Here is a 57,083-nt window from a genome sequence, read left to right on the forward strand (position 1 = left end):
GGTCAAGGCCAGCGCGGGCAGGGGAGGACGTTCCAACTGGAAACGATTGACGAATTCCGCCGCCAAATGTTGGGCGTCGGCGGCGCTGCCGCCGTTGCCGCAAAAAAGCACCTTTCCCCCCTTGGCCAGACACACGGCCAGGGTACGCCCCACGGCCACCAGGAGGGGGGCGTTGTCGGCAAAGAAACGCTCCCTGAGCTGCGCCCCTTCGCGGGCGTGAGCAAGCACCATTTCCAGGGCTTCGGCGGACATGTTCGGTTGACTCCTCGGGCGGGCCCAGCGCGGGTTTTCAAGACGTCCTTGACGAGCGCCCCATGCAACATGGCACGCAATCGTCAAGCGCGCGAAGGTATCGCAATCCTCCCCGTTTGACAATCGCGGCGGGGGACGCGCTTCCCTTGTTGCCGGACGGACGCATCCAGGGTATCACTTTTGAACGAGCAACTTTTTGCTGCCGGATATTGGCCTTTTTTTGCAATTTTGTTCTTTTTTTCTCATTTCGGAAACGCTATGTTTTGAGCCAGCCGGAGTATGGACAGGCCATGCGGCCTCGATCGGCAGTTGTGAACGTGCGCAACCCCCAACCCTCAGGAGCGTTCGATGAAAAAACTCCTCGCGGCCCTCATCGCCCTGGCCTTCGTCTTTCCGGCGGCGGCCTTCGGCGCGGACACCATCAAGATCGGGTTCAACATCCCGCTCACGGGCGACACCCCCAAAGTGGGCGAGATGTCGAAACTTTCCGCCGAAATGCTCAAGGACAAAATCAACAAGGCCGGCGGTCTGGATGTGGGGGGCAAGAAGTACCTGCTCGACTTCATCTACGTGGACAACGAAGCCAAGGCCGAGTCGGCCGTGAACGCGGCCCTCAAGCTCATCGAGGGCGAAAAGGTTCTGGCCATGATCGGACCCCAGGCTTCCGGCCGGGCCATTCCCGCCGCCGAAGTGGCCAACAACAACAAGACCGTCATGGTCTCGGCCTGGTCCACCAACCCCAAGACCACCCTGGACCGGCCCTATATCTTCAGGGCCTGCTTCCTGGACGACTTCCAGGGCCCCGTGGCCGCCAAGTTCGCCACCGAGCAGCTCAAGGCCAAGAAGGCCGCCGTGCTCTACGACGTGGCCTCCGACTATCCCAAGGGCCTTGCCGAATTCTTCAAGAAGGACTTCGAAAAGCTGCACGGCGCGGGGTCGGTGGTGGCCTTCGAGACCTTCACCACCAAGGACGTGGACTTCTCCGCCCAGTTGACCAAGATCATCAAGGCCAAGCCTGACGTGCTCTTCGTGCCCCAGTATTACAACGAGGTTCCGCTCATCATCAAGCAGGCCCGCGAACTGGGATACAAGGGCCCCGTGCTCGGCTCCGACTCCTGGGGATCGGCCGAGCTCATGAACCTGTGCGGCGACGACTGCAAGGGCCAGTACTTCGTGACCCACTACGCCGCCGCCGGCGCCCAGGGCGCCACCAAGGAGTTCATCGACGCCTTCAACGCCAAGTACAAGCAGATCCCCGACGACGTGGGCGCCCTGACCTGGGACGCCACCGGCATCGTGCTCAAGGCCATCCAGGACATGGGCAAGCTCACCGGCGACCTGGACAAGGACCGCGAGGCCCTGCGCGCCGCCATGAGCAAGATCCGCGGCTATGACGGCATCACCGGCAAGATGAGCTTCGCCGGCAAGACTGGCGACCCCATCAAGTGCGCGGTCATCGTCAAGATCTCCGACAAGGGCGAATTCACCTTCTTCAAGTCCGTCTGCCCGTAACCGTTTCCTCGAACCAAGACGGGGCGGAGGCTTCTCCGCCCCGTCCGCGTTCGAGTCGCGGTCGCTTCGGCCTTCAATCCGCCACCGCCAGGAAGGGACATGTTCGACACCTTTCTCCAACAGGCCCTCAACGCCTTGCAACTCGGGAGCTATTATTCGCTCATCGCCCTGGGCTACTGCCTGGTGTACGGCGTGCTTCTGCTCATCAACTTCGCCCACGGCGACATCTTCATGGTCGGGGCCTATATCGCCTTTTTCGCGGCCACGACGTTCATGGGCCAGTACGGCCTCTTTCCCCACGGGGCCTCCAAGTGGCTCGTTCTCGCGGCCACGGTGCCCCTGACCATGCTGCTCACCGCCGGGGTGGGCGTGTTCATCGAACGGGTGGCCTACCGACCGCTTCGCCTCAAGGGGGCCAACCGCCTGTACGTGGTGATCACCGCCCTCATGATGGGCATCGTGCTCGAATACGGAAACCTTTCCCTGTTGGGCGCGAGCCGGCTGTCCTTTCCGACCCTCATGCCCCGCGCCATCTACGACGTGGCCGGAGCCACCATCACCAACACCAAGCTCACGGCCATCGCGACGAGTTTCATCGTGTTCGCCCTGCTGGAATGGATCGTCAGCCGCACCAAGATCGGCATGGCCATGCGGGCCGTGTCCTACGACAAATTCGCGGTGCCGCTCATGGGCATTCCCCTGGACGTGGTGATCATCTTCACCTTCGCCCTGGGATCGGGCATGGCCGGACTGGCCGGACTGCTCTACGCCATGAATTTTCCCGTGCTCGATCCCTTCATGGGCGCGCTCGTGGGATGGAAGGCCTTCGTGGCCGCCGTGGTGGGCGGCATCGGCGAGATACGGGGAGCCTTCGTGGGCGGATTTCTGCTGGCCTTTCTCGAAGTGTCCGTGGTGGCCGCCAGCGACTACGTGCCCTTCCTCAAGCCCGAAATGCGCGACCTGGTGTCGTTTTCCATCCTGCTCATCATTTTGACCGTCAAGCCGACCGGACTCTTCGGTACGGCCAAGACCACCAAGATATAGACCATGCTCACGCGACTGACCGTTCCCGTGTCCCTTGCGGCCCTGCTCGTCCTGCTGGTGACCCTGGCCCAGACCGGCCTGCTCGGCCAGTATGGGCTCACGTTTCTGTGCACCATGGGCATCTACATCATCCTTTCCGCGAGCCTGAACCTGGTCAACGGCTACATGGGGGAATTCTCCTGCGGCCACGCCGGCTTCATGGCCGTGGGGGCCTACGTCACCTCGGTGCTCGGCGTGTGGGTGTTCGTGCCCGACAAGGTCTTCGGACAGCCCTTCCTGCCCGTGCAGTACGCCCTGCTGGGCTACCCGGTCCTGCTGCTGGCCGGATTCGTGGCCGCGGCCCTGGCCGGAGTGGTGGTGGCTGTGCCCTCGTTCAAGACCCGGGGCGACTACCTGGCGGTCATCACCCTGGCGGCCGGCTACATCATCAAGAGCGCCATCCAGAACATCGAAGCCGTGGGCGGTCCCAGGGGCTTCATGGGCATGGGCAAAATGGTGGAAGGCATGAACGCCGTCGCGAACCTGCCCTGGATGCTCATTTGGATTTTCGCCTGCGTGGTCTTCACCTTGTGGTTTCTGCGCCGTTTCGTGTACTCCACCTACGGCAAGGGCGTCATGGCCATCAGCCAGGACGAGGTCGCCGCGGAAATCATGAGCGTGAACACCAACAAGATGAAACTCATCGCCTTCATGGTTTCCTCGGGCCTGGCCGGCGTGGCCGGCGGACTCTACGCCTTTCTCATCAGCTACATCGACCCCAAGACCTTCAGCATCGAGCTGTCCACGGCCTGCCTGCTCATGGTCTACCTGGGCGGCATGGGGTCCCTGACCGGTTCGGTGCTCTCGGCCGCGCTCTACTGCGTGCTGCTCGAATTCCTCAAGCCGGTCCTGGACTTCCTGCACGTGCCCCAGACGCTCAAGTGGGTGGTCATCCCCATGGGGCTCATCCTGCTCATGCAGTTTCGTCCCGAAGGCATCATGGGCAACCGCGAATTGTCCGACGTTTTTCCCAAACTCAAGCGCGCCTACAGGTTCAAGTAGCCATGCCCCTGCTCGAAATAAACGATCTCACCCAGCGCTTCGGCGGGCTCATCGCGGTCAACGAATTTTCCATGCGCCTGGAAGGCGGCGAAATGATGGCCCTCATCGGCCCCAACGGCGCGGGCAAGACCACGGTGTTCAACCTGGTGAGCGGCTTCTACCAGCCCACGGCCGGATCGATAACCATCGACGGCAAGAACACCGCCGGCCTGAAACCTCACCAGGTCACGGCCCTGGGCGTGGCGCGCACGTTTCAGAACATCCGCCTCTGGCCGGAGCTCACCGTGCTCGACAACATCCGGGTCAGCCAGCACTACCGCCTGGGGTATTCCTTTCTCGACTCGGTGCTGCGCACCCGCCGCTACCGTGACCGCGAGGCCGACATCGAGCGCGACTGCATGCGACTGCTCGAACACATGGGCATGAAACACCTGGCCCAGGAGTATCCGCCCAACCTGCCCTACGGCCTGCAACGCAAGGTGGAGATCGCCCGCGCGCTCTCCATAAAGCCCAAGCTCCTGCTGCTGGACGAGCCGGCCGCCGGTCTGCCCTCCACCGACGTGGTGGACCTCATCGCCCTCATCGAATGGATTCACAAGGAATTCGACCTCACCGTCTGGATGATCGAACACCAGATGACCGTGGTCATGAGCCTGTGCCAATGGATCAAGGTCATCGACTTCGGCGCCACCATCGCCGAAGGAACGCCGGAGGAGATCCGCCAGAATCCCGTGGTCATCAAGGCCTACCTCGGAGACGACACAATCTGATGCTTACCATCACCGACCTTCACGTCCAGTACGGCAACATCGAAGCCTTGCACGGCGTCTCCTTCACGGTGGAAAAGGGGGAGATCGTCACCCTGATCGGCGCCAACGGCGCGGGCAAGACCACCACGCTCAACTCCATCGCCCGGCTGGGCCCGCCCGAAGGCCCCCGCGTCACCAGGGGCGATATCGCCTACAACGGGAAAAGCCTGCTGACCACGCCGCCCCACAAGGTGGTGGCCGACCTGCACATCGCCCTGGTGCCCGAAGGGCGCCATATCTTCGGCAACCTCTCGGTGATGGACAACCTCACCCTGGCCACTTACGCCCGCAAGGACCAGGACCGCTCGCGCAAAGACCTCCAGTTCGTGTTCGAACTTTTTCCCCGGCTGTCCGAACGCAAGAAGCAGCGCTCCGAGTCGCTGTCCGGCGGCGAGCAACAAATGCTGGCCGTGGGCCGGGCCCTTATGAGCGGAGCGGATTTCATCCTGCTCGACGAACCCAGCATGGGGTTGGCCCCGCTTCTCATGTATGACCTGTTTCGCACCCTCAAGCGCCTGAACCAGCAGGGAATGACCATCCTCGTGGTGGAACAGAACGCCAAGCTCGCCCTGGATTTCGCCCACCGGGGTTATGTGCTCGACACCGGCCGCATTGTGGCCGAAGGTCCCTGCGAAGCCCTGCGCGACAACCCCGACGTCAAAAAAGCCTACCTGGGCGGATGAGCATCAAGTCATGAACGTCGCATCCTTCGCACCGCAAAACCGCGTCTCGGACGAACGCTGCGTGAGCCTGATCGGCATCGCCGGCGCGGGCAAGTCCACCGTGGGCCGGCTTCTGGCCGACCGCCTGGGCTGGGCCCATCTGGATACCGACCGCCTCATCGAGGCCACCTGGGGCAACGGCCTGCAAGCCCTCATGGACGAAAAGGGGCTCAAGGGCTTCCTCGCCCTGGAAGAGGCCGTGGTCACCACCATGAGCGTCAGACGCACGGTGATCTCCACCGGCGGCAGCGTGGTCTACAGCCGCAAGGCCGTAAACCGGCTGCGCGGTCTCGGGGCGGTCATCCACCTCGACATCGAGCTGGACACCTTTCTCAAGCGGGTTTCCCCCACCAAGGAACGAGCCTTCGTGCGCTCGCCCGGTCTTTCCCTGGCCGAGGTCTATACCGAACGCCAGCCCCTGTATCGCACCTCGTGCGACTTTACGGTGTGCACCTCCCGGGACGCCCCCGAGCGCTCGGCCAGCCTGTGCGCCGAGAAGCTGGCGGAGTTTCTGGAACACGGCGGACGCAAGGACTAATCCCGACACGTCGCGCGTTTTTTCCTCCCGAAGGAAAATTTCGTCCTTTTTCCCGGCCGGTGGGAAAAAATCGTACTCGGCGTTTCCAGGGCCGCGACGGGGCGGACGCATCTAAAGCGCAACGGATTTCGTCCGATAAGAGGAGTGACCTTGAACAAGGCCCTTTTCAAATTTCAGGCACAATATATGCATCGTGTGCCGCAGGCCGGAAGAATCCGGCGGGGAGGGGCATCATGAGAAGCCTGCGCAACTATCTGCAACATCGGTTCAACCCTGTTCACCTCTACTGTCGTCTGCGCGACCTGGGCATGGGCAAGGTCCGCGCGCGCAAGATGTGCAGCGCGTACGAACGCTTCGTCTACACCTGGATGAATTCGCGCATGGGAGCGTCCTAAGATGTCGACCGCGCGAGTCGGCTCCCGCACCACGAAACCCCGAATCGCCCAGGCGTGCGCTCCGCGCCGTCGTCTTGAAGTTCGGACCCTGTCCGGAACGACGGACGGTCGCCCTGCCTGGACGACCCGGTCAGCGCGACGCGTCCTGCGCGCGGCAGGGAAGTTCGCTCTCCCCGAGCGGACCGTCGTGTCCTTTTTTTCTTGAATCTTTCCCGAACAGTATTTCCCAGCGGCATTTTTCCGGCGCCAAACCGTCACGAATTGGTCGTATTGAACCGCCGCCTCCCCGAACAGCCCTGCCTTTCCGCGCCGCCCGGCCTCCCGCGCCAACGCGATGCCCGTCTCCATTGAATATTCCATGACGGAAAGCCCAGACCATGCTATACCCGCCTCAGTCGCCCGCTCTCTTCGGTCGGCTCTTGGCTTGCTCCTTGGGTTGCGGTAAAGAATGCCCGCACCACGACTCTACAGCCCGGACCCGTGCCGGACTGACAACCGCGCGCGGCCCGGCCGCGCCCAACCGGCCCTTTGGCCTCGGGAGCGAAACATGACCCGGCGCATTGCCCTTCCGATGTGTCTGGCGCTGGCGTTTTTCTGGACTGTCCAGGCCCAGGCCGCCATGAAGGACGAACCCAAACAGTTCCGGGGGGTGGTCTTTGGCCAGGAATACACGCCCTCCAAGGACTTCACCTGCGAAGTCGACTCGGAAGAGGGCGCTTCCTGCACCCGGGCCGGCGACGAACTGGCCCAGTTCGGGGTTCCGCTGACCAAGCTGACCTATCTGTTCATGTACAAGCGCCTCTATACGGTTGAAATGGAAGTGCAAGGCCGGGAGAACTATGACCGGCTGCTGGCCGAATTCACCAAGCGACACGGCAAGCCCGTGGTCAAATCCGGCCAGACCATCTACTTTCTCGGCAAGAACGTGGACATCATGCTCTACTACGACGACCCCCGCCATACCGGGGCCGCCGCCTACGTGTTCAAGAACCTGCCCTGCCCGGTGGGAGAGTAGGCGTGTCCCCTCCGTTAGGATTCGACCGGCCGACGCCCGGAGCGCTCGGTCTGATTCTGCGGGACAGACGTCTGTGGCTGCTGGCCTTGGGCATGGCCACCGCCCTGGTCTTCTTTGCCGCCTGGCCCAACGAAAAGCCCGTCCCCGATCCGCTGTCCCTGGCCTCCTCGGCCAGGGGAAAGGCCCTCAAGGACCAGGACCCGGCCCTCTACGCCGTGTTCGCGGGCACCTTTCCCGGCATAAACGACAAAATCACCGTGGGCGAAGCCTTCGCACGCTACCAGTGGTTTTCCGACGCTCCCAAATGGACGTCCTTGCCGCCCGGCTCGGGCGCGAGCGTCCTGGTGGTCGCCCCGCTGACCCCGGACAAGTCCGCCGCGCGGCTGGGCCTGGGTTCCGCCCAGGCCAGGCTTCTGCTCAGCGTGGAGTTCGCCCTTTCGGCCGACGCCAAACGCTTCGCCCCCAGGCGGTGCGGCGTGGAGGTGCGCGACGCCTCCAACAGCGTGATCATGCGCACCGAAGACCGGGACTTTCGGCTTTTGCGCCAAGTACTGCGCAACCAGGAACCCTCCGTGGCCCTGTCGCTAATCCTGGAGCCGCGCTAGCCCATGGCCGGAACGCTCTGCCTGGATGTGGGCAGCGGCACCCAAGACGCCCTGCTCTGGCTGCCGGACGCTCCCCTGGAAAACTGTCCCAAGTTCGTGCTGCCGTCCCCGTCCAAGCTGGTGGCGGCGCGCATCCGCGCCCTGACCGCCAGGGGCGCGGCCATCCATCTGTGCGGAACCAACATGGGCGGCGGCTTTTTCGGTGCCGTGCGCGCCCATCTGGCCGCCGGATTGCCTGTGAGCGCCCACCCCGAAGCGGCCCTGGCCGCAAGCGACGATCCGGCGCGGCTCGCCGCCCAGGGCGTCACGCTCAAGGAGCGCCCCGATCCGGGCAGCGTGTGCGTCCACCTGGCGGATTTCGATCCCGGTTTCTGGCGCGGGCTTTTGGCCCAATGCGGCCTGGATTGGCCCGACGTGGTGCTGGCCGCCGTCCAGGACCACGGACACGATCCCAACGGCTCCAACCGGGTGCTGCGCTTTCGCCTGTGGGAGCGCTTCCTGCGCCAAAACGACGCCGACCCCGCGCGCCTGCTGTACGACGTTCCCCCGCCCGAACTCACCCGCCTGGCCGCTCTGCAACGGGCCACCGGCGGCCATCCGGTCATGGACACCGGTCCCGCCGCCGCCCTGGGCGCGCTGGCCGATCCCGAGGTGACCAAACGCATGGAGGGGCAAGGGGCGTTGTTGCTGAACATGGGCAACAGCCATATTCTGGGGCTTCTGCTGTTCGCCGGACACATCTTCGGCGTCTACGAACACCACACCGGCCTCATCGCTCCGCCGGAGTTGGCCGCCCATCTGGAGCGCTTCCGACGCGGCGCGCTTGCAGACGACACGGTGCGCGCCGGGGGCGGGCACGGCTGCCTGACCCTGGAATTGCCCAGGGAGGCGGCGGGGTTTCCCCATCTGTTCGTGATCGGTCCCCGCCGGGCGGACTTTCAAGCCGAAAACGCGGTCTTTCCCGCTCCAGGCGGGGACATGATGCTCACCGGATGCTTCGGCCTGCTGTCCGCCTGGCTGCGACGCAACCCCGTCCGGTAACGCCGGGCCAGACCGGGGCCCGACAGCGACGCCCCCCGGTCCTGCATCCCGCCCCCGTTCAGGGACTTCCTCAGCGTAAAAAGAGGCCGTCGGCGGCCACGATCCGACCTTCGGCGTCGTACAAGGGGCCGTAGAGCCCCTCCAGAACGAATCCCTTGGCTCCGAGCCAGTCGCGCACCTCCCAGGCCAGGGCCTGACCGGCGTAGCGCGGCCGAAACGCCACCTCGGCCGCAATGGCCTGCACGCCCGCCAACACCCGCCCCGCGCCGCGCAGCACGGGGAGCTCGAAGCCTTGCACGTCCATTTTGAGGATGTGGGGGGGGCGCTCCATTTCATCCTCCAGCCGAACCACCGGCGTTTCCTGCAGCACAAGCCCCTCGGTGTCGCAGGTCCCCTCCAGAGGGGACAGCAGCGAGGCGCATGTCGCCCGGGTGGGAACGCGCAGCGCGGCAAGGCCGGGCGCCTCCCCCAGGGCCGCCTGGCGCACCGATACCCGGGGATCGCGGGCGAAACGTTTGGCCAGCTTGCGGGCCAGCCGGACGTTGGGCTCGTAGGCGGCCAGGAACGTCGCGTCGGGATAGAGGGCGAGCAGGGTTTCGACCGTGCGGCCCTTGTTGGCTCCGGCGTCCACGATTCGCGCCTCGGAAACGGGTGCTAGTCGGGCCATGGCCGCCAGGACCGATCCCTCTCGCATGGGGGCCAACTCCCGAAACAGGGGCGACTCCCCGGAGCAAGGGCCGAAAACGGAAGAGCAGTATGCCATGACGGGGCTCCAGGTTTGGTCGACGCGATGAATCGAGCCGTTCGCCCCATGTACGGCAAGGCGGCCGTACTGAGAAGGGCCAGCGCAACGCCCAGACGGAAATCCCCGCCGAAACCGCGCCTTTCGACGCCCAACCCATGCGCGCCGGAACCGCGACCGGATGTGTCGGGCCTTCGCACCGCTTCGGCTGCGGTTGGAACAGGCCCCGGAAGGGACGCCTTCCACGGACCGACGGGGACGCCCGGCGAAGGCGGACCGGCGCCACGGCCAATTCTTTACAAAAACGCCAACAAAGCCCGTTTTCTGACCGATTTGTCCGACTTCCTCCAGAGAGCGCGACATGCCTCTTGATTCTCTTTTTGTAAATAATATATTATATCAATATTTTAATGAAAATATACGCAGGAACACCCCACACCCAAATACCAAAACCGTTCGTCGGGGAGATTTCCATTCGGCAGCCTACAAAATCGGAGAAAATATTTTCCCACCCGAAATCCAAGGGGCATTGTCAACTTTTTCACAAAAAATGCGAGTGGTTAACAGGAATCCTTGCATGGGTTACGTTTTTGAACGCCAAAATTCCGGCCTCGCCCGGAAAGAAAAAAACTTGCAAAAGTGTAAAAACTGCCTCATTGGATTTTCAACGAGGCGCGTGACCACCCCGGCCGGAAGTCGGGAAGGCGACGGCCGGGAAAACGAATTATGGGAGGTTTTTTCATGAACGCGGCGGACACTGCTTTTATCCTCATCTCTGCGGCCCTGGTCATGTTCATGACCCCAGGTCTGGCCCTGTTTTACGGCGGCATGGCCAGGTCGAAAAACGTTCTTGGCACGATAATGCACAGTTTTGTCATTGTCGCCCTCATTTCCATCGAATGGGCCATCATCGGCTACACCATGTCCTTCGGCACGGACATCGGCGGCCTGGTGGGCGGCTTCGATTTCTTCGGCCTGGCCGGCGTCGGACAGGACCCCAGCGCCGACTACGCCAAGACCGTGCCGCACCTGTGCTTCATGATCTACCAGTGCATGTTCGCGGTCATCACCCCGGCGCTCATCTCCGGCGCGTTCGCCGAACGCACCCGGTTCAGCGCGTTTCTCATCTTCACCACCATCTGGGCCATCGTCATCTACAACCCCCTGGCCCACTGGGTGTGGGGCGGCGGCTGGCTGGGCGCCATGAAGGCCCTGGACTTCGCCGGCGGCTCCGTCGTGCACATGAGCTCCGGCGCCTCGGCCCTGGCCTTCGTGCTCTTCCTGGGCAAGCGCACCGGCTACGGACGTGAACCCTTCATCCCCCACAATCTTCCCATGACCGTGCTTGGCGCCGCCATCCTGTGGTTCGGCTGGTTCGGCTTCAACGCCGGCTCGGCCCTGACCGCCGGCGGTCTGGCCTCCTCGGCCTTCGTGACCACCCACCTGGCCGCTTCCGCCGCCGCCCTGTCCTGGATGTTTGCCGAGTGGCAGCATCGCGGCAAGCCCACCACCCTGGGCCTGGCTTCCGGCGCCGTGGCCGGCCTGGTGGCCATCACCCCGGCCGCCGGCTTCGTCACCCCCATGGCGTCCATCATCATCGGCCTGGTCGGCGGCGTGGTCTGCTACGGCGGCGTGCTGCTCAAGGGCGTGTTCAAGTACGACGACGCCCTCGACGTGGTGGGCGTGCACGGCCTGGGCGGCACCTGGGGCGCTCTGGCCACCGGTCTGTTCGCCACCGTGGCCGTCAATGCCGACGGCGCCGACGGCCTGTTCTACGGCAACCCCGGCCAGCTCTGGATCCAGTTCATCTCCGTGGTGGCCACTTGGGTCTTCTGCTTCTGCGGAACTTATATTATCCTCTACCTGGTCAACGCCATCGTAAAGGTCCGGGTCAGCGCCGAGGACGAAAACAAGGGCCTGGACGTCAGCCAGCACAGCGAAACCGGCTACCAGTATTAAGGAGCGTCAGCCATGCGTAAGATCGAGATCATCACCCGGCCCTACAAGCTGGAAGACATCAAGAAGGCCCTCACCGACCTGGGCGTCAAGGGCATGACCGTCTCGGAAGTCAAAGGCTTCGGCCGCCAGCGCGGTCACAAGGAAATCTACCGCGGCGCCGAATATCAGGTGGACTTCGTGCCCAAGGTCAAGATCGAGGTAGTGGTGGACGTGGCCCTGGTGCCCAAGCTCCTGGCTTCCGTGCAGGACGCCGCCCGCACCGGCGAAGTGGGCGACGGCAAGATCTTCATCCTGCCTGTGGAAGACGTGGTGCGCATCCGCACCGGCGAAACCGGAAAGGACGCCATCTAATCCCCGAATCACACTCCGAACCGAAGGGGGCCGGGAAAACCGGCCCCCTTTTCCCCATGACACACACCCCCTCCAAAGCCGCCACCGATCTGGCCAAAGCCCGAAAAATCCTGACCAGGGATTTCGAGCTCGACACCCTGCCCGCCGACTTCAGTCAGCGCCACGCCCAACTGTTCGACCGCTACTTCGCCGACCGCTTGGACGAATGCCCCGAATTGGCGGGGCAGGCCGCCGTGGTGGCCGTGGGCGGCTACGGACGAAGCGAACTCTGCCTGCGCTCCGACATCGACGTGCTGCTGGTCTATTCCGAAGGCATTCCCGACCAGGGCAAGGAGCTGGCCAAGGCCTTGTTCTTTCCCCTCTGGGACTTGAACGTCGACCTGGGGCACGGCGCGCGTTCGGTGAGCGAATGCCTGGAGTTGGCCGGCACCGACTTCCAGGTGTTGGCCTCGCTTCTGGACGCCAGGCTCCTGTGCGGCGACCGCAAGGCCTTTGACGACTTTCAGCGCCGGCTGTCGGAATTTCTCACCCACACGGTCGTCCAGGATTTCAAGACCTGGCTCGAAGCCCAGAACCAGCGCCGGGCCACGGTATACGGCGACGCCTCGGGACTGCTCGAACCCAACCTCAAGGAAGGTCTGGGCGGTCTGCGCGACGCCCACCAGATACGCTGGCTGACCGGCCTGACCCAGGACCCCGAGCAGGCCCTGCCCGCCGCCGAAGCCGAAGTGCTGGCCGACCACATGGTGTTTCTGCTCACCGTGCGCAACCACCTGCACCACATGCTCGGCCGCAAGGACGACCGGCTCGACATCGACGTGCAACCCGCCCTGGCCGAGAGGCTCCACTTCGAGGGCGCGGGGGACGTGTTGCCGGTGGAGGCCTTTCTGGCCGAGTTGCAACGGCGCATGGCCGAAATTCGGCTCATGCGCGAATCGTCCTGGCCCATGCTGGCCAGCGCCCAGAACTGGCGCGCCGCCCCGAGCCTGCCCCTGGACGGCTGCGTGCGCCTGACCTCGCTTGGTCTGGATTTCGCGCCCGGCTGGGAACCCGAAGACAACCCCTTGTCGGTGCTCGACATCTTCGGCCACGCCTTGCGGGTCTCGGTCCACCTGAGCCTGGCCGCCCGGCGCAAGGTGGAAGCCGGAGCCCAGGCCCTGGCCCGCTCCTGCCAGACCCCCGAAGGCGGACGCCGGGCCTTTGATTTTCTCATCACGGCCCTCTCCGGCGCGGGCGGAGAGAGCGCCCTGACCGACATGCTGGAAACCGGCGTGTTCGACGCCGTGGTGCCGGGTTTTTCCCGCGTGCGCCACATGATGCAGTACGACGTCTACCACGTGCATCCCGTGGGCCGCCACACCCTGGAAACCATCCTCGAAATCAAGAAGGCCGCCAAGTCCGGCCATCCCTACCACGACATTTACACCCGCGTGCCCCACCCCGAACGCCTCTACCTGGGCGCCCTGTTCCACGACATCGGCAAGGGCCTGGGCGGCTCCCACGCGCAAAAGGGCGCGGCCCTGGCCACGTCGGTGCTCACCGGCCTGGGGCTGGACCGGGATTTGGTCTCGGACGTGAACTTCCTGGTGTTGTGGCACCTCACCCTCATGGAAACCGCGCTGCGCCGCGACCTCTCCGACAAGGACGTGCTGGCCCGCTGCGCCGCCCGGGTGGGCACCACCGCCCGTCTGGACATGCTGCTTCTGCTCACGGTGGGCGACTCCCTGGCCACCGGCCCCTCCGCCTGGAACTCCTGGCGGGCCGGACTGGTGGGAGAACTCTACATCAAGGTGCGCCGCGTGCTCGAGGGCGGCGGACTCTTCGACGCCTCGGACGCCCAGACCATGCTGGCCGCCCGGGACAAGGTGCGGGCCAGAGTGCGGGCCGAAGGCGAAACCGATCCCAAGCGCCTGGAAACCCTGCTGGACGCCATGCCGCCGCGTTATCTCATCACCCGGCCGGTGCGCGACATCCTGGGCGACCTCAAAATGCTCAAGGAACTCGAAGCGGTGCTCGAAGACGATCGCCGCCAGCGTCCTTCGGACCGGGCCGGACTGGGCGTGGCCGTCATCGAAACCAAGCCCGCCCCCGGCGGCGGCTGGCTGGTCACCCTGGTGGCCAAGCACAACCCGGAGTTGTTCTCGACCATGGCCGGCGTGCTGGCCCTGCACGGCATCAACATCTATTCCGCCGACTTCAGCCTCTGGAACGACGGCACCGAAATCCACTTCTACCAGACCGCCGAGCCGCCCGACACCCTGTACATCGACGAAGTCTGGGCCAGGGTGCGCCGGGCCGTGCGCTACGCCCTGACCGGCAAGCTCTCCCTGGATTACCGCATCAAGGAAAAACGCGCCTCCCCCCTCACCGCCAAAACCCCGGACATGGGCGCGGAGCCCTTGGTGAACATCAACGACGCCTCGTCGGAATACTACACCCTGGTGGAGGTCACCGGGCCGGACCGCATGGGCCTGCTCTACGACGTGGCCAAGGCCCTGGAGGAGCTCGAACTCCAAGTGCACATGGCCAAGATCAACACGCCCGGGGCCACCGTGCACGACGTGTTCTTCGTGCGCGACGCCTCGGGCGCGAAACTCACCGACTCCGACTTCAAGCGTCATGTGGCCGACTTGCTGCTGGCCCGCCTGGCCGAAGGATAGGATAAGCGTTTTTCTGGCTTTTCATCCCTGGCAAAAAAGACGATAGTGCGCCCCGCACCCCGGTTCTTCGGGCCGTGCGGGGCTTTTTTTTCGCCGCCGCCAGACCATGCGCGCCGCTTGCGGCCCTGGCGGGCCACCGGCGCCGGCCCCTTTACGAACCGCCTGGGCGACTTATGGTTGCTTGATGGGTATTTTCCAAAGCCGTCGTCCGGCAATCCGACACATCGAAATCGACACGCTGGGAGAGTGGAACATGGTGAGCGCCCGAGGCGCACAAGTCTGCGCGCGTTGCGCCGAGGTCGGGCGCCTGTGCTGCCTGCTGCCGACAGGCGCGCAGGATTTGTGCTTCCCCATCTCGGAAATCGAACGCCAGCGCATCGTGGAGCACGGCCCGAAAGACCGTTGCGGCCTGTGCGGCGCGCCCAATTCCGCCGAGTTCCTCCATCTGCTGGGGAGGCTCTTTCCCAAGGACCAGGCGGCCCTGGCCCGGCTTTTTCCTCCCCATGGCGAGCACCTGCGCCTGGCGACCGAACCTGACGGACGGTGCACGTTTCTCGGCCCGGCCGGATGTCGCCTGCCGCGAGAGGCCAGACCCTATTATTGCCGTCTGTTTCCCTTTTGGGTATCGGCGGGTTCCATCGCCGCGTTCATGGCCAAAGGGTGTCTGGCCGGCAGCGAAGGACGCACCGTGGACGGAATGCTCTCCGTCATGGGCGTGAGTCGCCAGACGGTTCGCAACTTGCACGGACGACTGCGCATGGCCTGGGGACTGGCCCCCACCGACACCGGCGACCTGGGCTGAAAGACGCTTTCGAAAATGGACTGACAATGCGTAAATTTCTCATTCTCCTTGTGTTTTTGTTCGTACTCGGCCTGATAGGCGCGGGAGTGGGACTGGTTGGCGTCTATTTCTGGGCGGCCAGCGATTTGCCGGGATTTAAAAATTTGACCGAATACAAGCCACCCCTGGTCACCACCGTCTACACCCGCAACGGCAAGGTGCTGGGCAATCTCTACGCCGAAAAACGATTTCTGGTCGGCCTTTCGGACATGCCCGCCTTTTTGCCCAAGGCCTTTCTCGCCGCCGAGGACGCCTCGTTCTACCAGCACGAGGGCGTGGATCCGATGGCCATTTTCCGGGCCTTCGTGCGCAACGTGCAGCACGGCGGCATGCGCCAGGGCGGGTCCACCATCACCCAGCAGATCATCAAACGCCTGCTGCTCACTCCCGAACGCAAGCTCAAACGCAAGATCAAGGAAGCCATCCTGGCCTACCGGCTGGAACGCTACCTCACCAAGGACGAAATCCTCACCATCTACCTGAACCAGATCTACCTGGGCTCCAGGGCCTACGGCGTGGAGGCGGCCGCGCGCACCTATTTCGGCGTGCACGTGGGCCAGCTCACCGTGGCCCAGGCGGCCATACTGGCCGGCCTGCCCCAGGCCCCCAGCCGCTACAGCCCCCTGCGCGACCTGGACGCGGCCAAGGCCCGCCAACGCTACGTGCTCGGGCGCATGCTCGATCTGGGATGGATCGATCAGGCCACCCACGACCAGGCCCTCAAGGAGGTCCTGGTCTTCAAGAGCATGGACGAACCGACCTGGGGCGTGGGCGCCTACTACATGGAAGAAGTGCGGCGCTGGCTTTTGGACAAGTACGGCGAAGACACGGTCTACACCGGCGGCCTCAAGGTGGTGACCGGCTGCGACATGGAACACCAGGAAGCCGCGGAAAAAGCCCTGCGCAAGGCCCTGGTGGATTCGTCCAAGCGCCGGGGGTGGCACGGCCCCGTTGAAACGCTGACGCCGGACAAGTATGCCGAATTTCTCTCCCACGCCGTGAACGCGGACCAGTTCCAGTCCGGGCATTGGGTCAAGGCCCTGGTCACGGACGCCGGGCGCAAGGGCATCACCGTGCGCTTCGGCAAGCAGACCGGACAAGTGGATGCCAAATATCTGGGCTGGACCCGCGGCAAGGGCCCCAAGGTGGGGGATGTGGTGTTCGTGTCCCTGGCGCCCGAAGACCCCAAGGCCAAGGGACGCCAGAGCGCGAGCGCGCCGAAGGCCGGTCAGGACTTGATCCTGCAGCAGGAGCCCGACGTCGAGGGCGGCATGATCTCCATGGACCCGCGCTCGGGCGAGGTGCTGGCCTGCGTGGGCGGCTTTTCGTTCGAAAAGAGCCAGTTCAACCGGGCCACCCAGGCCCTGCGCCAGTGCGGCTCCACATTCAAGCCCATCGTCTATTCCGCCGCGCTGGACGAAGGCATGACCCCGGGCACCGTGGTCATGGACGCGCCCTTCGTGTACGAGGACCCGATCACCCACAAGGTGTGGCGACCGGAAAACTACGAAGGCAGCTTCCAGGGGCCCATGAGCCTGCGCGCCGCCCTGGCCAAGTCCCGAAACCTGGTCACCATCCGCGTGGCCCAGCAGATCGGCATCCAGAAGGTGATCAAACGCGCCAAGGACATGGGCATCGACTCCGAACTGCCGCCCTACCTGCCCATCAGCCTGGGCGCGGGCGCGGTGCGGCTGATCAGCCTTTGCCAGGCCTACACCGCCTTCGCCCGCGACGGCACCAGCATCAAGCCCCGCTTCGTGTTGAGCGTGGAAGGCCCCACCGGCGAGGAACTCTACAAGTCCGAGCCCGAAACCCATGAGGCCATGAGCCCGCAGACCGCCTTCATCATGGACTGCATGCTCAAGGAAGTCGTACGCGCCGGCACCGCGGGCAAAGCCCTGGCCCTGGGTCGCCCCGTGGCCGGCAAGACCGGCACCACCAACGACTTTCAGGACGCCTGGTTCATGGGCTTCACCCCCTATCTGCTCACCGGGCTCTACATCGGCTTCGACCACATCCATTCCATGGGGCGGGGAGAGACCGGCGGTTCCGCCGCCCTGCCCGCATTCGTGGACTACCGCCTGAGCGTGGACCACAACTACCCGCCGGACGACTTCACCGCGCCCACGGGTATTGTCTGGGCCAGCGTCGACGGCATCTCCATGCCCTTCAAGGAAGGACAGGAGAAAACCGTCTATGCCGGCGTGATCGGCGGCGAAGGCAACGTCAACTTTTCCGATCCCAACGCCCCCCTGGCCACCGGGGAAGACCTGCTCAAGCAGATGTATTGACGCACGGGTTCGAAAAAAAAGCGAAATATCCCGGAGGGAAACCCCGTTTAGGAACACACGGGGCTTCCCTCCGCCCCCCCTCCCCGAAATATTTTTCCCGGGATTTGACGAGACCGGTTTTGCCTTCCCCCCGGGAAAGAGTGTAGACAGGCAAAATGACAGGGAAGACGCCTGTTCGAAACGAACAGCCCGGCCTCCCGAATCTCCGCCTTTTCCGACCCCAACCCGCAACCGCACAGGGAGGAGCGATGTATCCCGAAACCGGCCCGAAGACCGTCGTTGAGATGATCCGCCAGACCGCCAAAACCATCCGGGAGTTGGAGGCGCAGGCCAACCGCGCCCTCCTGCAGCAGGGCGATAAGATCACCCACCGCAACAACCTGTTGGAAAAATGCGAGCTTCTGATGGACCTGCGCGACAGGGCCGTGCCTCTGGTCGAAAACAACGATCCGCTCAGCCGCAGGATTCGCGACGGCCTGGAAGGCTTCGCCAAGCGGGCCAACATGGCCATGAACGTGGACAGCATCTTTTTCATGGGCGCCCTGCTCTACCCGGAAGACTACGAAGACGGTCAGCCCAACGACCTGGAACGCTTTCTCCAATCCATTGAAAGCGCCTAGTCCCAAACGGGACTTCGCTTCGCGTCAATTCAAATCAACCCCGTGAGACGAAAAAGCAAAAACTTGTCGAAAACGGAGTCCCGGGGGAAGGAACCTTGCGTTCGCGCATGGTTTCTTCCCCCGGTTTTCTTTTCTTTTCCCTTTTTCTTCTCCTTCTTCCCCGCCTTGAGAAACGCCCGTCTTGGGCGTATGGCGTGCCATTCGCCTAGCCACACGACATAACGCCGGAGCCTTTTCATGAAACATACGAGCAAGCGCGTTCTCCTGCACAAGCTGACCGCCTTGTACGACAAGATGGCCCAGGCCTTCGCCGCCGCCACCCCGCAAGGATTCACCTGCGCGGGGTGTTCCACCAACTGCTGCGTCAGCCACTTTCAGCACCACACCTACATGGAGTGGCTCTACCTCTGGCAGGGCATGAACGCCCTGCCAGAAGAGCGGCGCGCCCTCTATCTGGAACGCGCCCGGGAAAACGTTCGGCTCAGTTCCGAATCCCTGGCCAGGGGCGAAATCCCCCGGGTCATGTGCCCGGTGAACGACGACGGCGCCTGCGGCCTCTACGAGCATCGGCTCATGATCTGCCGCTTGTACGGCGTGCCCAACATGCTGCTTGCGCACACCGGGGTGAAGGAATTTCCGGGGTGTCCCTCGTGCATGGACATGCTCAAGGACCTGCCGGACCATGCGGTGGTGGACCGCACGCCCCTGTACCGCGAGCTGGCCGGTCTGGAGATGTCGTTGCTCGGCTCGCGGCGGGGACAACTTCCCAAGGTGGACCTGACCTTGGCCCAGATGCTCGTGGCCGGCCCCCCCAAGGTTTGACGCCGTGAGTCCGGGAGTCCTCGCGCTCCTCAAGATCTTCGCCACATTCGCCTGCATGCTGGCGGGCATGCGGGCCAGGCTGGGCATCGGCTGGTCCATCCTGGCGGGCAGCCTGGCCATGGCCCTGCTGTTCGGCCTCTCCCTCACGCAGTGGCTCACGGCGGCCGCCGTCGGGGCCGGCCAGTCCAAGTGCCTGCTGCTGGCGACCATCGTGGTGTTGGTGCTCATGCTGTCGTTCTGGCTGGAAGCCACGGGCCAGACGTTTCGCCTCATGAAAGCCCTGGAGCGTTATCTTCCCAACCCGACCTTGCGCTTGATCTTTTTTCCCCTGCTCATCGGCCTTCTGCCCATGCCCGGCGGCGCGGTCTTTTCCGCCCCCATGGTCAAGAACGTCGGGGAGCCCCTGGGGATACGGCCCAGGGAATTGGCCCTGGTCAACTACTGGTACCGACACGTCTGGGAGCCGGGCTGGCCGCTCTATCCCGGCGTGATCCTGGGCGCGGGACTTTCCGGCGTTACGCTCACCACCTTCATCGGCTACACCGGACCGGGCACGCTGGTCGCGCTCGGCCTGGGCTGGTGGTTCCTGCTGCGCCCGCTCAAGAAGCGGCTCCCGGACCAGGCCAGCCCCGCACGCACGGACGCCCCGGACTCGCGCCCCGGCCGGGTGCTCGCCCTTTCCGCCCCCCTGCTGGTGGCCATCATCGGCTCCTTTGGCCTGGAATTTCTGCTGGTGGACTTTTTCCCCGAGACATCCTTCGAGTTCGGCATCATCTTCTCGCTGATCGTCGCCCTGGCCGTCACGGCCCTGCAAAATCGGGTGGGGCCCTCCCTGGTGAGGGAAAGCCTCAAGCAGCGCGAACTCTACGAAACCCTGATCCTGGTGGGAGCCATCTTCACCATGGTGGAAGTGATGGAACGCGCAGGCGTGGTGCCCCAGCTCATGGACCTGGGCGGAGGAACGGCCCTGTTCATGGCCGCCGTGTTCGCTCCGGCCCTGGTGGGCATGGTGGCGGGCATCACCATGGCTTTCGTGGGCTCCACCTTCCCCCTGCTGCTGGGACTGCTTCCCCAACTCGGCCTGGCCGACCACGCCATGGCCTATGTGACATTGGCCTTTTTTTCCGGTTACGCCGGCGTGATGCTCTCCCCGTTGCACATCTGCTTCGTCATGACCTGCCAATACTTCGACGTGGGCATAGGGGCCTTGTGGAAAAAGGTTTTTCCCATGGGCGCGCTGCTTATGCTTTTCGGCCTATGTTGGTTCTGGTTTCTCAAGAGTTAGAAAGCGTTCGCTTCTTTCTAACCCGGTCCGGGTGTTGACCCTGCGCCTTGGCCAAGGTAACACGCCGCGAATGAGCGCTTTCCGGACGTTCCACCCCCTTGTCTTTCGGCTGTGCATCTGCCTGTTTTCGATTTCGCTGCTTTGCGCCTGGCAAGCGGACTCGGTGTTGGCCAGGCAGCAACAGGAGCACAAACAGTCGTCCCGGTCGCATAAGACCAAGAGCCAATCGCAAAGGGGAAAATCCTCCTCCCCGGCCAAAAGCAAGACCTCGACCAAGACCAAAAGAAAAAGCGGGACTTCGGCGCGAAGCAAGACCAACAGCGCGTCCAAGGCCAAAGGGAAATCCCGTCGCGTCAGGGCCGCAAGCGCCGACTCCAGCTCCGGCGGCATGCATCTGAACGTCAAGGCCGCCTACCTCATGAACATGTCCACCGGACAGGTCTATTACACCCAAAATCCCGACCGGCAGATTCCCCCGGCCTCCATCACCAAGGTGCTCACCCTCTTTCTCGTGCGCGACGCCCTGGCCCAGAGACGCATCGGCACAAACACCCTCATCCCCGTGAGCGCGCTGGCCATTCGGACGGGCGGCTCCACCATGACCCTCTACAAGGGGGAAAAGGTTCCCGTGTCGGAACTCATCAAGGGCATCAGCGTGGTTTCGGCCAACAACGCCTGCGTGGCCGTGGCCGAATACCTGGGAGGCGGCAACACGCGCCGGTTCGTGGCCCAGATGAACGCCAAGGCCAGAAGCCTGGGCATGTCCCGCAGCGTCTTTCGCAACCCCAACGGCCTGCCCGCGCCCGGCCAAGTGAGCACGGCCCGCGACATCGCCAAGCTCTCGGCGGCCTATCTCAGGCGCTATCCCGAGTCGCTGGCCATCCATTGCATGACCAACCACACCCACAACGGCGTCACCCACCGCAACGCCAATTCACTGCTCGGACGCTACGACGGCGCCGACGGCCTCAAGACCGGATTCGTCTGCGCTTCGGGCTACAACATCACGGCCACGGCCAGGCGGGGCAACACGCGCCTCATCGCCGTGGTGCTGGGCGCCTCCAACCCCATCGTGCGCGAAGTGGAAACCTCGCGCCTGCTCGATTACGGCTTCGCCAAGGCCGCCTCCTCCCCGGAGCGCACGTCTTCCCGGCGGCCCCGCTCGTGACCGAACGTCTGCGGGCGGACTCCTCACCGGCCCTCGCCGGACATACGGCCCGGCCCGGGGTTTTGTTGACTTCAGGCTCGCGCTTGGTAGAGTGCGTTCACATGGCGTATCCGCCGAACCAGGCGGACCCTTCGGCTTGACGTCCCCCACCCGGAACGCGTGACCAGATTTTTCGTCCCAAACACCAGCAAGGACAACCCCACTATGATCATCGGCATCCCCAAGGAGCTCAAACCTCAGGAAAACCGGGTGTCCATGACCCCCGGCGGCGTGGCGGCCCTGACGCGCGCCGGTCACAGGGTCCTGGTCGAACAGGGCGCGGGACTGGGCAGCGGACTGACCGACGAGGAATACCTTCGGGCCGGAGCCGAATTGGTGAACGCCGGACAGGCCTGGGGCGCGCAGATGGTCATCAAGGTCAAGGAGCCCATGGCTTCGGAATACCAATTCCTGCGCCAGGGCCTCATTCTTTTCACCTATCTGCACCTGGCGGCGGCCGAAGAGTTGACCCGGGCGCTACTCTCTTCCAAATGCACGTCCATCGCCTACGAAACCGTCACCCTGCCCGACGGCAGCCTGCCCCTGCTCATGCCCATGAGCGAGGTGGCCGGACGCATGGCCACCCAGGTGGGCGCGCACTGTCTGGAATATTCCCAGGGCGGCCGGGGCGTTCTGCTTGGCGGCGTTCCCGGAGTTCCCGGCGGGTCGGTGGTCATCCTGGGCGGCGGCATCGTGGGCACCAACGCGGCCAAGGTGGCCATGGGCCTGGGCGCGCGGGTGAGCATTCTCGACGTGTCGCACAAACGCCTGCAATACCTGGACGACGTCTTCGGCGGACGCCTGGTGACCTTGACCTCCAACGAGCCCAACATCTGGGACGCGGTGGCCCAGGCCGACCTGCTGATCGGCGCGGTGCTCATTCCCGGGGCCAAGGCGCCCAAGCTGGTGGGACGGGAAATGCTCTCGCGCATGAAGGAAGGCGCGGTGATCGTGGACGTTTCCGTGGACCAGGGAGGTTGCGTGGAGACCACGCATCCCACCACCCACAAGGACCCCACCTACGTGGTGGACGGGGTGGTGCATTACGGCGTTTCCAACATGCCGGGCGCGGTGCCGCGCACCTCGACGTTCGCCCTGGTCAATCAGACCCTGCCCTACGCCCTGCGCCTGGCGGCTCGCGGGCTGGACGCGCTCAAGGCCGACCCGGGCCTGATGGCGGGTCTCAACACCCACAACGGCCTGCTCACGGTGCGCGCCGTGGGCGAGACGCTGGGCATCGCCTCCCTGCCGCCGGAGGACATTTTCTAGCGCCTGGTCCCGTTTCCCCCAAGCCGGGCATGCCGGCCAGGATTGTCCCCCTGGCGAAGGAAAACGGGAGGCGCGAAGCGAATTGTCGAGCCCCGCGCGCGGTCCGATACGCGACGGGCGCCATTTTTCAACCGGTTACAGCTACAATCACGAGCGAAGAGGCGATGAAGCAGGCGGCTATCCTTTTTCTTCTCGCGGTCCTTTTCACGGCCGGCGCGGCCCATGCCGGACAGGGGACCGACGGCACCCCCACCAGACCCCTGGCCATCGGGCAACAGGCGCCGGAATTGAACCTGGCAGGCCCCCTTGCCGCCGATCAGGCCAAAATGCTCGGCGTCAAGGCCGGACAGGAGCGGTACGCCCTGTCCGACATCCAGGCCAAAGCCCTCATCCTTGTGGTCTACTCGATGTATTGCCCCTACTGCCAGCAGGAAGGACCGCGGCTCGTGGCCCTGCACGAACTCATCGCCTCGCGCGGCCTGGAGGGCAAGGTGGGCCTCGTCGGCCTGGCGGCCGGCAATTCTCCGTACGAGGTGAACCTCTATCGCGAAAAATACGGCGTCGGCTTTCCCCTGTTCCCCGACAAGGACTTCGCCGCCTACAAGGCGTTGGGACAGGTGGGGACGCCCTTTTTCTATGTGTTCAAGCGCCAGGGCAAGGGATTCGTGGTGTCCGGGGCCATCCTGGGGTCCATGGAATCGCCCCAGGCGCTCCTGGACAGGGCCGTGCGGGCGGCGGGAATCCAATGAGAACACGCCCGCATACGCGACGCGGCGCAAACGAAGGACGCCGTTTTCCCCTGACGCGTCTGGCGCTGGCGCTCCTGCTCGCCCTCTGGACCGGGACAGGCGCCGCCCAGACCAGTTCCCCGGCTTCCGGGCCGATCGCTCCCGCGCTCATCACCCAGCCCGGTCCGCTCAAGCCCGTGGACAGCACGCTCAAGGTACGCGTGGGCGACAAGGCCCCGGACTTCGACCTGCCCGCCGCCAACGGCGGACGGGTGCGCCTGGCCGACTTTCTGGGCAAAAAAAACATGGTGCTCTCCTTCGTGCCGGCGGCCTGGACCCCGGTGTGCTCCGGCCAATGGCCGGGCTATAACCTGGCCAAGGACATTTTCGACCGCGCCGACGCCGTGCTCATCGGCATCAGCGTGGACAACGCCCCCACGTTGCACGCCTGGACCACCCAAATGGGCGGCCTGTGGTTCCCCGTGGCCTCGGACTTCTGGCCCCACGGCAAGCTGGCCGACTCCCTTGGCGTGCTGCGTTCCGACGGCGTGAGCGAACGGGCGATTTTCGTCCTCGACAAGACCGGGCGCATCCGATTCATCGAAGTCCACGACATCAACACCCTGCCGGACCTCGGACGCCTGGCCCAGGCCCTTTCCGCCCTCGACCGTTGCGCCTGTGAATAAGACACCACACTCGGCGCTCGTTGGCCCAGCGCGTTCGCATCGTTTCTTTTATTTTCTCTTCAGACATGGAAAATCGTATACAAACGGCAACGATTGGCGCGCATTCGGCGATCTGGAGAGCACGCTTTTTTTTATTTTCGTGACGGCAACGTTTTTTTCTTCGGTGCTTGCCGGAGTGAAAACGCCTCCCCCAGACCAGCCGGGAACGTAAGAAAGACGCCAGGTGCGTACGAAAAAACCCGACGGCGCGGCACATGATTTCCTGTTTTATTGGCGAGCGCGCTTCCACTTTCTTGTTGACGCATCATTTGTTTTTAGCTAGAGAGTTTAATTAAGTCCGCGTGTGCTGCTCGGTTTGTGGTTTTCGAAAGCAAGTTGCCCACGTGGCGGCGGGTTGCGGGGCGCCTTTGCGGAGAACCGATGTGGAGCCTTGCAGGGCATGCCGGACGGGCCATCCCTTCGGCCGGTGCGAAACTTTTTTGCAGGAGCATTTCTGAGTATGCTGACGAACATTTACGTCGGGAATCTGCCTTTCAGCGCTTCAGAGGAACAAGTGCGCCAGTTGTTTGAGGCGTACGGCCAGGTCAATTCAGTCAAACTGATCAACGACCGGGAAACCGGCCGCCCGCGTGGTTTTGGCTTCGTCGAGATGGAAGAAGCCGGCGCGAAGCAGGCTATCACCGCTCTCAATGGCGCTGACTTCGGCGGTCGCACCATGAAGGTCAACGAGGCCCGGCCCCGCGAGCGCCGCCCGTCCCGCTGGTAATTTTTTAGCCCCGATGTCTTCGGCCTGCCCCTCCCGGGGGGCAGGCCTTTTTTTTGATCCATCGTCCCGGGGCATCCCGCCTCCCGCCCCTGCCAAGAAGGCCCCCTTTCGCGGCTGTTTCGATTTGTTGCACCGTTGCGATCATTCCGCGCGTGACCGCGCTTCGTCTTTCCAAGAATATGACGTTCGCGGGCCTCGCGGAGAGCACTGGCCTTCGCCCGCCCGCGCGCGAACGTTTCCCGCGTAAAACCATCCCTTCGCTCCTTTCGCATTGAAACACGCCCCGGGAGCACCGCCAATAAATCAAGTTTTCTGATAGCCAAACGCTGTTGCTCCCTGCAATGCCGCTCGATTGGCTATGCTAAAAATAGCATAGCTAGAAATTTGACTCTGCGCAAAACCCGGCGTAAAGAAGAGATGCTAGAAAAAATTCTTGCGTTGTTGACTGGCGTTGCTGTGTGGCCAGCCCCCCTGTCGCATGCGATGCAAGCCTGGACTCGATTCTTGCGGAAACGATGCGGCGCGTTGGCGCACAGTTGTGAACCGTAACGGCGTTTTCCAAACGGATTCGAGACATGCCATGACCGCTTGGTTTTGTTTTCATTCGATTTTCACCGACAAGTCCCCCGGCGTCCCCATGCAAGGCCGGAAGGGTCCCGCTTCCCCCTCCCAAAGCCCGGGCGCTCCACCGCGAACGACCGGACACGTCTGCGGCGAATACCGGCGCCAGGGAGGCTCCCCATGTTGAAGTTGAAAGGCCTGAAGGCCATCCCCGTCGAGGAGTCCGTGGGCACGGTGCTGGGGCACGACATCACCCGTATCGTGCCCGGGCAGTGCAAGGGCGCGGCGTTTCGCAAGGGACACGTCATCACCAAGGAGGACATCCCCGCTCTGCTCACCGTGGGCAAGGAACACATCTTCGTCCTGGACCTGGCCCAGGGACTGGTCCACGAGGACGACGCCGCCCTGCGCCTGGCTCGGGCCGCCGCCGGACCGGGCATCGAGCTCTCCGCCCCAAGCGAGGGCAAGATCACCCTGCGCGCTGCCCGACCCGGGCTGGTGTGCGTGGACGTGGAACGCCTGAACCGGCTCAACGCCCTCCCAGACATGGTCATGGCCACCATCCACACCCATCAGCAGGTCATGGCCGGGCAACCCCTGGCCGGAACCCGCGTGGTGCCCCTGGTCATCGAGGAGGAAAAACTCGCCCGGGCCGAGCTCGTCCTGGCCGACGGTCCCCTGATCGCGGTCAAGCCCTTCGCCACGCTTCGGGTGGGCATGGTCACCACCGGCAGCGAGGTCTTTCGCGGACGGATCAAGGACGCCTTCGGACCCGTGGTGCGCAAGAAATTCGAGCGGTTGGGCAGCACCATCATGCGCCAGATCGTCGTGCCCGACGACATCGCCCAGTCCGTGGCCGCCATTCGGGGGCTGCTGGCCGAGGGCGCCCAGATGATCGTGGTCACCGGCGGCATGAGCGTGGACCCGGACGACCAGACCCCGGCCGCCATTCGCGAGGCCGGAGGCAAGGTGGTGCGCTACGGCGCGCCGGTCCTGCCTGGGGCCATGTTTTTGCTGGCGCGCATCGGCGCGGTCTGGACCCTGGGGCTGCCCGGCTGCGTGATGTACCACAAGGCCAGCATTTTCGACCTGATCGTTCCCCGGCTCCTGGCCGGCGAGGACGTAAGCGAGGCCGACATCGCCGCGCTGGGACACGGCGGGCTCTGCCTGGGCTGTCCCGAGTGCTCCTACCCGGCCTGTCCGTTCGGCAAGGGCCACTGAACCGGCGGCTCGCATCCGCGTCGGGAACCCCGCGCAACAACGTGCAACAACGCGTCGACCCCCGAGGAGGCACAGACGATGATCAAAAAGTATCTGAGCATAAACGGAAAATCCCAGTTCGTGGTCGTGGACCAGGAGGAAACCCTGGCCAACGTCCTGCGCGGCCAGCTCCATCTCACCGGCACCAAGGTGGGCTGCGGCGAGGGCCAGTGCGGGGCCTGCAACGTGATCGTAAACGGCAAACTGGTGCGTTCCTGCGTGACCAAGATGAAGCGCGTGCCCGAAAACGCGGCCATCTACACCATTGAAGGCATCGGCCAGCCCGGCAATCTGCATCCCCTGCAACTGGCCTGGATGGTGCACGGCGCGGCCCAGTGCGGCTTCTGCACCCCGGGTTTCATCGTGAGCGCCAAGGTCCTGCTCGACGCCAACCCCGACCCCACCCGCGCCGAGGTGCGGGCCTGGTTCCAGAAAAACCGCAACGCCTGCCGCTGCACCGGCTACAAACCCCTGGTGGACGCGGTCATGGACGCGGCCAAGGTGTTGCAGGGCAAGCTCAAGCCTTCGGAGCTGGCCTTCAAGCTGCCCGCCGACGGACGCATCTGGGGCACCAACCTGCCCCGGCCCAGCGCCGAGGCCAAGGTCAGCGGCACCTGGAAGTTCGGCGCGGACATGGGCTTCGACCTGCCCGACGACACCCTGTGCCTGGCCCTGGTGCAGGCCGAGGTTTCGCACGCGCTCATCAAGGGCGTGGACGCCTCGGAAGCGCTCAAGATGCCCGGCGTGCACAGCGTGCTCACCGCCAAGGACGTCAAGGGCAAGAACCGCATCACGGGTCTGATCACCTTTCCCACCAACAAGGGCGACGGCTGGGACCGTCCCATCCTCTGTGACGAAAAGGTCTTCCAGTACGGCGACGCCATCGCCATCGTGTGCGCGGACACCGAAAAGCACGCCCGCGAGGCGGCCAAGAAGGTCAAGGTCGACCTGGAGGAGCTGCCCGCCTACATGAGCGCCCCGGCGGCCATGGCCGAGGACGCCATCGAGATCCATCCCGGCACGCCCAACGTGTACTTCACCCAGAAGATCGTCAAGGGCGAGGACACCAAGCCCGTGTTCGCCAACGCCCCCGTGGTGGTGGAGGACGACTTCTACGTGGGACGCCAGCCCCACATGCCCCTGGAGCCCGACGTCGGGTTCGCCTACACGACCGACGACGGCAAACTGGTCATCCACTCCAAGTCCATCGGCGTGCACCTGCACCTGTACATGATCGCCCCGGGCCTGGGCGTGGAGGCCGACAACCTGGTGCTGGTGCAAAACAACGCCGGCGGCACCTTCGGCTACAAGTTCAGCCCCACCATGGAAGCCCTGGTCGGCGTGGCCGCCCTGGCCACCGGACGCCCGGTCTACCTGTGCTACGACTGGCGCCAGCAGCAGACCTACACCGGCAAGCGCTCGCCGTTCTTCATGAACGTGCGTTTCGCCGCGGACAAGAACGGCAAGCTCCTGGGCATGGAGTCCGACTGGTCCGTGGACCACGGCCCGTATTCCGAGTTCGGCGACCTGGTCACGCTGCGCGGCGCGCAGTTCATCGGCGCGGGCTACGCGATCCCGAGCATCCGGGGCGAAGGCCGCACGGTGTGCACCAACCACGCCTGGGGTTCGGCGTTTCGCGGCTACGGCTCGCCCCAGAGCGAGTTCGCTTCCGAGGTGCTCATGGACGAGCTGGCCGAAAAGCTCGGCATGGACCCCCTGGAGTTGCGCTACATCAACTGCTACCGCAAGGGCGACACCACTCCCACCGGCCAGGACCCCGAGGTCTACAGCCTGCCCGAGATGATCGACATCATGCGGCCCAAGTACCAGGCGGCCAAGGCCAAGGCCAAGAAGAACTCCACCGCCGAGATCAAGCGCGGCGTGGGCGTGTCGCTTGGCGTGTACGGCGCGGGCCTGGACGGCCCCGACACCTCGGAATGCTACGTGGAGCTCAATCCCGACGGCACGGTCACCATCTTCAACTGCTGGGAGGACCACGGCCAAGGCGCGGACATGGGCACCCTGGCCACGGCCCACGAGGGCCTGCGTCCGCTGGGGCTCAAGCCCGAACAGATCCGGCTGGTCATGAACGACACCAGCCTGGCCCCCAACTCGGGCCCGGCCGGCGGCAGCCGCTCGCAGGTGATGGTGGGCAAGGCCATCGAGGCCGGATGCCAGCTTCTGCTCGCGGGCATGCGCAAGTCGGACAAGACCTTCCGCACCTACGACGAAATGGTGGCCGAAAAGATCCCCACCAAGTACACCGGCCAGTGGACCGCCCCGGCCACGCACTGCGACGAGAACGGCGTGGGCAATCCCTTCAGCTGCTACATGTACGGCCTGTTCCTGGCCGAGGTGGCGGTGGAAGTGGCCACGGGCAAGACCCAGGTGGAAAAGATGACCCTGGTGGCCGACCTGGGCTCCCTGGCCAACAAGCTGGTGGTGGACGGACAAATGTACGGCGGCCTGGCTCAGGGCATCGGCCTGGCGCTGACCGAGGATTTCGAGGACATCAAGAAGCACGCCACCATGGTGGGGGCGGGTTTTCCCTACATCCAGCAGATCCCCGACGACCTGGAGGTGATCTACGTGGAGACGCCGCGTCCGGCCGGTCCGTTCGGCGCATCGGGTTCGGGCGAGCTGCCGCTCACCTGCCCCCACGCGGCCATCGTCAACGCCATCCACGACGCCTGCAAGGTCAGAATCACCAAGCTCCCCGCCCTTCCCGAAAAGGTCTTGGCGGGACTCAAGGCCTGATGCTAGGCTAACAAAAAACTCGGGAGGGGAGTCCCTTTCCCCTCCCGACTTCTCTCAACCCGGCGGCGGCTCGCACCCCGCGCCGCCTCAGCCGACGGATCACACTCCATGGACCAAAACGACCTTCGCCGGTGGGAACACCGTTGCGTGCAGGAAGAACAACCCTTCTGCCAGGCCGCGTGTCCCCTGCATGTGGACGTGAGGGCCTTCATGGCGCGCCTGCGCGCCTCGGACAGCGACGGGGCTCGCAAAATTCTCGAAAAAACCCTGCCCCTGCCGGGCGTGCTGGCCAACATCTGCGACCATCCCTGCGAGGCGGCCTGCAAACGCGGCGAGGTCGGCGACACCTTGGCCATCGGCGCGTTGGAGCGCTCGGCCATCCGCCTGGGCCGGCCGGGCCCCAAGCTCCTGACCCTGCCCTCCACGGGGAAACGGGCCGCCGTGGTGGGCTCCTATCTGTCCTCCCTGGTCTGCGCCTGGGATCTGGCCCGCAAGGGCCACCACGTCGACTACTACTGTCCCGACCCGGCTCCCGGCGGCGTATTGCTCACCCTCCCCGAGGCCGTGCTGCCCAAAGCCGCGCTGGAACGCGAGCTTGACCGGCTGAAGGCCATGGGCGTGACGGTGCGCACGAACCAACTTTTGGACAAGGCGTTGCTGGCCACGTTACGCGCCGACTCCAACGCCGTGTTCGTGGAATACTGCACGCCCTATTGCCTGAACCGCAGGCGGGACGTGGACCCCGTCACCCTGCGACTGCCCGAGCCCGAAAACGACGGCGACACGCGCGCGGCCGTGTTTTGCGGCGGCTGGCCCAGGCAGGACGGCAACTTCTCTCCCATGGCCCATGCCGCGGACGGCAGAAGGGCCGCGACCTCCATGGACCGGGCCATGGCCGGGGCGTCGCTGACGGCGGCGCGCGAAAAAGAGGGTGCGGTCCCCACCCGGCTTTACACCTCGCTTGCCGGCGTCACGCCCAACACGCGCGTCGCGCCGGCCTCGCCGGACGGAGTCCCCGACGCGGTCGAAGCCGCGGCCGAAGCCTCCCGCTGCCTGAACTGCCAATGCCTGGAATGCGTCAAGAACTGCGCCTACCTGGCCGAACACAAGGGCTACCCCAAGACCTACGCCCGCCTGATCTACAACAATGCGGCCATTGTGCAGGGCGTGCATCAGGCCAACACCTTCATCAACTCGTGCGCCCTGTGCGGCCTGTGCGAAGAGATCTGCCCGGAGCGGTTTTCCATGACCGACCTGTGTCTGGAGGCCCGGCGCGACATGGTGGCCAGGGGGAAAATGCCCCCCTCGGCCCATGATTTCGCCCTGGAAGACATGGCCGCCAGCCTCTCGCCGGACTTCGCCCTGATCCGCTCCCAGCCGGGCGGAGCCGACACCTGCGCGCACCTGTTTTTCCCCGGCTGTCAGCTTGCGGCCTCGCATCCCCACCATGTGGAGAGCGCCTACCGATTCCTGTGCTCCCATCTTTCCGGCGGTGTGGGGTTGGCCCTGGGGTGCTGCGGAATTTTGGCCCTGTGGGCCGGCCGCGACGACCTTTTCGATCAGGCCAAAAAGACCTTTCTTCTCTCGTGGAACGCCCTGGGCAGACCGCGCGTCGTGGCCGGTTGCGCCTCGTGTCTGTCCACCTTCCGCGAACACCTGCCCGAAACCGAAGCGGTGTTTCTCTGGGAGGTGCTGGCGAAATGCGAACCGACGGATCGGCCGGAAAACGCCCCTGCCTCTCCCGTGGCCCTGCACGACCCGTGCGGTCTGCGCCACGTGGACGCGGCCCGTCACGCCGTGCGCCGGGTACTGGCCAGGCAGGGAGCCGTCTTCGAAGAGATCGCCCCGGACGGTCCCTTTGGCGAATGCTGCGGCTACGGCGGCCTGATGGCGAACGCCAATCCTCCCTTGGCCCGGACCATGGCCCGTCGCCTTGGTGAAAAAAGCCCGCTGGACTACGCCACCAGTTGCGCCATGTGTCGCGACCGGCTGGTGGCCGAGGGCCGGCGCGCCCATCACGCCCTGGACTTCGTGTTTCCCCCGGCCGGCCCGGCCCCGGACGAACGCGGCCCCGGCTTTTCCGACCGACACGAAAACCGGGCCAGGCTCAAGGCCAAACTGCTTCAGGAGCTCTGGAACGAGACGCCTCCCCAGAGGCGGGCCCCTGCTATCACGGTCGAGTTTTCCCAAGAGCTTCTGCCCCTTCTGGAAGACCGGTTTCTCCTGCGCGAGGACCTGATCCAGGTGATTGCCGAAGCCGAACGCACGGGCCGACGCTTCGCCCCCCTCGGGGGAGGACGATTCCTGGCCAGCCTGCGTCCGCGCCGCGTCACCTTCTGGGTGGAGTACGAGCCCAAAGGCGAAGGATTCTCGGCACTTCGCGCCTGGAGCCACCGCATGTCGGTGCAAGGGCCCACGGGCCAGCCCCTGGAGGCGGGCAAGGGCCGCGTCTACCTGCCGGACGGGGAAGGCTGGACCTGCGGTTGCGGTCGGCCCCTCGAACCCTGCGTGGCCAAGGCCGAATACCTGGGCAGCGGTTTCGCCCTGACGCTCTTGGGCTGTGCCGAATGCGGCATGGTCCTGGTGCCCGAGGCGTTGGCTCTGGGCAAAATGGCGGAAGTGGAGCGCCTGCTGGAGGACAAGTAGCCGTGTTCGGCCCGGTCAGGCCCCTGTTCGCCCGGCCGGACTTCCAGGCCGTGGCCGGCAGGACGCTGCGCCCGGGCGGAACCGCCCTCACTGCGCGTCTCTTGGACCGTCTGGCCCCGCACGCCAGGGACTGGGCGCTGGACGTGGGCTGCGGCCGGGGAGCCACCCTGGACCTTTTCCAGGACCGGGGTCTGCGCGGCGTGGGCGTGGATATCTCCACCGGGATGCTCGCCCAGGTCGATTCCGGCCTGCCGGCGGCCGGATCGGTTCTGGACTTGCCCCTGAAGCCCGGGATATTTTCAGTCGTCTTGTGCGAATGCGTTCTCTCGCTCGTGGAGGACAAGCCCCGCGCCCTGGCCGAAACGGCCCGGGTCCTGAAGCCCGGCGGGCTGCTGGGACTGGCCGACCTCTACCTGCGCCCGGGGAAAAGCGCCGGCGTGCTCCGCGCGGTGCGGACCGACGCCGACAAGCGCGAACGCGATGTGTTCCGCGCCCCCCCCACGGAGCCTAAGCCCTCTTTCGCGCGAGCCGGAGTTCCGGCCGGGTGCCCTTCCGGGGCCCTGTCCCGTCCGGCGCTCGAATCCCTGTTGCACGAAGCCGGTTTCACCCTTCACCTCTTCGAAGACCACAGCCGAGCCCTGGCCGAATTGGCCGCGGAACTCCTTTTTTCCGGATTTGCCCGCGAGACTCTGGGGCTTTGTTCTCCGGGCGCGGGCCGGGCCGGCTATTTTACCTGCGTCGCCAGGAAGGAGATCCCGTGAGCGACTATCTTCTCGACATCCTGCCTCTGGCCGCCAGAGGCTACTGTTGCAGCCAAATGCTGGGCCTTTTGGCCCTCCAGGCCCAGGGGGAGGAAAATCCCGGACTGGTGCGCGCCCTGGGCGGACTGTGCCAGGGCATGGGCCAATGCGGCCTGACCTGCGGCGTGCTGACCGGCGGGGCCTGCATCCTGTCCTACTACCTGGGGCGGGGCGCGGACCACGAGACCGCCTCCGAACGGCTGGACCTGGCCATCTCCGAATACGTGGACTGGTTCACCGAGCGCACCGCGTCCTTTGGGGGCATCAGTTGCGAACGGATTCTGGGCGAATGCGTCACCCAAAAGCCGGACATGTCCCGTTGCGCCGACCTCATTTCGGACGGGTGGGGGCAAATCCTGACCATCCTGGCCGAAATGGGGCAAGACCCCACGGAGGCGCGCGCCTGATGGACGATCTCGGCGTCACGCAAAGCCTCTGTCCGGTCTGTCTGCGCCGGCTGTCCGCCCGACGGGTGCGCCAGGGCGACGCCGTGCTTCTGGAACGCATCTGCCCCGAACACGGCGCGTTTCGCCCGGCGGTCTGGGTGGGCGGACCGGACATGGCCGGCTGGCGGCGTCCCAAGACCCCGGCCAGCCAACGTCCGAACGCCCCGGCCCCCGATCGGGGCTGTCCCTTCGACTGCGGCCTGTGCGCCGCCCACGCCCAGCACACCTGCACCGCCCTGGTGGAGGTCACCGGGCGCTGCGACCTGGGGTGTCCCGTGTGTTTTGCGGAAAGCGGCCCCCAGGCCCCGCCGGACCCGCTCGCTTGCGACCTGGCCGACCGGTTCGTCCGGCTGCGGGCCGAAGCCGGGCCCTGCAACATCCAGCTTTCCGGAGGCGAACCCACGGTGCGCAACGACCTGCCGGAAATCGTGGCCCATGCGCGCCGGGCCGGCTTCGCCTTTGTGCAGCTCAACACCAACGGCCTGCGCCTGGCCCGAGAGGCGGGATACGCCTCCCGTCTGGCGAACGCCGGGTTGGCCTCGGTTTTTTTGCAGTTCGACGGCTCGGACAACGCCTGCCGAGCCTTGCGCGGCCGTCCTCTTCTGGACGAAAAGCTCCGCGCCGTCCGCGCCTGCGCCGAAGCCGGCCTCGGAGTGGTGCTGGTGCCCACCCTGGCGCGCGGGGTCAATCTGGACCAGCTCTGGGACATCGTGCGCACCGGGCTGGATCTGGGGCCCGCCGTTCGCGGCGTGCACTTCCAGCCCATGGCCGCTTTCGGCCGCCACCCGGAAAGGGGCGACGCGGGATTGGGTCCCGGCCCCACCCTGCCCGAAACGCTGTGCGCCCTGGTGGAACAATCCGGCGGGCGTCTGAGGGAGACGGACTTCCACCCGCCCGGGTGCGAGCATGAACTCTGTTCGTTTTCAGGCCTGTTTTTGCGTCAGGGATCTGGACTGGTCCCGGCCGGACAAGGCGGCCCGGGCTGCGGCTGCAAGCCATCGGCCGGCGACGAGTCAAGCGCGACACTGCCCCCCCGGACGGACCCGCCGCACAGCCTTTCGGCCGGCGATACGCCGCCCGGGGCGGTCCGTTCGGCGTCCGCCTCCCCCCTGGCCCGGCCCCAATCCGCAAGCCAATCCCCCCCCACCGCCCTGGAAGGCGCCCTGGCCTCTCGGGCCTTCACCGCCAGGCAGTGGGCCGCGCCGCCCAAACCCGTCGCGTCCGACGAGCTCCAGGACGATTTCGACCGCTTTCTGGCCAGCGCCAATGCCGAACGGCGCTTTTCCATCTCGTGCATGGCCTTTCAGGACGCCTGGACCGTGGACCTCGAACGCACGCGCGGCTGCTGCATCCACGTATCCACGGCAGACGGAGGACGCATTCCCTTCTGCCTCTACAACCTCACCGCCCGCGAGGGGCGCGCCCTCTACCGGGGCAGGCGCTGACATGGCCTCGACGCTCGATCCCTGGATCGCCCGGCGCATCGGCCAACCGGAGGACCAGGCTCCGGCCCCCGACGCCCTGGCCCGCTGGCAGGCCGCGCGCGTGGTCGACATCGTGAAGCACGCCAGGCAACACAGCCCGTTTTACGCCGAGCGCCTGCCGGCCGCCCTGCCGAACAGCCAAGACCCCGCCGAGTTGCTCGCGGCCCTGCCCCTGCTCAGCGCCGGGGACATTCGCGAACACGGCCAGGCCATGCTCGCCGTCACGCCGGGCGAAGTGGAACGCGTGGTCACCCTGAACACTTCCGGCACCTCGGGAGCGCCCAAGCGCATTTTCTTCTCGTCCCGGGACCTGTCCGACACCCTGGAATTTTTTCGCGTCGGTCTTTCCGGCTTCGTCTCGCCGGGCGACGTGGTCCTCATCCTGCTGCCCGGACGCCGCCCGGACGGAGCGTCCGACCTGCTGGCCCGCGCCCTCGCGGGCATCGGCGCCACACCCGTCCTGGCCCCGGAAGGCCTGCCCCCGGAGCGGGTCTCGCGCCTGGCCCGCGAGCGCAACGCCCACTGCCTGGCCGCCCTGCCCTCGCAACTGGAGGTCCTGCTGCGCGCGGCGGGTCCCGGAGCGATGGGAGCGCGCCGCGCCCTGGTCTCGGGCGAACCGGTCGCCGCCGAGCTGCGTGTCTTGGCCCTAAGCGCCGGCGTGGAGATCTTCGCCCACTACGGCCTGACCGAAACCTGTTTCGGCGGCGGGGTGGAATGCGACGCCCATTGCGGCTACCATCTGCGCGAAGTCGACCTTTTCGCGGAGATCATCGACCCCGCGACCGGCGCCCCGGTGGAGCCGGGCGGGGCGGGGGAAGTGACGCTCACGGCCCTGGGCCGCCGCGCCATGCCGCTGATTCGCTACCGCAGCGGCGACTTTGGCCGTCTGCTCGCCGGCCCCTGCCCGTGCGGCAGCCCGTTGCGCCGTCTGGGGCCCCTGTCCGGGCGCATCGAACCCGTTCCGGGGGGCTTTCGCGTGAGCGCCCCCCCCAAGGGAGGAACCGACCAACCATGAGAACCTTGTACAAGACCCTTTGTTCCTGGCTGGACCAGGGGCTTTGCGTGGCCGTGGCCACGGTGTCGGCCCAGGCGGGCTCGGCCCCGCGCACGGCCGGAGCCAAAATGCTGCTCGCCCCGGACGGCCGCATGGCCGGCAGCGTGGGCGGCGGCCTGCTGGAGGCCGAGACCCTTCGCGCCGCCAGGCGTATGCTCGACGACCCCACGTCCAAGCCCTGTCTGCTTTCCTTCGATCTTTCCGAGGTGCTTGCCGCCGGCGCGGACATGATCTGCGGCGGCCATGTGGAAGTGTTTGTGGAGCGCGTGGACCCGGGCCCCCAGGCCCTGGTGTTCCGGGAGCTCCTGGCCCGGCTCACGGCGGGACGTTCCTGCCTGCTGGCCTCGCCTTTGGCCGGCGGAGAGCGCCTTCTGGCCGCGCCCTGGCCCCCGAAGGCCCTCGCCCCGACCGCCGGCCCCGGCGACGATACGTCCCGGCCCACGTCCGCTCCCCCCTGGGACATCACTCCCGACCAGGCCGCCATGCGTTTCGGCCCCCAGGTCGCGGACCTGCGCTGCGCCGGCATGGTCAAAGCCCCGGACGGCGACTGGCTGGCGGAGCCTTTGCCCGCTCCCGCGCCCCTGGTGCTCGCCGGGGCCGGACACGTCTCCAGGGCCACGGCCCACCTGGCCGCCCGATGCGGATTCCGGGTGGTTGTGCTGGACGACCGGCCGGAGTTCGCCAATCGGGAGCGCTTTCCCGAAGCCGATGAAATCCTCGTGTGTCCCCTTTCCGACTGTCTGGAGCCGCTGCATCTCGGCCCAGAGGCCTTCGTGGCCGTCATCACCCGGGGGCACGCCCATGACGCCGTGGTCTTGGCCCAGGCCCTGCGCTCGCCGGCCGGCTACGTGGGCATGATCGGCAGCACGCGCAAACGCGACGCGATTTACGACTCCCTCAAGCGGCAGGGATTCGCCCAGTCCGATCTGGACCGGGTTTTCTGCCCCATCGGCCTGGCCATAGCCGCGCAGACCCCCGAAGAAATCGCGGTGAGCATCGTGGGCCAGCTCATCGCCTTCCGGGCGGGAAAAACCCTGCGATGACCCCGCGTCTGGCCGCCGTGATCCTGGCCGGAGGGTTGTCTTCGCGCATGGGGGATTTCAAACCCCTGCTGCCCCTGGAGGGCCGATCGGCCCTGGCCTGGTGTGTCGAGGCCTTCCGCCGGGCCGGTGTGGAAACCATCGCTGTGGTCGCGGGCCACCGCGCCGACGAGGTTCGGGCCGAAGCAAAACGCTTGGGCATCGCGTGCCTGTTCAACCCCGACTATCGGCAGGGCATGTTCACTTCGCTCAAGACTGGACTGGCCGCGCTCTCTCCCCGCCCGGACGGGGTGTTCGTCCTGCCCGTGGACATCCCCCTGGTGCGGCCGGTCACGATTTCGCGTCTGATACGGGCCTTTGCCGGGGACATGGCCATCCATCCCACGCTGGGGGGCAAGCGGGGGCATCCGCCGCTTCTGCCTGGGGCCTGGATCGAACGTATCCTGGATTTCTCCGGCGCGGGAGGCCTGCGCGCGGCGCTGGAGGAGCTGGAAGCCCGCCACGGAGGCCTGGACGTGCCCGTGGCGGACGAAAACATTCTCCACGACCAGGACCACCCCCACCAATACCGCCAGGCCCAGGTCCGGGCGTCGCGCCTGGGACGTCCGAGCGCCGCCGAAACCGAGGCGCTCTTAACGATGTACGCCATGCCCCCGCGCGGCCTGGCCCACGCCCGGGCCGTGGCCCGCGCCGCCCTGGCCCTGGCCTGGGCTCTCAACGACGCCGGCCGCCACCCTCCCCTGGACCTGGAGTTGACCGAAAACGCCGCCCTGCTCCACGATATGGCCAAGGGGCGCAAGAATCACGAGGCCGAGGGCGGACGTCTGCTGGACGAGGCGGGGTTTCCCGACGCGGCGGCCGTCGTGCGCGCCCACCGCGACATCGACCTGCCGCCGGACCAGCCCGTCACCGAGCGCGAGGTGGTCTATCTGGCCGACAAGCTGGCTTCGGGCGACCGCATGGTGGACGTGGCCGCGCGGTTTCAGGAAAAGCTCGACCGCTTCGCCGCCGATCCCGAAGCCGTGGCCGCCATCACCGGCCGGCGCGACCGGGCCTTGGCCATGCGGGCCAGGATCGAAGCCGAAACCGGCCTGAGCCTGGGCGAGATTCTCGCCCGGGGCTGTCTGCGGACGCGCCCGGGAACCGCCCCGGACCGGGCGGGCGCGCCCGAAACGGGCGACACGCCAGCCCCGGTTCGCGGTTCGTCGACCGCCGCTGCGCCACAAGGGGCAGCCGACCCCGTTCGCGTTCCGGCGCGCGGCTCCGCGGGCAAGCCCGTCGCATGAAACGCCTGGTCCACCTCCTGCGCCACGCGGCCACCGAACCCGAAACGCCCTGGCGGTTCACCGGCCGCCGCCATCGCCCCCTTTCCGCCCGGGGACTGGCCCAGGCCGCCCTGTGGCGCGAGCGCCTGGCGCGTACGGCCTTTGCCGGGGCCTGGTGTTCTCCCCAGGACAGGGCGCGGCGCACGGCGGAAATCGTGCTGGACGGGCGCGACCGGCACCCCGTCGTGCTGGACGACTTGGCCGAGATCGACCTGGGCGAGTGGGAGGGGCTGAGCGTGGAAGAGGTACGCGACCGTCATCCTGGACACTTTGAGGCCAGGGGCCGCGACTTCGCGGGGTTCCGCCCGACCGGAGGCGAAAGTTTTTCGGACCTGGCCGACCGGGCCGAGGCCGCGCTGCGCGAGGTTCTGACCCTGGCCCGCGACCTGCCGGCGGGGCCGCTGCTCGTAGTCACCCACGCCGGTTTCATTCGGGCGCTCGTCTGCCGCCTTATGGGCATCCCCCTCACCCGGGTGATGTGCCTGGCCCAGGATGCGGGCTGCCTGAACATTGTCGAGACCGGACCGGGACCGGCCCGCCTGGTGCGGCTCAACATGGCGCCGGAATGGGAAAGCGACGACGACGCGCCCCCCGGACAAACGCCCGCCTGAAGCGGGGAGACATCGCCCGGGCGCGCCCGGGGAGCGGACCGCATCAAACCGGTCAGATGGCAGCAGGTCAAAGTCGCCGGGCGCGCGCCCGGGGAGCGGGCGGTGCGTCTCAGCCCGCCAAGCGGGCCGACGCCACGAAAAAGGGTCCCCATGTGATGGAGACCCTTTGAAAAATGGCGCGGCATGGAGGATTCGAACCCCCGACCGTCGGCTTAGCATACCACTTCGGATTTCCCCGCCTTGCCCCGGCAAGTTCGTGGTCTGGACTATCCCTTCGCCCTACCCGCAAGCGTCGGGTTTAGGCGCCGACCGTCTAGTCTCTACACCTTCCCGTCCCTTCGGACGGGCTTGGCTCGGGATCGCCATCCTGCGCATGGCAGGGAAGGGTTCCCCGACTTTGGCCGGTTCTACGCTTTGGGTTTCCCCAAAGGCACTCCTTCTTGAAGGCCGATGCTCTATCCAACTGAGCTAATGCCGCGTAACGTCGTCGGATCGACAATATCCGAAATCCCCGGGCTTGTCCCGCTTCGCGTCGTTCGGGCAAGGAATTTTCGACGGAAGCAGCCCAGGCTTTTCGCGGAAAAACTCCCAAGGCGTCGCCTGAGTAGCCCAGGGCGTCGCGGGGGTCAAGATTCTTGGCCCGGCCTTGACAGCGGGCCCCGTTCCAGACCAATATTTTTCCGATATTGTGTTCGCGGCCCATCCCCCCACCCCCCTCCGCAGGAGAAGTCATGAAACTGCGCATACTCGGGTGCTCCGGCTCCGACCTGCCAGGCCATCACCTGACGAGTTTTCTCATCAACGATCACATTCTCCTGGATGCGGGGTCCGTGACATCAAACCTCTCCCTGGCGCAGCAGGCCGCCATCACGGACATTTGCGTCACCCACGCCCATCTCGACCACATCAAGGACATTCTTTTTCTGGCCGACAACCTGATCGAATTCTTTTCCGGGCACGACCGTCCGCCGGTCAACATCCGGGGCCTGCCCGAGGTGCTCGAAGCCATATCCACCCATCTGCTCAACGACACCATCTGGCCGGACTTCACCGTCATTCCGGCCACGTCGCCCGTACTCACCTACGCGCCCCTGCAGCCGGGAACCCCGATCGCGCTCGGCGAGCTCACCCTGGCCACCGCGCCGGTCAACCACGCCAAGGCGGCTTCGGGTTTCGTGCTGTGGGGACAAGAAAGCGACGAAGTGCTGGCCTATACCGGCGACACAGGCCCCAACGACGCGTGGTGGCGGTTTCTCGACTCCCTGTCCGTGCCGGTCAAGAATCTCATCACCGAGGCCTCGTTTCCCAACCACCTCGAAGAATTGGCCCACATCTCCAAGCATCTCACCCCCAAACTCCTGCGCCGCGAGCTGGAAAAGCTCCCCTACCGGCCCAAGGTCTTCATCTACCACATGAAAGCCCCCTTCTCCGAACAAATCCAGGAAGAACTCCACCTGGCCCTGGACGGCTACTCCTTCCACCTGCTGCACGAGGAGGAAACCTTCGAGTTCTAGCCGTTCGGACATCCGCTTTTTCGCCTCCTCGAGCCCTCCCCGAGCCGGCGTCACACGATTGTCACACGACGTTTCATCCCTGCCGACACAGACTCGACCAGTTCGGGATTTGTCGCATAAATGTCACTGGCTTCTTGTCTTCGGGCCGGTCTATGCAAAAGGCCGAACGCCCTTCCCGCGCGCGGCGTTGGGCGCGGGCCGGGCCGCCGCGCGTCCACGCCCGCGTCTTCCCCTTCGGAAACCGGAGCCCCGGGGCGGGGATACCCGTCGCCCCAACGCCCGGCCCGCAATATCCCGGCGCGAAAGCCCCTGGCGGACACTTTGCGGAGGCCGCATGAACAAGAATCCAGATTCGTCCACCATCATCTTCAAGAACCTCTTCGAACAAGGGCGCGGGGCCGCCACACGGTCCAACGGCAACGCCAAGCCAAAGATCGCCACATTTTTCGACCCCCTGAGTTGTCCCCTGGACAAGCCCCTGGGCGTCATCACCTTGCAGTTGGCGGATTTTCACCTGAACTTTTCCGGCATGGGCATGGAAACGGGCTTGCAATGCCTCGATATCTGCCTGGAACTGGCCCTGGAAACGTTCGAGACCCATTTCCCCGGTTGCGCGGTGGTTCTGGCCCAGGAGGCCATGCCCGGAGAGTTCGTGCTCCTCTTCACCCATCCCGGCCGGGAACGCATAGGCCTGTTCGGCGCGTACCTGGCCCTGCGCGCGGACCTTTCCAAGGCGCTGGGAGCCAAGCTTCCGTTGCTCAGCGGCGCCGCCATGGAACTTCTGGTGGGCTTTGCCGAAGTGGACAACGACGGCCCCGATCCGGCCGGCAAGCCCCTGCACACGGCCGTTTGCCGAGCCAGACGGCTCTCGCTTCGCGCCTTTGACCAAGAGTTGGCCAAAACCTCGCCCCAGTTCAAGTCCATCCTCGAACAGGGGTTCACGGGCGTGCTCTTTCAGCCGGTGGTCAACCTGACCGATGGCGCCATTCTCGGCTGGGAGGCCCTCGCCCGCAGCGGATCGGGCTTTTCCATACAGGAGGCGCTCAACCTGCTGGAACTCAAGGGCGCTCCCCACGAGGCGCTGGAGTTCGAACGCTCCCTGTGGCGCTTGGCCCTTTCCGGCTGCGGACCGCTGGCCGCGCATCAGAAACTCCACCTGAACGTGAGCCCGGCCTGCCTGGCCGACCACGCGTATCATCCCGGGGAGTTCGCCAAACTTGCGGCGGACTTCGGAGTGGCCGCCCATCAGATCGTGCTGGAATTTTCCGAAAAGCTCAGCCCCGGCGAGCTTTCCGGGCTGCTCGAACGTCTGGAGGTCTACAAGTCCTACGGATTTCTCACCGCCATAGACGACATCGGGGCCGGCAACTCCAACCTCCTGCTGCTGGCCCGATTCCGGCCCGACTACATCAAGGCCGACGTGAGCCTGATTCGCGACATCGAAAGCAACCCCTTCAAGCGCGTCATGATCGAAACCCTGGTGCTCATGGCCGAAAAGACCGGCGCCCAGGTGGTGGCCGAAGGCGTGGAAACCGAACTGGCCCTGTCGTCGCTGGTTTCCATGGGCGTTCACGCCGGTCAGGGCCATTACCTGGCCGCCCCGGCCTTCCCCAAGCCGGACCGATCCGTGCGTATCCCGCTCAAGGCCAGCTACAAGCAGGCCATGGCCGGCGAATGGAAATGCTCCTCCCCGGTGGGGGAGCTGGCCGGAACGTGCCCCACCGTGGAGTGCGCCGACGTGGTGCAGGACGTCAAACGCCTGCTGGCGGACAAACCGCCCATGAGCTCGGTGGTGGTGGCCGAGGGCGAACGGCCCGTGGGTCTCATCATGAACTACAACCTGGACCGGCTGCTCAGCCGCAAGTACGGGGTGGACCTCTACTACAAGAAAAGCGTGGCCAAGCTCATGGATTCGGCCCCCCTGGTGGTGGAACACTCCACCCCCATCGAGGACGCGGCCCGCATGGCCATGAACCGGGGACCGGACAAGATCTACGACGACATCATCATCACGCGCGGCGGAGCGCTCAGCGGCGCGGTGTCGGTGCAGAAAATCCTCGACACCCTGGCCAAGGTGCAGGTGGAGTTGGCCAAGGGTTCCAACCCCCTGACCGGACTCCCCGGCAACGTGAGCATCGAGCAGGAATTCCAGCGCCGCTCGCGCGAGTCCATCGCGTCGAGTCTGATCTACATCGACCTGGACAATTTCAAGGTCTACAACGACGTCTACGGCTTCAACCAGGGCGACAAGGCCATTCTGCTCACGGCCCAACTCACGCGCGAGGCGGTGCGACAGGCCGGATTGCCTCAGGACTTCATCGGCCACGTGGGCGGGGACGACTTTCTGCTCATCACGGCCAAATCCCGGGCCGACGCCATCTGCCAAGCCCTGGTGGAATCCTTTTCCCGCGAGGCCCCCAAGCTGTACCGCGAGGAACACCGTCGCAAGGGCTGCATCGTGGGCAAGAACCGCGAGGGCGTGGAGCAGTGCTTTCCCCTGATGACCATGTCGGTGGGCATTCTCGACTGCGATTTTCAAACGCCGGTGTCCTACGCGGACTTGAGCCAACGCACGGCGGAGGTAAAAAAATTCGCCAAGTCCAAACCGGGCAACTCCGTGGCCCGCGACCGCCGGGCACCGTTGGGGTCGCCTTCAAGCGCAGCGGGGTGTGACTCCCGCCGCACGGACTGACCGGTCCGCCCGCGCGCCAAACCGGCACCGGCCGAATTCGACCAACACCTTCCCCGCGCCCGCAAACGCCCGGCGCGGCCGCGTCCCCGCTCCGGGCGCGCGAAAAAGAATGAAAATATCGCCCGCTCTCGCTAGGGTGTCCGCCAGGCGGCGTGAAACGGCCCGCCGCCGAATTCTCCCGCAACACATGACGAACCCCGTACAGGAGCCCCGCATGAGCCTACGCGTCCAGCACATGAGCCGTCCGCCTCTGACCGCGCGCAAACCCGATCCGCTGCGCCCGCATGGCCTGATCCCAGGCGTCATCGTGTGCCTGCTTGTCCTGCTTCTCGGCGTGCGGCCGAGCCTGGCCGCCGACCCGGTGGTCATCGGCGCGGTGTACAACCTCACCGGGTCCATGGCCTCCATCGACGGGCCGGGCCTCGAAGGCATGAAGCTGGCCGTGGAGCACATCAACGCCAAAGGCGGCGTTCTGGGACGCCCCCTCAAACTGGAAGTGCGCGACGGCGGGTCGGACCTCAAGCGCTGCAAGGCCGCGGTCCAGGAACTGGCCAAGGCCAAGGTGTCGGCCATGGCCGGCCTTAACGACTCGGACTACGCCTTCGCGGCCGGCAAGGCCGCAGCCAAGGCGCGCATTCCCTTCGTGACCGCCGGCGCGACCCTGCCCAGTCTGCCCCGCAGCGTGGGCCCGTACTTTTTCATGGCTTGTTTCGACGACAAGGCCCAGGCCAAGGCCGTGGCCAAATTCGCCCTGCGTCGCCTGGGCGCGGGCTCCATGCTGGTGCTCACCGACAAGGACTCCTCCTTCGCGGTGGCCCTGGCCCGCTATTTCTGCAAGGCCTACGCGGTGCACGACGGCCTTGTGACGGCCAAGCGGGAGTTCAGCCCTTCCGACCCGGACCCCCTGAGCGATCCGGTCCTGAACTGCATCGCGGGGGGAACCTGCCAGGGCGCGTTCGTGGCCGGAGTGCCCGAGGACGTGCTGCCCACGGTGGCGGCCCTTCGGGCGGCGGGTTTCACCGGAGCGATTTTCTCCGGCGACGGCTTCGATACCCCGCTGTTGGACCAGATCAGGAACATGGCCTCGCCGGGCGTGTATTTCTCGACCCACGTGTCCTACGACAATCCCCGTCCCCAGGTGCAGGACTTTGTGAACGCGTGGGAAAAAGCCTACGGAAGCAAGCCCCAAAGCGGTTTCGCGGCCCTGGGCTACGACGCCGTGGGACTCATCGCCGACGCCGTGGCCCGGGCCGGCTCCGACGCGCCGGACAAGGTGCGCGCCGCGCTGGCCGCCACGCGGAACTATCCCGGAGTCACCGGCGAGATCGGCTATCCCGACCCCTTGAGTCCGCCGCGCAAGCCCGTGGTCATCGTGCGCTACGACAAGGGCGGGCGCACCTTTGAGAAAGAAGTGCTGCCGTAGGACGCGCGTCCCACGCGCCCGTGCGCTCCCCCGGCCATGGTCCGGGTCGGAGAAGGACCATGGCCGGGGGAGTTCAACCCGGCCCGCCTGGCGGAATTCTCCCGCCCTTCCTTCCCGGCCACGGCCGGCAGAAGCGGTCCTGAGACCCGCGGAGCCGGGCGGAACGCGGTGGGGAAAAAACGCGCTCCCCTCACCCGCGAACCGGTAACCGGCAGGCCCCGAAAACGGACGTTCCCATGACCGCTCCCGGACCCGTCTCCTTACGAGCGTGTCTCCTCACGCGGGAGCGGTCAGGCCCGGCGGGAATGTGCGGCGACTCCCCCGCCGGGCCGTTTTTTTACGGGCTATTTGATGAGACGCCTGCGCATGACCGCCACGCCCAAGGGATAAAACACCAGGGTGAATCCGACCAGGTAGGCCACGGCCAGGGGCACGCCGTCGGCCGAGCCGCCCAGGCAGGCCCAGCGGCAGGCCAGGGTCAGGTGATACAGGGGGAGCCCCTTGGCCAGGGTCACGGCCCAGGCGGGCAGGCCGTCCACGGGGAAAAAGGCCCCGCTGAAAAGAAACATGGGCGTGATGAAGAGAAAGATGGGGAAGTTGAACATTTCGATGGTGGGGGTGATTCCGGTCAGCCACATGCCCACCGAGGAAAACGCCAGCCCCCCCAGGACCGCCAAGCCCAGCAGCCACAACCCCTCGGGGAAGCGCACATATCCGAACCCGGCCACCACCGTCGCCATGATCACGGTGGACGCCACGGTCTTGCTGGCCCCCCACAGGATCTCGGCCGTGATCACGTCTTCCAGGGACAACGGCGTGGCCAGCATGGCGTCGAAGGTCTTCTGGTAGTACATGCGTACGAAGGACGAATAGGTGGTCTCGTAGAAAGACCGCCACATGATCGAGGCCGCGATCAACCCCGGAGCGATGAAGGCCGTGTACTCCACAGTCCGGCCACCCAGTTCCATCCGGCCCACGATGCCGCCGAGTCCGGCCCCGAAAGCCAGGATATACAGGACCGGTTCGGCCAGCGAGGGCAGGAAGTTGATCTTCCAGGTGTGGCGGAACACCCGGGCGTTGCGCGCCCAGACCCGCCACAACCGCCAGGAGAGATTGCCCAGAAAGCTCATTCGCGCAGCCCCCTTCCGGTCAGGCGCAAAAAGACGTCCTCCAGGGTGGAGGGACGCAAGGTGACGCGTCCCTCGGGCAGCATCCGGCGCAGGTCCTCCAACTCCTGGAAGTCCGCTCCGTAGACCAGGACACGTCGGCCCAGGTTTTCGCAGTCCAGCCCCGCCTCCGCAACGGTGCGCAGGGCTTTCGGCCCGGGGTCGGCCAGGTCGAGCACCGCCCGGCCCGCGTGGGAGAGGATGAGCGCATCGGGCGTGTCGTGGACGAGTTCCTTGCCGTGGTCCATGATGAGCACCCTGTCGCAGAGGCTGGCCGCCTCTTCGATATAGTGGGTGGTGAGCAGGATGGTGAGGCCGCCGGCCGCCAGTTCGTCCAGCCGGTTCCAGAGCTGGTGGCGCGACTGGGGGTCCAGGCCGGTGGTGGGCTCGTCGAGGATGATCAGCTCCGGCCGGTTGACCAGGGTCCGGGCCAGCATGAGCCGCCGGGCCATGCCCCCGGAAAGTTCGCGCACATCGGCCCTGGCCTTGGACTCCAGGGCGAAGAACTCCAGAAGCTCGGCCGCCCTTTCTCTGGCCTCGGCCCGGCCCAGGGAAAAGTATCCGGCGAAGACGACCAGATTTTCGAGCACGGACAGTTCCGGGTCCAGGGTGTTGCTTTGCTGGCAGACCCCGATGCGGGACCGGATGTCGCGCCAGTGGACGGCCACGTCCAGCCCGAACACCCGCAACTCCCCGCCGGTCCTGGGAGACAGGCCGTAAAGCATGGCGATGGTGGAGGTCTTGCCCGCGCCGTTTGGCCCCAGCAGGCCGAACACCCCGCCCCGCTCCACCCGGAAGCTCAAGCCCCGCACGGCCTCGAAATCCCCGAAGGATTTGCGCAACCCCTCGGCTTCAATTACAAAGTCCATAGCGTATTCCCGAGTTCGTTCGACATTCGCCATTTGCGCGGCGCAGTTGTCGCGTTGTGCCGTTCGCAGTCCGGGGGCTTCCGGTCCGCGGGCGGAAAGCCGCTGTACCGCCCGGAGCCCGCAGGAGGCAACACCCAAACGGGGAAGCGGCAGGGGGATTTCCCACGCACATCGCCGATATGGACGCCCATCAGCCCGAAACGTCGTCGTTTGCGCTCTCGGGCTCCCCGTTTCGCAGGTCGGCGCGGATTCTGGGCAAACTCTGGGGAAACCGCTCCTGCAAAAAGGCGATCATCTTCTCCCTGACCTCGCAGCGCAAATCCCATGTGGCGGAAGCGTCGTCGGCGCTGACCACCAACCGCACCTGCATGCCCTGCGGGTTGGAGTCGGTCACCTGCACGGACCCCACCTTGCCGTTCCACCACCTGGACCGGGCCAGCACCCTTGCCAATTCCTCGCGCACCGCCTCCACCGGGACGGTGTAGTCCGTATAGAGAAAAACCGTGCCCAGCAGCTCGGAGGACACCCGGGTCCAGTTCTGGAACGGCTTTTCCGTGAAATAGGTGGTGGGGACAATCAACCGTCGCAGGTCCCAGAGTTTCACCACCACATAGGTCGTGGTGATTTCCTCGACGCGGCCCCACTCTTTTTCCACGATCACCACGTCGTCTAGTCGGATGGGTTGCGTGAGGGCCAACTGCAACCCGACCAGGATGTTGGTGATGGAACGTTGCGCCGCCAGGCCGACCACGATGCCCGCAATGCCGGCGGATGCGAGAATGCTTGTGCCCAACTGCCGAACCCTGTCGAACAGCATGAGCATGGACGCGCCGGATATCACCACCACCAGCACGATGCCCATGCGTTTGAGAAAACGCACCTGGGTGTGCATCTTGCGCGCTTGCAGATTGTCGGCCACGTCCAGGGGATAGCGGCTCAAAAAGACCTCTTCCAGTCCCCCCAGGGTTTGTATGGTCAACCAGGCGATGGATGCGATCAGCAACAGTCCGAATCCCTGGCCGAGCACGTCTTCCACCGAGTCGGGCAAGCCGAACAAAGGAGTCACCATGCGGCTGAAGATCAAAAGGATGAGAAACTTGACTGGCGAGCGATACCTTCGGGAAAGGGCCAGAACGCACTTGGCCAACTGATGGTCTTGCCCTCGCGCCCAACTGTTCGCCTGATAATCCACCAGGTGCAGCATGCGGTAGAGAAACCACAGCGCCGCGACCGAGCCGACGAGGTCCGTCCCCCATTTGATCCAGCGATACGCCTCTTGTGGTATGCCCCGGTTGGCCACGCGGGAGAACAACGGCGAAATCGCGCCGTATGCGCCGTAAGCCCAGAGAAACAGCGACAGCGGTTTGCTGACCCCGCGCACGAAAAGGGTCGACCAGGAAACGGGGCCGGACATACCGGCCTTTCGCTGCAACCAGCGGTTGATGCCCAGACGCACCGCGCGTTCCGTCACCAGCACGAGAAGAAACAGCGCCACACAGGCCAGCATCTTAAACCAGGTGACGCCTCGCAAGACCTCCTGGTTGATCCAACCGCCAAAAATCGGCGCGGCCCACTGCTCGAACTTTCCGATCTTGAGCCCGATCTTCTCGCCGGCGCGGTCGAGCTGCTCGGTCTTGATGGGAGTGGGCACCTGGTCCGATATTTCCTTGAGTTGATTCAAGACCCCGGATCCACCGGGTTGCGTCGGCCTGGACGCCTCCGCGCCGGACGCGGAAGAGACGGGCTTGCGCCCCTGCGAGTCGGAGGCCGCGCCCGCCACGAACGGCGCCAGCAGCAAAACCGACAGCACCAGGATGCCAAATAACGACAGGCTCGCCCCTCGTGTGTTCCCGCGCAAAAAGGACGTTTCCCAACACGTTCTCGAAAGTCCATTTTTCCAGGCATGGCGCATCACGTTTGACATCCGTCCTTCCGCATTCTTCTCTCCTTGGCGCTTTTGGCTTGCCTCGACGCGGGGACTCGCTTCACGAAAGCCCCGACTGGCGAAACGTGGCGCGCGGGAGCGCGTTCCCGCTGCGCCCGATTGCGCGCGAAAGCCCCTGAATATACCGATGGCGACACACGCGCCCCCTCGGGACACACGTGGCGACATCCTGTTCAAAGCCCACAGCCGCTTGTGCAAAACGATGATTCATGGCATTGGTATTCCGTAAAACGATGCCCCCCTGGATGGGAGCGCATCTCAAAAGGACGCATGCGACATCGCGGGGACAGGCTGGCCGAGAGAATCTTTCCCGGCCTGATCCCGGAAACGAAATACGATTTCGCCTTACCTTGACATTTCTTAACGATTTCGCCGGTTGTCCGGCATCGCCCGACCTCGTCCGAAATGGCGCGGGGTCGTAGCGAGGAAAACGTGAGCAGACCCTTGCCACCTCCTCCACGCAATCTGCGCGATATCATGGCGCGCAAAGCGGTGGTGCTGACCGATTACCTCAAAGTGGCCCAGGGCGGAGTCTATGAAGAGCCCACCGCCGTGCGCACGGTGCTGGGCTCCTGCGTGGCGGCGGCGTTTTTCGTTCCGGCCAGACGCATCGGGGCCATCTTCCACGCCTTTCTGCCTTACGCCGCCGACTACAAGGCCGATCTTCCGGCCGAGGACTACAAGTTCGTCGACACGGCCATCGCCAAGGTCATGCGCCGTTTCTCCCTTCTGGGCATCAAGCCCGCCCATATTCAGGTCAAACTCGCCGGAGGGGCCAACGGCATCATCGGCGAAGCCGTCGGAGTGGGAGGCAAGAACGTGCAGGCGGCCTACAACGTGCTCTCGAGCATGGGGCTGCGCGTGGTTTCCGCCGACGTGGGGGGAGCTGTGGGGCGTAAGCTCGTCTATTTCACCGGTACCGGCGAACTCTACATTTCCTATCTGGCCAAGTCCTACGAATAGCCCGATCCCAAAGCCCGGGCCAGCTCTGTTCCGTCCGGAAAAAGGCCGTCGCCGCCCCGGAGACCCCGCACGCCGCGCTGTCCGACACCGCCGACCGGGCCCCGGTCAGGCCTGGCCGTCCTGCTCGCGGGCGTCCTGGATTATGTCGGGATAGAACGCGCGCTTGTTGGCGTAGGTCATGGCCGAAAGGAACTTGTCCGCCCCGTCCAGGTCATCTGTGGCGTGCACGTGCACCACTTTGCCTTCGATGTGCTCGTTGTTCTCGTAGTGCAGCACGTAGTGGATGAGATACCGGGTCCTGGTCTTGAACAAGGCGATGGACTGAAGGTGGGTCTTGTTCTGCGCTTCGGGCTCCAGACAGTCCGCAGCCACGTTGTAGTAGGCGAGCAGCCGGCCGGTGAAAACGAAAAACGTCTCCCCCCTGGCCAGCTTGTAGGTGCGGGTCTTTCCCAGACTGCTCGAATTGATGTCTTTTTCTCTACACTTGCCGAAGAAGGAAAACATACGGACTCCACGCCGACTAACGGACGTAAGCAAGTGTTCATAGTCTCGTGCCCGGATTTTTTCAAGTCCGACGCCGCCAGGCTTGCCAAACGGGACACTTTGCGGGAACATTTTTCCTGTACAGCATGCGAGGAACGCAATGGCCGTGATCCAACCCGTGTACGGTGCCGCTCCGGCGGAACGGACTAGCAACGTGGGAGCCAACCCCCTGGACGAGGCCCGCGCCACGGCTAGCTCCCAGTCCGCTACGGGTCGGGCTTCGGCCTTGCACCCCGATGCGACCGAACAGGCGCGCCAACCGACCAGGACGCTCCCCATTCGCCAGACCAACGCCTCCTGCGTGGCCGGAACTCCGGCCGAATCCGGCGGCAAGGGCGCCATCGTTTCGATCATGGTCTAACAGCCCGCCCCAAAAGTCGATTCGCACCGTCTGTTCAGAACCTTTCCCTGCCGGCGCGAAACACGTCAGGCCCGAAACGGCTCTCTCCTCCGCCCGGCTTGGACTTTGGCGCACCCGGTCCGCCAGGGAGATTTCGCCCAACCCACCCACGCCAGCGCCCCACGCCAGCCGTCCGCGCCAGCCGTCCACGCCAGCCGTCCGCGCCAACCGTCCACGTCAGCCGTCCACGTCAGCCGTCCACGCCAGCCGTCCACGCCAGCCGTCCGCGCCAACCGTCCACGTCAGCCGTCCACGTCAGCCGTCCACGCCGGCCCATCGACGTCGCCTGCATCGCCCCCCCTTTCGGGCGCGACGCACGCCTGCGGCTTACGAGCCATACTCCCCGTCCTTATCCTCTTCGCCCGGCGTGGTCCGACGTGTTGCGGGCCGCGATCCACTGCGGCGCAGCCTCCCCCGCCGTCTGGGGAAACAAAAGAACGGTTTCCGCAAGTAACCTCTGGACAAGGACAAAATAATATGATGTTCATCATATGAAGAGGCCGCAACCACGATCTTTCCACCTGGCCCGGAGACCGCACCCACGTCCGGCCCCCAAGGGCGACCGGGACATCCTGGCCGCAACCGCGCAAGGAGTTGCCATGGAACTTTTGCAAGCCATCAAGGAACGCCGCAGCATCCGCAAATTCACCCCCCAGCCCGTGGACGACGCCCTGGTGGAAGACCTCATCAAGAAGGCCCTGTGGGCGCCTTCGGGAATGAACCGGCAGGCGTGGATGTATCTTGTGCTCAAGGGAGAAAAGCTCAAGGAATTCCTGGAGCAGTTCGCCCGCAAGACGGCAGAAAAGCTTGATCCGGCTCTGCAAAAGCTCTTCGCCGACAAGATGCGCAACTACATCAAGGGGTACTTCAAGGACCTGGGCGGCGCGCAGACCGTGGTGATCTGCCTCTCCAAGGGAGCCGAGGACTACGTGGAAGACCACGCCAACATGTGCTCGGCCGCGGCCAGCTTCTACAACTTTCTCCTTCTGGTCCACGAAGCCGGCCTGGGCGCCTGCTGGATGACGGGCTACGCCGGCGTGGAAAAGGAACTCATGGAATTTCTCCAAACCCCGGGCTGGAAGCTCTGCGGCGTGACCCCCCTCGGCTACCCCGACCAGTCCCCGCCCGTGCCGCCCCGCAAGCACGAAACCATCGTCTGGATGAGCTAGTTTCTCCTCCTCCTCTTGGTCGCGCGGGCCGTTTTCGGCCCGCCGGCCTTTTTCCGCTCAAGCGCGCGAGGGGTCTCCCCGGATCGATCCTTTTCCGGCCGCCCGGTGACCGGTTGCCTCGCGTCCTGCGTGTTCGTCCCCCCGGCGTCGCATCCTTTCCCAATCCTCCACGGTCGACGCCCGAAACCGCACTTCCCAGGCCGTCGCTTCGGCGGCGCCGCATTCTTTCCCGGCTTCCACGGCCAACGCGCATGCCAAACGAAAAGCCCCCTCGCGGGGGCTTGGAAACGGCCGGACAAAACCGGCCGCCGTCGCACCGGTCCAGTCCTACAGCCAAGTCACCCGGGCCGGATTGCGGGGGGGAATCATGCGGTAGGGATACTTCGGCCTGCCGAGCATCAGCGCGCCGTGGGCCACGTGCCCCTCGGGCAGTCCCACGGCATGGGCCACGGCCGGGTCCGCCTGGATGGCCCGCGTGAAGAGTCCGGCCCAGCAGACGCCTATGCCCTGGGACGCGGCAGCCAATTCCAGATAGGTGAGCGCGATGGACGCGTCCACGGCGCCCCAGTCCCAGCTCCCCGGAGTATGGGCCACGACCACGTGCGGAGCGCCGCGCAAAATGACCTCCTGCCCCGCGTCCCAGGCCGCTATCAGGGCGGGACTGTAGGCGCTGGCCCGCAGCCACGCGGCCGAGGCTTCGGCCAGGGCGCGGGTCTTGGCCGGGTCGTCCGCCAGGATCCATCCAACCAGTTGCGTGTTGCGCGCGGTCGGGGCGTACCGGGCCACATCCACCAGATGCGCCAACTCCTGCCGGGAAAGCGGCGCTTTCTTGAACTCCCGCACCGAACGCCGCGACTTGAGCAGCGTCTCCATGGCCTCGGGGTCCAGAACGGCCTCGGGCACGGGAACGAACGCTCCGGGAGGGAAATTCGTATTGGTCAGCGCCCCATGCGGGCAAATGGCCACACAATGTCCGCACTTGTTGCACAGTTCGGACGCCACGTCCGTGGGATAGCCGTCGGCGTCCAGGGCGATGCACCCGGTGGGACAGCTGGCCACGCAGACGCCGTCTTTCTTGCACTTGGTCTTGTCCACCACGAGAAGGCTCATGAATGACCTCGCTTGGTTGTGACCCGGAGGCTCCGTGGAGCCGACTCCCCTGGCGTTCTCCCGGGTCGGTTGCGCCTAGCAGCCGGCTGAACAATCCTTGCTGGCTGTGTTGCTGCGAAAAGCTCAAACCCTCAACGAATGCCAACTACGCTTCGGGCTTGACTTTTTCTCGCGCCTTGCCAGCAAGTTTTTTGAACAGGCTGCACGAATCGACTGTTTGGGCGGGCTGCTAACCCGCCGCGCCCGTTTGCGTCGTGATTCGCCCCAGCGCGGAGCGGACTTTACTTGCGGTTTCCGTATCCCTATAAGGACAGAAAAAGGCAAGTAGGCACGGTAACGTGCTGTAGTTTCCAGAAAGAAACCATAAAGCGAGCCCCCATGCACCAGGACCACCCCGAACAGCACCCCCGCTGCCAGCTCAAAACCTGCGCGGGAAAGGCCTATTTCTGTTCCGTGGAGCTGACGTTGCAGGTCATCGGCGGCAAGTGGAAGCCCATCATTCTCTGGCACCTGAGCAAGGATGGAACCAAGCGTTTCGGCGAGCTGCGCCGTCTCATGCCCAATGTCACCCAGAAGATGCTCACCCAGCAACTGCGCGAGCTGGAGGCCGACGGCCTGGTTCGGCGCAAGGTCTATCCGCAGGTGCCGCCCAAGGTGGAATACTCCCAGACCGAGCTGGGCCGCAGCATGATGCCCGTGCTCGAACAACTGTCGGGCTGGGGGCACAAGTTCGAGGCCGCCATGCAGGAGCGCGCCGGCGAGGGCGGAGCGGACGCGGCGTTGGACGAAACGGCCTCCTGACGCCTGGGAAACCCTGCGCACAGGTCGCGCCCCTCCGAACGGACATTCTTCCGCGCGGCCTTGCCCCTGCCCCGGGAATGTTTATGATGAAGAAGACGGGCACGTGTCCCGTACCTCCTCTGTTGTAGGGTGTTTGCCAAGGAAGATGCCGGAGACGTCCGGCATCTTCAATTTCGGCGACGCCCGTCCCCTGGTCGTCCCCGCCCCTTCTCGCGCGCCGCGTTTTCGAAATGAAAAAAGGCCCGAAGCGCCGCAACAGCGCCTCGGGCCATCCATCATGCGATGCTTGAAAAATCGCGCCGGCAGCCGGTTGCAAAGTTCCCGCCCGAGCGCCCGCCGCACGAACGCCAAACCCTCGACAAACGCGAACGCCGTTTCGGGCTTGACGTTCCGTCACAACGCGCCGGCGCGTTTTCTGAACAGGCTGCGGGAATCGACCTTTTGGACGGGCAGCTAGGGCTTGCCGAATCCGTACTTGGCCAGAATGGCCTGTCCGTCCTTTCCGAGCACGAACGCGATGAACTTGCCGGCCAGGTCCTTTTCCTTGGCCGCCTTCACCATCGCCACGGGATAGCTCACCTTGGTGGTGGTCTTGACTTCCTCCACCACGGTCACGTTGGCCTTGGCGGCCTGGGCGTCGGTGGCGAAGACGAAGCCGGCGTCCACTTCGCCCCGGATCAGGTAGTCGGCCACCTGCTTCACGCTCTCGCCGAACACCAACTTGGACTGCACCTTGTCCCACAGTCCGGCGGCCTGCAAGGCCTGCTTGGAATAGTTGCCCGCGGGCACGGTGTCGGGATTGCCGATGCCGATCTTTTTCACGTCGGGCTTGACCAGGTCGGCCAGGGACTTCACGCCCGGCCGGGCGGTCGGACGGCACAGCACGATGGCGTTGGTCACGAAATTCACGCGGGTGGCGGGATCAATCAGGCCCTTCTGGGAGGCGCGATCCATGGTGGCCTGGTCGGCGGAGGCGTAGACGTCCACCGGAGCGCCGGCCTCGATCTGACGCAGCAAGTTGCCCGATGCGGCGAAATTGGTGTTGACGGTGACGCCGGGATTGGCTTTTTCAAAGGCTCCCTTGAGTTCGGTAAAGGCTCCGGTCAGGCTGGCGGCCGCCGAAACCGTGAGCTGGGCGGCCTGGGCGGCCAGGGGCAGACTGAGAAAAACGGCCAGGACGCATGCCGTTGCCAATCGTTTCATAGAGGAGACCTCCTTCGGGTATTGCGCCGCTCGATGGTGCGGGCAGGGGTTGGGGGAAAAACTCGCGCCGCGTTCCGAGCCGGCTTGCCGACCCGGAATGTCTTTCGGACGCCGAGACCGGAGGCCGACATGAAAAGCCGACGCCGGGCCGCCCGGTTCAAACGACGCGACGCGCGTCGCGCGCGCATCCGTGACAAGCCATAGGCAAAAAGCTTGCCATCGACTCGAAATGGCGGTTCACGGCCTTCACGCCGAAAATTGAAGCCGCACTCTGACAATATTGTACGTTTTTGTCCCTAAAGAATTTCTTTTTTGTTCTGGTTCGTCAAGGGCAAATCGACGCAAGAGCCCTTTTCCGACCATGCAAGGCGCTGGCACCATCCCTGCATGATCATTCCCCATCGGTGCAGGAGCTGTGCGTTGCGTGGCTTCTACGGCAACAATCACCTTTTTTTAAAAAAACACTATTGTATTGCGGAAGAATTACCACTCTTGTAGACAGCGGCCACGGCCCGCGTCGCGGCCCCAAACCTCCGCCAGGCCCCGCCCAGTGCGCCGACACGACAGGATACGCCATGGATCAGGTGCTCGTACCCCTCATGCTCACCCTCAAGGTGGCCGGACTGGCCACGGCCATCTCCCTGGCCATAGGCGTGCTGGCGGCCTATCTGCTCGGGCGCAGGCCTTTTTTCGGACGCGACGTTCTCGACGCCGCCGCGACCTTGCCCATGGTCCTGCCTCCCACGGTTCTGGGCTACTACCTTTTGGTTGTGTTCGGCCGGAACGGATTCCTGGGACGCTTTCTCGAAAACGTCTTCGGCCTGACCCTGATGTTTTCCTGGCAGGGAGCCGTAGCCGCCTCCACGGTGGTGGCCTTTCCCCTGGTGTTCACGTCGGCCCGGGCGGCGTTCGAGTCCGTGGACCCGGACATGGAAAAAGCCGCCCGCACCCTGGGCGCGGGCGAGATCACGGTGTTTTTGCGCATTTGCCTGCCCCTGGCCTGGCGCGGCATTCTGGCCGGGGCCATGCTGGCCTTTGCCCGGGGCATGGGCGAATTCGGCGCCACGCTCATGATCGCGGGCAACATCCCGGGCAAGACCCAGACCCTCTCCCTGGCCGTGTATGCGGCGGTCATGGCCGGACAGGACGACCAGGCCACCTTGCTGGTCATCGTGGTGTCCGTGGTGAGCCTGTGCATCCTGGCCGGGTCCAAGACCCTGCTAAGGCAGCGTTGACATGACCCTGACCCTGGACGTGGAAACCACCCTGCGCGGCGGCGGACGCTCGTTCGCCTTGCGTTCGGCCTTTTCCCTGACGGCCAGCCGCATGGTCCTTTTCGGCCCGTCGGGCTCGGGCAAGACCGTCACGCTCAACATCCTGGCCGGACTGCTGCGCCCGGACCGAGGACGCATCGAACTGGCCGGACGGGTGCTGTTCGACAGCCGGGAACGCGTCAACGTCCCGGCCAGACACCGCCGGGTGGGGTATCTGTTCCAGCAATACGCCCTGTTTCCCCACATGGACGTGCGCCGCAACGTGGGTTTCGGCCTGCGTCCCTCCTGGCCGGGCCTTCTGCGCCGGGAGGAGCGCCTCAAGGTGGACGCCCTGCTGGAAAACTTCGGCCTGGCTCCCCTGGCCAGGTCCCTGCCCCACCGCCTTTCCGGCGGACAGCGCCAGCGCGTGGCCCTGGCCAGGGCCATTATCGGCGACCCGGACATCCTGCTGCTCGACGAGCCCTTTTCCGCCCTGGACCCCCTCCTGCGCTCGCGCATGCGTTCGGAGCTGCTCGGATTTCTCAGCGCCCACCCCATTCCCATGGTCCTTATCACCCACGATCCCGAGGACGTCGCCGCCCTGGCGCAAGTCGTGGTGGTCTACCGCGACGGCGGCGTGCGCGAAATCCTCGACCTGGAGGCCGTCGCCGATCCCGGAGCGGTTCTGTCCGATCTGGTCGAACGGCTCAAGGCCGAGGACGAAGCCCGCGAGGCGGCCCGCGCGGCGGGTTGATCCCACCCCTCCCGGAACGCCCTCGGGCGCAAAGACTTGACCCGGGGCCCCGGCCATGCCAGACGCTCTTCAGGTCGGGACCGATCCGGCAGA

Annotated in this window: 51 protein-coding genes (1 of these 51 cut by a window edge); 43 read left to right on the forward strand and 8 right to left on the reverse strand. The window is 65.3% G+C overall.

Features of this window, described 5'->3' with window-relative positions; all coding sequences use genetic code 11:
- Nucleotides 1-252, reverse strand: the start of a protein-coding gene (locus ACYQ01_RS18430; RefSeq protein WP_459935282.1) for a D-sedoheptulose 7-phosphate isomerase. Its footprint begins 363 nt before the window's first position; 252 of the gene's 615 nt are visible here — the first part of the coding sequence; it begins with the start codon at nt 250-252; its stop codon lies off the left edge, out of view.
- 348 nt (nt 253-600) lie between these two features.
- Between ACYQ01_RS18430 and ACYQ01_RS18435 the strand changes: the two genes are divergently transcribed.
- The 10 genes from ACYQ01_RS18435 (at nt 601) to ACYQ01_RS18480 (ending at nt 8,974) form a co-directional block, all read left to right on the forward strand.
- A complete protein-coding gene (locus tag ACYQ01_RS18435; protein WP_459935283.1) occupies nt 601-1,764 on the forward strand; it encodes an ABC transporter substrate-binding protein in 1,164 nt (387 codons plus the stop codon).
- Between the two features lie 99 nt (nt 1,765-1,863).
- Nucleotides 1,864-2,808, forward strand: a complete 945-nt coding sequence (locus ACYQ01_RS18440) for a branched-chain amino acid ABC transporter permease (protein WP_459935284.1) — start codon at nt 1,864-1,866, stop codon at nt 2,806-2,808.
- Between the two features lie 3 nt (nt 2,809-2,811).
- Nucleotides 2,812-3,849: a branched-chain amino acid ABC transporter permease gene (locus tag ACYQ01_RS18445; protein WP_459935285.1), complete on the forward strand. Its 1,038-nt coding sequence runs from the start codon at nt 2,812-2,814 to the stop codon at nt 3,847-3,849.
- 2 nt (nt 3,850-3,851) lie between these two features.
- Entirely contained in the window at nt 3,852-4,619 is a 768-nt protein-coding gene (locus ACYQ01_RS18450; RefSeq protein WP_459935286.1) for an ABC transporter ATP-binding protein, read from the forward strand.
- The gene (locus tag ACYQ01_RS18455) at nt 4,619-5,341 is read left to right on the forward strand and encodes an ABC transporter ATP-binding protein (protein ID WP_459935287.1); all 723 of its coding nucleotides are present in this window, start codon (nt 4,619-4,621) and stop codon (nt 5,339-5,341) included. The genes ACYQ01_RS18450 and ACYQ01_RS18455 overlap by 1 nt, the downstream gene beginning before the upstream one ends.
- A 10-nt stretch (nt 5,342-5,351) precedes the next feature.
- Nucleotides 5,352-5,918: a homoserine kinase gene (gene thrB / locus ACYQ01_RS18460; protein ID WP_459935288.1), complete on the forward strand. Its 567-nt coding sequence runs from the start codon at nt 5,352-5,354 to the stop codon at nt 5,916-5,918.
- Nucleotides 5,919-6,151: 233 nt separating this feature from the next.
- Nucleotides 6,152-6,313, forward strand: a complete 162-nt coding sequence (locus ACYQ01_RS18465; RefSeq protein WP_459935289.1) for a hypothetical protein — start codon at nt 6,152-6,154, stop codon at nt 6,311-6,313.
- 547 nt (nt 6,314-6,860) lie between these two features.
- On the forward strand, nt 6,861-7,328 hold the full coding sequence (locus ACYQ01_RS18470; protein WP_459935290.1) for a hypothetical protein: 468 nt from the start codon (nt 6,861-6,863) through the stop codon (nt 7,326-7,328).
- Nucleotides 7,329-7,330: 2 nt separating this feature from the next.
- On the forward strand, nt 7,331-7,933 hold the full coding sequence (locus ACYQ01_RS18475) for a hypothetical protein (protein ID WP_459935291.1): 603 nt from the start codon (nt 7,331-7,333) through the stop codon (nt 7,931-7,933).
- Nucleotides 7,934-7,936: 3 nt separating this feature from the next.
- Nucleotides 7,937-8,974, forward strand: coding sequence for a DUF1786 family protein (locus tag ACYQ01_RS18480; protein WP_459935292.1), 1,038 nt, complete (start codon nt 7,937-7,939; stop codon nt 8,972-8,974).
- Nucleotides 8,975-9,044: 70 nt separating this feature from the next.
- Here the strand turns inward: ACYQ01_RS18480 and ACYQ01_RS18485 are convergent, their stop codons facing one another.
- Complete coding sequence (locus ACYQ01_RS18485) at nt 9,045-9,737, reverse strand: FkbM family methyltransferase (protein WP_459935293.1); 693 nt, start codon at nt 9,735-9,737, stop codon at nt 9,045-9,047.
- 340 nt (nt 9,738-10,077) lie between these two features.
- Between ACYQ01_RS18485 and ACYQ01_RS18490 the strand changes: the two genes are divergently transcribed.
- The 27 genes from ACYQ01_RS18490 to ACYQ01_RS18620 all read left to right on the forward strand — a co-directional run bounded on the left by ACYQ01_RS18490 (nt 10,078) and on the right by ACYQ01_RS18620 (nt 44,814).
- A complete protein-coding gene (locus tag ACYQ01_RS18490) occupies nt 10,078-10,461 on the forward strand; it encodes a hypothetical protein (RefSeq protein ID WP_459935294.1) in 384 nt (127 codons plus the stop codon).
- The gene (locus ACYQ01_RS18495) at nt 10,458-11,675 is read left to right on the forward strand and encodes an ammonium transporter (protein WP_459935295.1); all 1,218 of its coding nucleotides are present in this window, start codon (nt 10,458-10,460) and stop codon (nt 11,673-11,675) included. The genes ACYQ01_RS18490 and ACYQ01_RS18495 overlap by 4 nt, the downstream gene beginning before the upstream one ends.
- A gap of 12 nt (nt 11,676-11,687) precedes the next feature.
- Nucleotides 11,688-12,026 carry a P-II family nitrogen regulator gene (locus ACYQ01_RS18500; protein ID WP_459935296.1) on the forward strand — a complete coding sequence of 113 codons (339 nt, stop codon included), beginning with the start codon at nt 11,688-11,690 and terminating at the stop codon, nt 12,024-12,026.
- A 56-nt stretch (nt 12,027-12,082) separates the two neighbouring features.
- Complete coding sequence (glnD, locus tag ACYQ01_RS18505; protein WP_459935297.1) at nt 12,083-14,686, forward strand: [protein-PII] uridylyltransferase; 2,604 nt, start codon at nt 12,083-12,085, stop codon at nt 14,684-14,686.
- A gap of 184 nt (nt 14,687-14,870) precedes the next feature.
- Nucleotides 14,871-15,488, forward strand: coding sequence for a CxxCxxCC domain-containing protein (locus ACYQ01_RS18510; protein ID WP_459935298.1), 618 nt, complete (start codon nt 14,871-14,873; stop codon nt 15,486-15,488).
- Nucleotides 15,489-15,514: 26 nt separating this feature from the next.
- Nucleotides 15,515-17,818: a penicillin-binding protein 1A gene (locus tag ACYQ01_RS18515; protein ID WP_459935299.1), complete on the forward strand. Its 2,304-nt coding sequence runs from the start codon at nt 15,515-15,517 to the stop codon at nt 17,816-17,818.
- Between the two features lie 248 nt (nt 17,819-18,066).
- Nucleotides 18,067-18,438: a hypothetical protein gene (locus ACYQ01_RS18520; protein ID WP_459935300.1), complete on the forward strand. Its 372-nt coding sequence runs from the start codon at nt 18,067-18,069 to the stop codon at nt 18,436-18,438.
- A gap of 237 nt (nt 18,439-18,675) precedes the next feature.
- Nucleotides 18,676-19,260 (forward strand): hypothetical protein, encoded by a 585-nt coding sequence (locus ACYQ01_RS18525; RefSeq protein ID WP_459935301.1) that lies wholly within the window; start codon nt 18,676-18,678, stop codon nt 19,258-19,260.
- A gap of 4 nt (nt 19,261-19,264) precedes the next feature.
- Nucleotides 19,265-20,545, forward strand: a complete 1,281-nt coding sequence (locus ACYQ01_RS18530) for a DUF401 family protein (protein ID WP_459935302.1) — start codon at nt 19,265-19,267, stop codon at nt 20,543-20,545.
- Nucleotides 20,546-20,615: 70 nt separating this feature from the next.
- Nucleotides 20,616-21,713: a D-alanyl-D-alanine carboxypeptidase family protein gene (locus tag ACYQ01_RS18535; protein ID WP_459935303.1), complete on the forward strand. Its 1,098-nt coding sequence runs from the start codon at nt 20,616-20,618 to the stop codon at nt 21,711-21,713.
- Between the two features lie 204 nt (nt 21,714-21,917).
- Entirely contained in the window at nt 21,918-23,021 is a 1,104-nt protein-coding gene (gene ald / locus ACYQ01_RS18540) for an alanine dehydrogenase (RefSeq protein WP_459935304.1), read from the forward strand.
- A 164-nt stretch (nt 23,022-23,185) separates the two neighbouring features.
- Nucleotides 23,186-23,770, forward strand: a complete 585-nt coding sequence (locus ACYQ01_RS18545; protein WP_459935305.1) for a peroxiredoxin family protein — start codon at nt 23,186-23,188, stop codon at nt 23,768-23,770.
- On the forward strand, nt 23,767-24,435 hold the full coding sequence (locus tag ACYQ01_RS18550; RefSeq protein WP_459935306.1) for a peroxiredoxin: 669 nt from the start codon (nt 23,767-23,769) through the stop codon (nt 24,433-24,435). Before ACYQ01_RS18545 ends, ACYQ01_RS18550 begins: the two co-directional genes overlap by 4 nt.
- A gap of 499 nt (nt 24,436-24,934) precedes the next feature.
- Entirely contained in the window at nt 24,935-25,201 is a 267-nt protein-coding gene (gene rbp, locus ACYQ01_RS18555) for an RNA-binding regulator (RefSeq protein ID WP_459935307.1), read from the forward strand.
- 759 nt (nt 25,202-25,960) lie between these two features.
- Entirely contained in the window at nt 25,961-26,983 is a 1,023-nt protein-coding gene (locus tag ACYQ01_RS18560) for a molybdopterin-binding protein (protein WP_459934864.1), read from the forward strand.
- 78 nt (nt 26,984-27,061) lie between these two features.
- Nucleotides 27,062-29,779 (forward strand): molybdopterin-dependent aldehyde oxidoreductase, encoded by a 2,718-nt coding sequence (locus ACYQ01_RS18565; protein ID WP_459935308.1) that lies wholly within the window; start codon nt 27,062-27,064, stop codon nt 29,777-29,779.
- A 108-nt stretch (nt 29,780-29,887) separates the two neighbouring features.
- Nucleotides 29,888-32,425 (forward strand): pyridine nucleotide-disulfide oxidoreductase/dicluster-binding protein, encoded by a 2,538-nt coding sequence (locus ACYQ01_RS18570; RefSeq protein WP_459935309.1) that lies wholly within the window; start codon nt 29,888-29,890, stop codon nt 32,423-32,425.
- Between the two features lie 2 nt (nt 32,426-32,427).
- A complete protein-coding gene (trsM, locus tag ACYQ01_RS18575; protein ID WP_459935310.1) occupies nt 32,428-33,186 on the forward strand; it encodes a DVU_1556 family methyltransferase in 759 nt (252 codons plus the stop codon).
- Nucleotides 33,183-33,632 (forward strand): DVU_1555 family C-GCAxxG-C-C protein, encoded by a 450-nt coding sequence (locus tag ACYQ01_RS18580; protein ID WP_459935311.1) that lies wholly within the window; start codon nt 33,183-33,185, stop codon nt 33,630-33,632. Before trsM ends, ACYQ01_RS18580 begins: the two co-directional genes overlap by 4 nt.
- A complete protein-coding gene (trsS, locus tag ACYQ01_RS18585) occupies nt 33,632-35,116 on the forward strand; it encodes a radical SAM (seleno)protein TrsS (protein ID WP_459935312.1) in 1,485 nt (494 codons plus the stop codon). The genes ACYQ01_RS18580 and trsS overlap by 1 nt, the downstream gene beginning before the upstream one ends.
- Nucleotide 35,117: 1 nt before the next feature.
- Entirely contained in the window at nt 35,118-36,170 is a 1,053-nt protein-coding gene (locus ACYQ01_RS18590) for a DVU_1553 family AMP-dependent CoA ligase (protein ID WP_459935313.1), read from the forward strand.
- Entirely contained in the window at nt 36,167-37,252 is a 1,086-nt protein-coding gene (locus ACYQ01_RS18595) for an XdhC family aldehyde oxidoreductase maturation factor (RefSeq protein ID WP_459935314.1), read from the forward strand. Before ACYQ01_RS18590 ends, ACYQ01_RS18595 begins: the two co-directional genes overlap by 4 nt.
- The gene (locus tag ACYQ01_RS18600; protein ID WP_459935315.1) at nt 37,249-38,535 is read left to right on the forward strand and encodes a DVU_1551 family NTP transferase; all 1,287 of its coding nucleotides are present in this window, start codon (nt 37,249-37,251) and stop codon (nt 38,533-38,535) included. Before ACYQ01_RS18595 ends, ACYQ01_RS18600 begins: the two co-directional genes overlap by 4 nt.
- Entirely contained in the window at nt 38,532-39,185 is a 654-nt protein-coding gene (locus ACYQ01_RS18605; RefSeq protein WP_459935316.1) for a histidine phosphatase family protein, read from the forward strand. The genes ACYQ01_RS18600 and ACYQ01_RS18605 overlap by 4 nt, the downstream gene beginning before the upstream one ends.
- A 731-nt stretch (nt 39,186-39,916) precedes the next feature.
- Nucleotides 39,917-40,699: an MBL fold metallo-hydrolase gene (locus ACYQ01_RS18610; RefSeq protein WP_459935317.1), complete on the forward strand. Its 783-nt coding sequence runs from the start codon at nt 39,917-39,919 to the stop codon at nt 40,697-40,699.
- A 334-nt stretch (nt 40,700-41,033) separates the two neighbouring features.
- A complete protein-coding gene (locus ACYQ01_RS18615; RefSeq protein ID WP_459935318.1) occupies nt 41,034-43,391 on the forward strand; it encodes a GGDEF domain-containing protein in 2,358 nt (785 codons plus the stop codon).
- Nucleotides 43,392-43,605: 214 nt separating this feature from the next.
- Nucleotides 43,606-44,814 (forward strand): ABC transporter substrate-binding protein, encoded by a 1,209-nt coding sequence (locus ACYQ01_RS18620; protein WP_459935319.1) that lies wholly within the window; start codon nt 43,606-43,608, stop codon nt 44,812-44,814.
- A gap of 344 nt (nt 44,815-45,158) precedes the next feature.
- Here ACYQ01_RS18620 and ACYQ01_RS18625 read toward each other — a convergent pair whose 3' ends face one another.
- The 3 genes from ACYQ01_RS18625 to ACYQ01_RS18635 form a co-directional block, all read right to left on the reverse strand.
- Nucleotides 45,159-45,944, reverse strand: a complete 786-nt coding sequence (locus ACYQ01_RS18625; RefSeq protein ID WP_459935320.1) for an ABC transporter permease — start codon at nt 45,942-45,944, stop codon at nt 45,159-45,161.
- Nucleotides 45,941-46,849 (reverse strand): ABC transporter ATP-binding protein, encoded by a 909-nt coding sequence (locus ACYQ01_RS18630; protein ID WP_459935321.1) that lies wholly within the window; start codon nt 46,847-46,849, stop codon nt 45,941-45,943. Before ACYQ01_RS18630 ends, ACYQ01_RS18625 begins: the two co-directional genes overlap by 4 nt.
- Nucleotides 46,850-47,039: 190 nt before the next feature.
- A complete protein-coding gene (locus ACYQ01_RS18635) occupies nt 47,040-48,530 on the reverse strand; it encodes a mechanosensitive ion channel family protein (protein ID WP_459935322.1) in 1,491 nt (496 codons plus the stop codon).
- A 741-nt stretch (nt 48,531-49,271) separates the two neighbouring features.
- Between ACYQ01_RS18635 and ACYQ01_RS18640 the strand changes: the two genes are divergently transcribed.
- Nucleotides 49,272-49,757 (forward strand): chemotaxis protein CheD, encoded by a 486-nt coding sequence (locus tag ACYQ01_RS18640; protein WP_459935323.1) that lies wholly within the window; start codon nt 49,272-49,274, stop codon nt 49,755-49,757.
- Between the two features lie 105 nt (nt 49,758-49,862).
- On the opposite strand, the gene ACYQ01_RS18645 is transcribed toward ACYQ01_RS18640, so the two are convergent.
- Complete coding sequence (locus tag ACYQ01_RS18645) at nt 49,863-50,261, reverse strand: hypothetical protein (RefSeq protein ID WP_459935324.1); 399 nt, start codon at nt 50,259-50,261, stop codon at nt 49,863-49,865.
- A 139-nt stretch (nt 50,262-50,400) separates the two neighbouring features.
- Here ACYQ01_RS18645 and ACYQ01_RS18650 point away from each other — a divergent pair, with 139 nt between their 5' ends.
- Nucleotides 50,401-50,661 carry a hypothetical protein gene (locus tag ACYQ01_RS18650; RefSeq protein ID WP_459935325.1) on the forward strand — a complete coding sequence of 87 codons (261 nt, stop codon included), beginning with the start codon at nt 50,401-50,403 and terminating at the stop codon, nt 50,659-50,661.
- 638 nt (nt 50,662-51,299) lie between these two features.
- Nucleotides 51,300-51,869 (forward strand): nitroreductase family protein, encoded by a 570-nt coding sequence (locus ACYQ01_RS18655; RefSeq protein ID WP_459935326.1) that lies wholly within the window; start codon nt 51,300-51,302, stop codon nt 51,867-51,869.
- Between the two features lie 327 nt (nt 51,870-52,196).
- Here ACYQ01_RS18655 and ACYQ01_RS18660 read toward each other — a convergent pair whose 3' ends face one another.
- On the reverse strand, nt 52,197-52,979 hold the full coding sequence (locus tag ACYQ01_RS18660) for a nitroreductase family protein (RefSeq protein ID WP_459935327.1): 783 nt from the start codon (nt 52,977-52,979) through the stop codon (nt 52,197-52,199).
- Between the two features lie 378 nt (nt 52,980-53,357).
- On the opposite strand from ACYQ01_RS18660, the gene ACYQ01_RS18665 reads away from it, so the two are divergent.
- Nucleotides 53,358-53,780 carry a winged helix-turn-helix transcriptional regulator gene (locus tag ACYQ01_RS18665; RefSeq protein ID WP_459935328.1) on the forward strand — a complete coding sequence of 141 codons (423 nt, stop codon included), beginning with the start codon at nt 53,358-53,360 and terminating at the stop codon, nt 53,778-53,780.
- Between the two features lie 453 nt (nt 53,781-54,233).
- Here ACYQ01_RS18665 and modA read toward each other — a convergent pair whose 3' ends face one another.
- Nucleotides 54,234-54,983: a molybdate ABC transporter substrate-binding protein gene (gene modA, locus ACYQ01_RS18670; RefSeq protein ID WP_459935329.1), complete on the reverse strand. Its 750-nt coding sequence runs from the start codon at nt 54,981-54,983 to the stop codon at nt 54,234-54,236.
- Nucleotides 54,984-55,558: 575 nt separating this feature from the next.
- Between modA and modB the strand changes: the two genes are divergently transcribed.
- Entirely contained in the window at nt 55,559-56,218 is a 660-nt protein-coding gene (modB, locus tag ACYQ01_RS18675) for a molybdate ABC transporter permease subunit (RefSeq protein ID WP_459935330.1), read from the forward strand.
- A gap of 1 nt (nt 56,219) precedes the next feature.
- Complete coding sequence (locus ACYQ01_RS18680; RefSeq protein WP_459935331.1) at nt 56,220-56,990, forward strand: sulfate/molybdate ABC transporter ATP-binding protein; 771 nt, start codon at nt 56,220-56,222, stop codon at nt 56,988-56,990.
- The last annotated feature ends 93 nt before the right edge of the window (nt 56,991-57,083 follow it).

Source organism: Fundidesulfovibrio butyratiphilus (assembly GCF_054657235.1).

Bases quoted from the DNA above. Each gene is read 5' to 3' on its own strand.
- ACYQ01_RS18435 (WP_459935283.1), top strand. From the start codon at position 601: ATGAAAAAACTCCTCGCGGCCCTCATCGCCCTGGCCTTCGTCTTTCCG.
- ACYQ01_RS18440 (WP_459935284.1), top strand. From the start codon at position 1,864: ATGTTCGACACCTTTCTCCAACAGGCCCTCAACGCCTTGCAACTCGGG.
- ACYQ01_RS18445 (WP_459935285.1), top strand. From the start codon at position 2,812: ATGCTCACGCGACTGACCGTTCCCGTGTCCCTTGCGGCCCTGCTCGTC.
- ACYQ01_RS18450 (WP_459935286.1), top strand. From the start codon at position 3,852: ATGCCCCTGCTCGAAATAAACGATCTCACCCAGCGCTTCGGCGGGCTC.
- ACYQ01_RS18455 (WP_459935287.1), top strand. From the start codon at position 4,619: ATGCTTACCATCACCGACCTTCACGTCCAGTACGGCAACATCGAAGCC.
- thrB (WP_459935288.1), top strand. From the start codon at position 5,352: ATGAACGTCGCATCCTTCGCACCGCAAAACCGCGTCTCGGACGAACGC.
- ACYQ01_RS18465 (WP_459935289.1), top strand. From the start codon at position 6,152: ATGAGAAGCCTGCGCAACTATCTGCAACATCGGTTCAACCCTGTTCAC.
- ACYQ01_RS18470 (WP_459935290.1), top strand. From the start codon at position 6,861: ATGACCCGGCGCATTGCCCTTCCGATGTGTCTGGCGCTGGCGTTTTTC.
- ACYQ01_RS18480 (WP_459935292.1), top strand. From the start codon at position 7,937: ATGGCCGGAACGCTCTGCCTGGATGTGGGCAGCGGCACCCAAGACGCC.
- ACYQ01_RS18485 (WP_459935293.1), bottom strand. From the start codon at position 9,737: ATGGCATACTGCTCTTCCGTTTTCGGCCCTTGCTCCGGGGAGTCGCCC.
- ACYQ01_RS18490 (WP_459935294.1), top strand. From the start codon at position 10,078: ATGCCTCTTGATTCTCTTTTTGTAAATAATATATTATATCAATATTTT.
- ACYQ01_RS18495 (WP_459935295.1), top strand. From the start codon at position 10,458: ATGAACGCGGCGGACACTGCTTTTATCCTCATCTCTGCGGCCCTGGTC.
- ACYQ01_RS18500 (WP_459935296.1), top strand. From the start codon at position 11,688: ATGCGTAAGATCGAGATCATCACCCGGCCCTACAAGCTGGAAGACATC.
- glnD (WP_459935297.1), top strand. From the start codon at position 12,083: ATGACACACACCCCCTCCAAAGCCGCCACCGATCTGGCCAAAGCCCGA.
- ACYQ01_RS18510 (WP_459935298.1), top strand. From the start codon at position 14,871: ATGGGTATTTTCCAAAGCCGTCGTCCGGCAATCCGACACATCGAAATC.
- ACYQ01_RS18515 (WP_459935299.1), top strand. From the start codon at position 15,515: ATGCGTAAATTTCTCATTCTCCTTGTGTTTTTGTTCGTACTCGGCCTG.
- ACYQ01_RS18520 (WP_459935300.1), top strand. From the start codon at position 18,067: ATGTATCCCGAAACCGGCCCGAAGACCGTCGTTGAGATGATCCGCCAG.
- ACYQ01_RS18525 (WP_459935301.1), top strand. From the start codon at position 18,676: ATGAAACATACGAGCAAGCGCGTTCTCCTGCACAAGCTGACCGCCTTG.
- ACYQ01_RS18535 (WP_459935303.1), top strand. From the start codon at position 20,616: ATGAGCGCTTTCCGGACGTTCCACCCCCTTGTCTTTCGGCTGTGCATC.
- ald (WP_459935304.1), top strand. From the start codon at position 21,918: ATGATCATCGGCATCCCCAAGGAGCTCAAACCTCAGGAAAACCGGGTG.
- ACYQ01_RS18545 (WP_459935305.1), top strand. From the start codon at position 23,186: ATGAAGCAGGCGGCTATCCTTTTTCTTCTCGCGGTCCTTTTCACGGCC.
- ACYQ01_RS18550 (WP_459935306.1), top strand. From the start codon at position 23,767: ATGAGAACACGCCCGCATACGCGACGCGGCGCAAACGAAGGACGCCGT.
- rbp (WP_459935307.1), top strand. From the start codon at position 24,935: ATGCTGACGAACATTTACGTCGGGAATCTGCCTTTCAGCGCTTCAGAG.
- ACYQ01_RS18565 (WP_459935308.1), top strand. From the start codon at position 27,062: ATGATCAAAAAGTATCTGAGCATAAACGGAAAATCCCAGTTCGTGGTC.
- ACYQ01_RS18570 (WP_459935309.1), top strand. From the start codon at position 29,888: ATGGACCAAAACGACCTTCGCCGGTGGGAACACCGTTGCGTGCAGGAA.
- trsS (WP_459935312.1), top strand. From the start codon at position 33,632: ATGGACGATCTCGGCGTCACGCAAAGCCTCTGTCCGGTCTGTCTGCGC.
- ACYQ01_RS18590 (WP_459935313.1), top strand. From the start codon at position 35,118: ATGGCCTCGACGCTCGATCCCTGGATCGCCCGGCGCATCGGCCAACCG.
- ACYQ01_RS18595 (WP_459935314.1), top strand. From the start codon at position 36,167: ATGAGAACCTTGTACAAGACCCTTTGTTCCTGGCTGGACCAGGGGCTT.
- ACYQ01_RS18600 (WP_459935315.1), top strand. From the start codon at position 37,249: ATGACCCCGCGTCTGGCCGCCGTGATCCTGGCCGGAGGGTTGTCTTCG.
- ACYQ01_RS18605 (WP_459935316.1), top strand. From the start codon at position 38,532: ATGAAACGCCTGGTCCACCTCCTGCGCCACGCGGCCACCGAACCCGAA.
- ACYQ01_RS18610 (WP_459935317.1), top strand. From the start codon at position 39,917: ATGAAACTGCGCATACTCGGGTGCTCCGGCTCCGACCTGCCAGGCCAT.
- ACYQ01_RS18615 (WP_459935318.1), top strand. From the start codon at position 41,034: ATGAACAAGAATCCAGATTCGTCCACCATCATCTTCAAGAACCTCTTC.
- ACYQ01_RS18620 (WP_459935319.1), top strand. From the start codon at position 43,606: ATGAGCCTACGCGTCCAGCACATGAGCCGTCCGCCTCTGACCGCGCGC.
- ACYQ01_RS18625 (WP_459935320.1), bottom strand. From the start codon at position 45,944: ATGAGCTTTCTGGGCAATCTCTCCTGGCGGTTGTGGCGGGTCTGGGCG.
- ACYQ01_RS18630 (WP_459935321.1), bottom strand. From the start codon at position 46,849: ATGGACTTTGTAATTGAAGCCGAGGGGTTGCGCAAATCCTTCGGGGAT.
- ACYQ01_RS18640 (WP_459935323.1), top strand. From the start codon at position 49,272: ATGGCGCGCAAAGCGGTGGTGCTGACCGATTACCTCAAAGTGGCCCAG.
- ACYQ01_RS18645 (WP_459935324.1), bottom strand. From the start codon at position 50,261: ATGTTTTCCTTCTTCGGCAAGTGTAGAGAAAAAGACATCAATTCGAGC.
- ACYQ01_RS18650 (WP_459935325.1), top strand. From the start codon at position 50,401: ATGGCCGTGATCCAACCCGTGTACGGTGCCGCTCCGGCGGAACGGACT.
- ACYQ01_RS18655 (WP_459935326.1), top strand. From the start codon at position 51,300: ATGGAACTTTTGCAAGCCATCAAGGAACGCCGCAGCATCCGCAAATTC.
- ACYQ01_RS18660 (WP_459935327.1), bottom strand. From the start codon at position 52,979: ATGAGCCTTCTCGTGGTGGACAAGACCAAGTGCAAGAAAGACGGCGTC.
- ACYQ01_RS18665 (WP_459935328.1), top strand. From the start codon at position 53,358: ATGCACCAGGACCACCCCGAACAGCACCCCCGCTGCCAGCTCAAAACC.
- modA (WP_459935329.1), bottom strand. From the start codon at position 54,983: ATGAAACGATTGGCAACGGCATGCGTCCTGGCCGTTTTTCTCAGTCTG.
- modB (WP_459935330.1), top strand. From the start codon at position 55,559: ATGGATCAGGTGCTCGTACCCCTCATGCTCACCCTCAAGGTGGCCGGA.
- ACYQ01_RS18680 (WP_459935331.1), top strand. From the start codon at position 56,220: ATGACCCTGACCCTGGACGTGGAAACCACCCTGCGCGGCGGCGGACGC.